The following is a 57,671-nucleotide window of genomic DNA, read 5'->3' as shown; positions in this document are numbered from 1 at the left end:
TTTTTTAAATGGGTGTATGCAATTATATCCAAGATACTCTATCTGCATTACGGCTGTTTTATTGCCACCGACTTTAGCACTGTTATCTTCAGAAATAGTTTTGTGCTTGACGCACGTTGCACCATTAAGTTGTACCAACTCTTCTGAGTTTTCCACAAGATCAAACCTGCCAATATCAGGTGAGTTTGCTCGATGTTTGACTACATGCGAAAGAAACTCTTCATCGGAGGCAAACTCGGGAATTTGATAGAGTGACAAATTTATAATGCCACTGCTGTCATCATTCAGCTTAGTTCCGAGAGTAAGCTGATACCCCGTTGACGTAATGACAGACCAACTACCATTTTTAGGTGATAACGAAGAAACACCATAAATATTAACAGGAGTACCTGAATTAAGCTGTGGGGAAGTTGATGCGCACGACGTCACAAACAACAACGATATTAAAATAGTGGTAAATTTATACATTTAAATTTCCTTGTAGCACAACTAGTTTATAGAGAGTGAATCGCGCGTTTTTCTACCAACGCCGTTTTAAGCGGCGAGTCATAGCTTGCTAAAATGTGAAACGAAGTTAAATCGAGCAATCTATTACGAGTCCGACTTAAAAATCCTTGTCATACGAATTATTCAGAGTGAAAATCTTCTGATATTTTTACCGCTTTTTTGTATTCATCCAAACTATCAAATACGAAATAGTCGGTAACTCTATCCCATGCGACACAGCTAGTGACACCTGATACCCAATTAGATTCAGTGCACCCATCAGGTGATTCACCTACGATAAAAATACGGCCTGCTTGATTTTCAAATCTAGGGTTATATAGATCGTGACTGGCATCATCATCCACAATGGATATTGAAAGACATTTACCTGAGAAATTTGGAAAGTTATCCATTGCTGATTCCCTTATACGTATAACGCCTTAATAAACGACATAAAATAGCAGGCTAAAAATGGTGACGAAGGAGCACAAGCCTGCTGTTTTTGTGTCCTTTGGTTTAGGCTCTTGTTATGTTTTAATTACGGCTTTCTAGCGCATAAGTTATTGAACCTTGAATACTATTGTATTGTAAATCATCTTCGTTACTAATGTATTCCAAACCATTTCTTGAAGTGACCTTAACTTCATAAGTATGTAATCCTGCACCTAAATCTCCGGTGCATTCAACTTTCGCAATTGTTTGTGATTTAGCTTCTTTTGCTACTGATGTATCACAAACCTCGTTGTTCAAAAAAATGGTGATCGCTATTGGGTATTCTAGCTTTTGATAAATTTCACTTTCGAGAAATACTTTAAAACTAGTTTTACCACCGATATCATACTTGACTTGAGTAGAAAGGCCTCTCTTAAAACCTCCGATAGAAACACCCTCAGTCCATTCTTTTTCAGCGCATCCGATTAGTGCTATTAATAATGCAAAAGGTAAAAATTTACGCATAGGTTTCCTTAAAAATAACAATTTAATAGTGCGCAAATCGCGTATATTTCTACCAAACATCTACTCGTTTTTATCATTTCTATATTTTTATCAAATTAGCTAACCATTTGCTAGCTAACAAAATATTTTTATATTGGTAAAGTGGCCTGATGACAAATATGCGCTAATTGCTCATTTTCCTGAATATAGGGGAAAGTTGTAAAGTCTGAATATAAAAAATGTATCAAAAGAAATATTCAATGTCCGCTCATAGCAAACTTTTAAAGCAATTACGTTAACTATATTTTGGGGCAGAAACGAGTTGCGACTAAAGATATAACTCTATCACATAGCCATCCTGCTCAATTTTATTTCTATCCAAAGAAGTGCTTCTCCCCGTAAATCTTAAACAACAAAAAAGCGCCTTTGGCGCTTTTTTACTTTGTATTGAATTAAGTTTATTTAGCTAAGCCAAATGGGTCATCAATGCTATGAGCAGGCTCGGTAAACCAGCGCGGGCCTTCGTTTGTCATATAAAAATGATCTTCTAAGCGAATACCAAACTCATCAGGTACAACAATCATAGGTTCATTGCTAAAACACATACCTGTTGCGAGTGGGGTAGGGTTACCACCCACAAGGTATGGCCATTCATGAATATCTAAACCAATACCATGACCTGTTCTATGTGGGCAGCCTGGTGTTTGATATTCTGGCCCCATGCCATTTTCGGCAAGATATTGCCTTGCAGCATCGTCTACTTTGCCACATGGCTCACCAATTTTTGCGGCAGCAAAAGCAGCAAGTTGGGCATTTTTCTCGTGTTGCCAAAACATGCGTTGACGTTCGGTTGCTTCACCAAATACATAAGTACGGGTAATATCAGAGAGGTAATCATGTACTTTACAGCCAGTATCAATCAGTACCACGTCACCTTTTTTAAGGGTCTGCGGGTTTTTAACACCATGCGGGAAAGAAGACGCAACACCAAATAGCACAATACAAAAATAGTTACCCGGCGCGCCGACTTTTTGGTGCGCCTTTTTAATAAAGGCTTCAACCTCAGTGGTGGTGATACCTTCATAAAGCATACTTGCCGTTGCTTTGTGTACTTCTAAAGTCATGTCCATAGCACGTTGCATTAAGGCAAGTTCATTGGCTGATTTATGCATGCGGCAGTGAGCTGTAACGCACTGTGCGTTAACAATGTTGTAATCGCCGTTCGCTTTATTAATACCGTCGTAGATGAAAAACTGTGCGCTTTCATCAATACCAAGGGTGCCTGTTTTGCTAATGCCCATTTCTGACAGTACTTCAACACACAATTGGTAAGGGTTTTCGTGCTCTTGCCAACCACGAATTGGGCCGTCAATCACCATAAAATCATTTAAGCTGCCGATTTCAAAAAACGGCGCTATGTATTGCACATCACCTTTGGCAGGTAAAATAGCGCCAACTAAACGCTCACTTGCGTACCAACGCATTCCTGTAAAATAGGCTAGGTTAGTGCCTGCATTTAAATAAATTGCATCAATATTGTTTGCTTGCATATACGCTTGTGCTTTTGCGATACGCGCATGAAACTCGTCATTTTGAATAGGGGTTAAATCTGTTGTCATATCTGACAAAGAGTCAAGCGCCTGCTCTGGCGTTTGTGTGCCAATACCATATGTTGTCATTGTGTACTCCTTGGTTTTTTGTGCATTGTGGCTTGAGTAAACACCCGATGCAAACTCACTGCGACTAATCGCATAATATTCGTATTTATGACTATAACTGTTAGCATGCGCAAAAAATAAGGAGCGACAATGCAAGTTAATTACTTAAAAAGACAAGCTGAATTTAAAGCCTTGCTAGAACAACAGGGTTACAGCGCAATGTTAGTACTTGGTCATGAAAATATTCGTTACTTAAGTGGTTTTAGCGGTAATGCTGCTTATGCATTAATTACTCAAAATGCGTGTGTGTTGATCACTGATTACCGATACCACCAACGTGCAATTGCTGAAACAACAGGGTTTGAAGTTGTTTGTCGAGACAGAGACAACGAAACTCTTGGCCATTGTATTAACAGGCACCTTAACCAAAACAGCCATGTCGCATTTGATGCAAGCTATGTCACCGTAGCTATTTGGCAAGGTGTGGCAGATGAGCTAAGCGGCCACACATTGACTGCGGTAAACGGTTTAATTGAAAAACTAAGACGCGTTAAGGATAGCTGGGAAGTTGCTCAAATTAAAGCTGCTGCGGCCATCGCTGATGAAGCATTAGCACAAACGCTACCTTATTTTAAACCGGGTGTAACCGAGCGAGACCTTGCCTTAGAGCTTGAATTTAGAATGCAAAAGCTTGGTTCAGAAGGAATGTCGTTTGCCACAATCATGCTGTTTGCAGAGCGCTCAGCCTTGCCGCACGGTAACCCGTCAGATCAGGTTTTAAAGCAAGGTGACTTTGTAACCCTTGATTTTGGTGCAGTTGTTAATGGCTATCGCTCTGATATGACTCGTAGTTACATTATTGGTGAAGCATCAGAAAAACAAACCCGTATTTATAATACTGTTCTTGATGCGCAAAATGCGGCACTTGAAATGGTTCAACCGGGCGTTAATTGTTTAGATTTAAATGCTATGTCAAACAAGGTGATTGCTGATGCCGGTTTTGGCGAATACGCGGGTAAAGGCCTTGGCCATGGTTTAGGGCTATTTTTGCATGAAGTACCATTTATCAACACACTGACAGACTACAGCCTTGAAGTTGGTAATGTGATCACCATTGAGCCCGGCATTTATATACCAGGCTATGGTGGTGTGCGCCTAGAAGATGACATAGTTGTCACAGAATCTGGTTTTGAGGTGCTAACCCATGCCCCTAAGCCATTTATAATCTAGTGCTTAAATCAAAAGTTACTTTTTAGCATACGCTAAGCGGGCTAAACGTTCAGTTACATGGTAACTATCTAGCCCGCTCACGGCGACTGTACCAATGGCTTCAATATCGACAAAGCCATCTTCTTGCAAACACGCCTCATCTAAATAGATATCGGTTATTTCACCTATGATCAGCTCAGTACCATTGATAGCAAGGTGGTGGTGTTCTTTCAGTTCAAGTGCATATTTAAGCTTACTTTCTTTAACAAAAGGCGCTGTAAAGTCATTTAGGTATTCAGTACTGAGCCCTGTTGCATCAAATTCAGACTCGTTTTTATCGTAGCGTGCTGATGTTTGATGCGCTTTGTTATAAATATCTTTGTTCACATGGTTAATCGTGTACTGCTTAGTGGCTAATAAGTTCTCTAGGGTATGGCGAGGCACTGAATGAGGCCTAATAATCATGCCCACTAAAGGGGGATGTGCCCCAAGATGAAATACTGAACTTACAATCGCTAAATTAGTTTGGCCGTTACTATCTTGTGTGCCAACTAAGTTGGCACTTTTAAACCCCGACAAACTATTAATTAAGTGGGCGCGGTAGCGGTTTTCTAAATCAGCAATGACTTGCTTTGTTAAATGCATAATTGTCCTGTTACCAGTCTATGGGTTTACCTTGCCAGTCAAAGTAGCCAGGGTTTTGTGATTGTTGTAAATAGTCAGCATCACTTATAAATGAATACAATTGCTCGGCTACAAACCCAGGGGTAAATAGCTTACCTTCGGGCACATTTGCCTGAAAAGGTTTTGATAATGGCGTATCAGTAGTTCCTGGGTGAAATAACACGCAGTGGCATTTTTTATAGCGTCTGTTAAGTTCAATCGCTGCAGATTTAAATAACATATTTAATGCCGCCTTAGATGCCCGATAGCTATACCAACCGCCTAACTTGTTATCACTAATGCTACCAACACGTGCACTCAACGCACAGATAACCGTAGCTACTTGCGGCTTTAAAAGCGTTGAGAATAAAGTCACACAGCGAATTGGTAGTAGGGCGTTTGTCTGCATGCTGTTTATAAAGTGATGCTCAGATATTTGTTCAAGCTTACGTTCAGGCGCATTATCTGGATCATGAAGTAGGCCGTTAAATATCATCAGTTGTGTTAATTCAAAGTGGCCATTGGCTAGTTCTTTAGCTATGCCACTTAAGCTTTGCTCCGTGTAATCAGTTTTGAAATGCTGGTGGCTGATCTCATTGTTTGCTGGTTCATCAAAAGTTGCCTTAAATTCACCTCGACTGATAGTGACAATATGACCACAACGGATATGATTTTTTAGCGCAGTGAAATAAGCTTTCGCTATTTCACTGCTTGCACCACACACTATATAAAGCTGCATTTTTGACCTACTAGTAAAAATAATTAAAATTTTTTTCTCTCAAATTCTCATCAGTGAATAAAGTAAAAATTACGCTGTTGTTCTTCTCTCACAATTCATACACATAAAAAAGGCGGATAAAAATTTGACCAAACTCACAGTAGCGATGCCTTAATTTATGCGGTTTTTGTCTTTTAAATTGGTAAGTCCATTTTACCAATTGTATTAAGTGTCAAACGATAAACCAGACTAGAGTGCGTATTTATTACACTTTTATGTTTATAGATTGGTTATTCTTTTTTACGAGTATGTTAGAAAATTCGATCTATTAAATTAACGCTGACAATGATATTAATAAAAGGGATCAGTGTTTAGCTGCGTTCGTGCTTGGCTAAATACTGTGCAGTAAGTACTTTCAACTTAGTAAAAGAAAGGAGTATGAGAATGAGTGAACAATACGCTGCACTTCGCGGTAATGTTAGTATGCTTGGACAAATGCTGGGTCAAACCATTAAAGATGCACAAGGACAAGCCATTTTAGATAAGGTAGAAGAAATTCGTGCTTTATCTAAATCGTCACGTAGTGGTAACGAAGCCGACAGAAAAGCGCTTATCGATGTACTACACGCTCTCACAGATGAAGAACTATTACCGGTTGCACGCTCATTTAATCATTTTTTGAATCTTGCTAATGTTGCAGAACAATTTCATACCGTTTCACGCTTTAATGATGTTGGTTTTTGCCAACTAAACCCTCTCACTCAAACATTAAAAGCGTTAGCAACAGCAACAAAGCATGGTCAGGTTGATCCTAATCACTTGGCACAAACACTCTCAAAACTCCACATAAACCTTGTACTCACCGCACACCCAACAGAGGTGACGCGTCGTACTATGATTAACAAACACGTTGAATTGAGTGATTGTCTTGCATCACTCGAGCGTAAAGACAATTTACCTAGTGAGCGTGCTGACTTATTAAACCGTATTGCTCAGCTAATAAGCCAAGCGTGGCATACCGACGATATTCGTCGTTCACGCCCAACGCCAATCGACGAAGCTAAATGGGGCTTTGCGGTTATAGAAAATAGCCTATGGCATGCCGTACCTCGTTTCTTACGGGAGTTTGGAGAAGACGTAAAAGCAGAGCTTGATTTAGAATTACCGATTGATTACAGCCCAATTGAGTTTACTTCGTGGATGGGCGGTGACCGTGATGGTAACCCGTTCGTTACCGCTGAAGTGACTCAACAAGTGCTCGATCATGGTCGTTGGATGGCGCTTGATTTGTATTCGCGTGATATTGAAACGCTAAGCAATGAGTTATCTATGTCGGATGCAAGCGATGAGCTTATTGAGCTTGCTGGACAAGACTTTGAGCCTTACCGTGCGGTACTTAAAAAATTAAAGAATCAAATTGCTGAAACTGTGACGCATTTGGGCGCTAAAATTAAGAAAAAGCGCACTGATTCTGAAGATTTAATTACCGATATCGCGCAAATTAAACACCCTATCGAAGTGTGTTATCGCTCGCTTATTAAGACCAACATGAAAGTAGTTGCCGATGGCTTGTTGCTTGATGTTCTGCGCCGTATTAATAGCTTTGGTCTGCGCCTTGCAAAACTCGATGTCCGTCAGGATTCGTCCCGCCATGGTGATGTTTTCTCTGAGCTAACACGTTATTTAGGGTTAGGTGATTACCATCAATGGCAAGAAGAAGACAAACAAGCGTTCTTACTTGCTGAGCTAAATTCGCGTCGTCCGCTTATTCCAAAACATTGGCAACCAAGCCCAGAAGTACAAGAAGTGCTTGATACATTCGATGTAATTGCAGCGCAAGATGCGCAAACATTTGGTTTGTATATTATTTCGATGGCTCGCACTGCATCTGATGTACTGGCAGTGCAGTTACTGCTTAAAGAAAGTGGTTGTAAGTTTAACTTACCGGTTGCACCATTATTTGAAACATTAGACGACTTAAATAATGGTAAAGATGTTATCGAATGTTTACTTGATAACACCTGGTACCGTGGTCATATTCAAAACCAACAAAATGTCATGATCGGTTATTCAGACTCTGCAAAAGATGCAGGTATGATGGCTGCTGGTTGGGCACAATATGAAGCAATGGATAAGCTGGTTCAATTAGCCGAAAAGCGTGGCATTGAATTGATTTTATTCCACGGCCGTGGTGGTACGGTTGGTCGCGGTGGCGCGCCAGCTGCGCAAGCACTACGTTCACAACCACCAGGTTCATTAAAAGGTGGTCTGCGTGTAACAGAGCAAGGTGAGATGATCCGCTTTAAGTTTGGTTTACCAGCTGTTGCTCTACAAAGCTTAAATATTTACGCTGGTGCTGTACTCGAAAGTAACTTGCTACCACCGCCAGAGCCGAAGAGTGAATGGCGTGATGTTATGGAACTGATCAGTGCTGATTCGTGTGAGCATTACCGCCAAGTTGTGCGTCATGATGAAAACTTTGTACCTTACTTTAGAATGGCAACGCCAGAGCAAGAGCTTTCTAAACTGCCACTAGGCTCTCGCCCTGCGAAGCGTAATCCGAACGGTGGGGTAGAAAGCCTTCGTGCTATTCCATGGATCTTTGCATGGAGCCAAAACCGTTTAATGCTGCCAGCTTGGTTAGGTGCGTTAACCGGTCTTAAAGCTGCGCTAGATAAGTATGGCATCGAGACACTTCACGAAATGAGCTTAAAATGGCCATTCTTCCGTGCTCGTTTAGAGATGCTAGAAATGGTATTTAGTAAAGCCGATAGTTGGTTAAGTGCGCATTACGATGATGCATTGGTAACGGAGCAATATAAGCCACTTGGTGTAAAACTACGTCAAGAGCTCAGCGAAGCGATTGAGCTTGTTCAATCACTAAGCCCACAGAAGAGCTTACTTGCTGATCAACCTTGGATCAAAGAGTCAATTGCGCTTCGAAACCCGTACACAGATCCACTTAACTTATTACAAGTTGAGTTGCTGCGTCGTTCACGTGAAGCAGACGAGGGCTCTGAAGGCGATATTGATAATGCCTTGATGATCACCATGACAGGTATCGCTGCAGGTATGCGTAATACCGGTTAATAGCTAGTATCATCAACCAATCGAGCATCGATTGGTAGGCTAATCACAAAACGAGCGCCGTGTTTACATGACTCGGCGCCGATTTTCCCTCTTAGGTTATATTTAACCGCGTTAAATACCACGTTCAAACCAAGCCCTAAATGATTACCGCCTAAATTTGTAGTGTAAAATGGGGTGAATATTTCATGCAGTATTTCGTCACTTATTCCTATACCGTTATCTTGAAAAGTAATTTCAACCACATGTGTATAGGCCTTAACTGAAACTTCAACCACTCCTTTATCTGAATTAACAAAGCCATGCTCGCAGGAATTTATAACTAAGGTTTTTAATACATCACTTAAGATAGTTGGATAAGATGTAATAACTGCCTCATCGCCATGAATTTTAAACTCAATTTGTTTACCTAGATATTTGCTCAAGGGGTGTAAACGATGACTAAGAAAGCCAGGGAGCTGAATTATGCTCATTGGTTTATCAAGGTGTATCGACACATTGAGCGCTTTGAATTCTTCGACGATTCCGGCAAGTCGATTAATGCTACTGATCACCAGCTCTTTAGCGCTATTGGTATCAGTAATAAACTTATGAAAATGCTTGCTAGATAGCTCCCGGGCTTTAAATTTTTCTTCTAAACCTTCCATATAATCATCTATTAATGAACTTGCTGTAACTATAGTACCTATAGGGGTATTAAGTTGATGCGCCATACCGGATACCAGTGCTGTTAAAGAGGCTATTTTTTCGATTTCAATCAGATGATCTTGCGTATCTTTTAACTGCTCTAATGCTTTAGCTAATTTTTGTTTTTGTTTGTCTATACTGTTAATTGCGATAAATGAGCCAAATAAAATAACGACTAAACAGATGCTTACTACAATCGTGAGATCTTTAAATGCATTCGCTTTAGTAGCTTTAATTTGCTCAGCACGTGTCAGGTTAGAAATTCTTACTTCTTTTGCAGCAACATCGGCTTCTGCAAGCGCTTTTGCTAAATTTACTTTGGCTTGCACTGGTTAAAATAGCTTCGTTAATGTACGAGTATTGTTTATAAGCGGTTAGTGCATTTGCGTAGTTTTTTTGTTGCTCGTAAAGCTCTGCAGTTAATTTTGTAATAGATAGTAGATCTTCAAAATTAGCATGGCTAACAGAGTGTGTATCAACGGATGCAAGCGTTTTGAGCGCTTTGTCAGTATGTCCTTGTGCTTCATACGTCTCTGCTAAGCATAAAATAATATTAAGTTGTTCACTCTCAATCTGTTTATCTTCAATAAGTGTAGAAGCCTCGATTAGCACCTTTTCTGACTCAGATAATAACCCCTGAAAACGTAATACCTTGGCTTTTAGAACTAAACTTGCAGCAAGGTGAGTGGTGTAGTTTTGTTGGATTTGTAACCCTATAGCTTCATTGATAACTTTAAGTGCTTCCGAATACTGTTTTAATCCAATTAAAGCAAGCGCTAGGTGATTACTTGCAAATGATTCATTGAGAGTTTGATTATTACTGTGGGCATAATCTCGATAGTATTTGAACGACTCAGCAGCTTCTTTATAACGGTTTAAACGTAGCTTTACCAAAGCAATATTATTTTCGGTTTGATAAACTAAACGTTCATCTCGAGATTGTGCAAATGGCATGGCATCGCGATAATAAGCTAAGGCCTCTTCATATAGACCTAAGCGCGCATAAATGCCTCCTGAAATATTGAAATAGCCATACATGAGGTCTTTTTCATTAGACTGAGAAACCATATTCATGTACTTGACAATGGTTTCCATAGCTTGCTCTAACTTGTCAGTTTCCAGTAAAAACCACGCTTTATAATTAGTGACTATAATCTTTTGTTCTAAGGTGAGTTCGGTCGTTTCAATCAGCGCATTGACAAACTCAAGCCCTTCTTGAGGTGAACTGGCGTAACTTTGCCTTATTGAGGTTCTAAGCTTTTCAAACTCTTTAATGGGCATCGCTTTAGATGGAGTTGAAATTAATAAAATCAACAAGATAAAGCCAAATAATTTAACCAATCGCGCTTTCATGACACACCAATCCATTCAAAAGTGAGCATAAAAAACGCTCACCCATTTTACTGTCTAAATAACGCTAAAGATTATAAATTTTAACTAAATATAGGTTTATCTGAAAAAGCTGATTCTATGAAAGGAAAACTCATACTTGTGTATAAAGTAAATGGGATATGAATTCGGATAACAATTACTTAATTTCAATCTAATCCTAAAATCTTAATTTTGCAACTGGTCATACCTATTTTATTGCTAGGTATTGACTAGAGAGACGATATAAATAAAATAGCCCAGCTTTTTGATTCAGCTACTGTTAAGCCAAATCGATCCCCACGCTTTTTTAGAGTAACTTATGCCAAACGTGTCTACTTGCATCACATATGATGCATCGACGTCACTTGTGATGATGACGTTAAGAGGGACTGCTAGTGCACAGGACGTGATTAATTTTTACCAAATTGCCCAACAATACTCGGTTTTATATGGGTCAGAGAAAATACTCGTTGACGTATCTGAGTTAACGCACAATTTCGCACCTGCTGATTTATTCACCATCATGCCAGAAGTGGCAAACTCTTTGAAAGAAGCTGTTGTTGCAATTGTCGTAAGTTTTGATGGTTTTATGCACGATTTATTTATGCAAAAAGCAAAGCGTTATAACTTACAAGCTGAAAATTTCGAGTGTTTTAACAAAGCAAAAAATTGGCTAGTTCGTCAGTAATTGATGATTTAGTCATCGCTATTTTGATGTGTATATCTGGGCTTACAAATGTGGCTTATTTTTAGCTTTTATTGTGCGATTTACCTTGATGTTTAACGCCAAAACCTAGCAATTCACTACGTAACCTTTTAAACTGTTTAGCCAATTAATAATTATAATTTGTTATGACAGCAACTAGGATTGATGCAAGCGAATACGCTCTAAAATCAGAGCCGTTTAGCTTTGATGAACAACAAAAAAACACGCTATTTGCCCAGCTTAAAAAGCAACGTGGCATCTTATCTCAAACAGATATTTCTTCTCTTTGTCAGCAGTTTCAAGTGAGTCAACTTGAGTTACTAAAAGCCTGTGTACCCGTCGCAAGTTTGTTTTCTGTGGCTCCAATTTCAAAATTTTATGTGGGCGCGATTGCAGAAGGGTTAAACAAGCAAGGCGAAACAAATTTCTATTTTGGTGCGAATGTTGAGTTTTCTCATCAAGCATTGAGTTTGGTCGTTCATGCTGAGCAATCAGCGATTAATAATGCATGGCTCAATGGCGCGCAAGCAGTGCAAAAAATTGCTATTAGCGATGCTCCATGTGGTTACTGCCGCCAATTTATGAATGAATTGAGCACTGCAGATTCATTGAAAATTTTATTACCAGAGCGTGATTTTAATTTGCACGAGTTACTCCCTTATTCATTTGGACCAAAAGATTTAGGTAATGAAGCGTGTTTATTCTCGCATAAGCAAAGTGATAAACAATTTACTGATCTTACGATTGATGACCCTAAACTTGTTGCATTGGCACTCAATGCATACGTGCCATACACAGGTAATTTTAGTGCGGTGAAATTAACGACTTTTGATAAAGGTGACTTTTACGGTAGTTATGCCGAAAATGCAGCCTATAGTCCAAGCCTTTCGCCATTACAAAGTGCATTGAGTCAGTTTTACCTTGCTGGCTTAACCTTTGATGATAAAACAGTTAAGTCAATTACCTTGTTAGAAACGCAAGGGGCAGAAAATCAGTATGAGGTGGCTAAAAGTGTGCTGGCAAGCTTTGCAAACCCACCAGCATTTGAACACTATGTTGCTAAACTAAGTAACGTTTAATTAAGTAATAGTTTTGCAGCTTCAATGACGACGGCGACTGATTTTTTCTCAATCTCGCCGTGGTCAACATTCGGAATTTCTTGTTTAGTACGGTTTACAAGAACACCTGCAACACATGCTGCGCGTAAGCCAAGGGCTGCACACATAGTAAATAGTGTTGCTGATTCCATTTCGTAGTTCATCACGCCTAGTTTTTGCCATTCTTCGCAGCTACCTTGGAATGAACGCGGAACATAGCCTGAATAGGTATCGTAACGCTCTTGACCTGGGTAGAAGGTGTCACTTGATGCAGTAATACCAATATGGAAGTTAATGCCTAATTTATCACACGCATTTACCATCGCTTGAGTGGCAAAGAAATCAGACACTGCAGGGAAGCTCAGAGGAGCGAAGTGCTGGCTTGCACCATCTAAACGTACAGAAGCTTGGCTAATTAAAATGTCGCCTTCGTTAATGTGTGGCTGAATAGCACCGGTCGTGCCGATGCGCAAAAAGGTATCAATACCTAGCTGTGCAAGCTCTTCAACAGCAATTGATGTTGATGGACCGCCAATACCAGTTGAACAAACTACAACGCTGTGGCCGTTTAGCTCACCTCGGTATACATGAAATTCACGGGTCTTCGCTAAGCATTCTGGGTTATCGAGAAGAGTTGAAATGCGTGCTGAGCGGTCAGGGTCGCCTGGGACAATCGCAAGGGTTGCGCCGTTTAAGTCCTGACGAGTAAGCCCTAAGTGAAATACCTTTTCCATTATTAAACCTTATTTTTGTCTAAAGCGTAATACTTTAATCATATGTGTTTAAAGTACAGGACAGATGTCCTATTCGATCACCAATGTTGCAAGAATTGCACAGATAACCTAAACCTAAAGATGTCACGATAAAAGAGGATATATTATGCCTGCTTCATCTTCTATGAGTAAACATCATGAGTTTGCACGTTGTTTAGAAAGCTCACACATTTCAATGAGTGCGCCTTTTCATTGGTTAGCACTTGCATTTAAAGATATCGCGAATGCGCCCATACTCAGTTTAGTCTACGGATTAATTTTTACGCTGATACCTGCAACGATAATGTATTTTGTTTATCAGTTTGATACACACTTAGTTATTTTGCCTGCGGTGGTTGGTTTTGCGCTCATTGGCCCTGCCTTTGCTGCCGGTCTTTATGATGTTGCTTGGGAGCTTGAAAAAGGCCACAAACCTACCTTAATGCACAGCCTTAAATCGATGTTCAGAAACCCCGCAGGAGAGTGGGGCTTTGCCGTGTTACTAATGGTGATTATGATCGTCTGGATGCGCTTAGCAGCGCTTATTCATGCATTGTACCCGAACGTTGTTAACCCGAGCTTTGAGCAATTATCTGCGTTTTTAACACTCGGTAGTATTGTCGGTGGTATCTTACTGGTCACTGTATTTGCTATCTCAGCGTTTACCCCGCAAATTATGATGGAGCGCCGTGTTGATATTATGACTGCGGTAATATCGTCTATTAATGCCGTTAAAACAAATGCGGGTGCCATGATTGTTTGGGCTGGCTTGATCTTGTGTTTAGTGTTTGTCGGCTTTATTACGGGCACTGCCGGATTTATCGTAATCATGCCGTTACTTAGTTATGCCAGTTGGCATGCCTATATTGCGGTGATCAAAACTAAGAAGCCAAGAGGCTACGAATAATGAGTATTCACTCTGTCTGAATATAAATCTAATGCGGCAATCGCCTAGGTTGCCGTAAAATTTGACTTTCTTTTCGCGCATGTTATACCTGCCAAAATACAGCGCTCTTATTTAACTAGAGCAGTTTAAATTCATCTGCATTAAAATTATAACTCTTTAATATCAGTATGTTATTTGTTTTGTTTGTTAGGTGTTTATTGGGACTAAACAAACTAAACAAACTAAACAGACTACAATCCTGATTGCGTAACTTTTTTAATTACGCATGAATATGCAGACAATGATCAGCGGAGTAGAGATGAGTAACACACAAAAAGCATTCCACGAAAAACTAAGTCAGTGTCTTTGTCCTCCAGGCGATGGCGTATTTACTGTAAATACAGCAAAAGAGCGTAAAGATGCATTACGTAATAAATTATATGGCCAAACAGAGAATGTTGATGTGCTATGGAAAGAGTCACTTGAAACACTGGCTGACTCTGAGCACAAAGCGGTGATTTTAGGTATTAGCTCTGACTGTGGTGGTGGTATTTTACGTGGTGCTAACTGGGGCCCACTATTCTTACGCTCTACTTTAATTGATCAGCAGCCACAAGCGCGTGCCTTTGATTTAGGCGATGTACGTGTGATCCCACATTTACTGCATGATAAATACCTTAACGATGCGACTATTACAAACTGTCAAAAAGCACTCTATGCTGATGAAAAAAGCGAATACCATGTATCTCCTTTGTCTATCACTGAAGATGTCTGTGACGGCTTTTATGCCAACTACCCAGAGAAGGGTATTTTTGGTATCGGTGGTGACCACTCAATTAGTTACCCGCTGACTAAAGCTTACCTAAAAGCAAAGCGTGATGCAGGTAAACGTACAGCAATTATTCACTTTGATGCTCATACAGACTTATTAGTTGAACGTTTAGGTATCGATTTATGTTTTGGTTCTTGGTGTACACATATTCTTGAGTACTTACCAGCTCCACGTAACTTAATTCAATTTGGTATCCGCTCAAGTGGTAAGCCTAAACAACACTGGGAAGACACGTTTGGTGTTAAACAACATTGGGCACACGAAATTATAGAGCGTGGCGCTAAAGCTGTTGCCGAAGAAGTTATTACGCAGCTAAAAGCAGATAATGTTGATGAGCTTTATGTAAGTTTTGATATTGATGCACTTGATGAAAGCTTTGCTTCAGCGACAGGAACACCAGAAGCGGGTGGTTTAACACCAGAGCATGCATTAGACATTCTAGTTGCATTGGCTGATGAGTTCCCAATTACTGGTGCTGACATGATGGAAATTGCACCATTCACAGATAGCTCATTAATCGGTCAGACAAGTTCTGAAACAACGCTAAGAGAAGGCGCTAAAATCTCAGCGTTTTTAATTAATGCAATGAATAAGTAATTGACTCTAGGGCGGAAACATCCTGTTTTCGCTCATTCTTTTTTACTAAATAATATTTCAATATCTGCAACTTCGAGCTATATTATTATAAAAAATAATTATAATTTATTTGGTATCGCTCATTATGCGCACAATTCTAACCGTGTTATTGCTGCTTTTTCTGCAACCTTGTTTTGCAGCAATTACTGTGGTCACCGAAAACTTCCCTAATTTTCAATACCTAGATGAAAACGGTGTATTAACCGGCTCTGTGGTTGATAAAGTAAAATCAGGTTTAGCTAAAAGTGGCGTGGAATATGAGATTTCAGTAAACACTTGGTCAATTTCGTACAACGCAGCATTGCGTGATAGCAATACCTGTATCTTTTCTATGGCGAGGCTTCCTGCGCGCGAGGATAAATTTTCTTGGGTAGCGCAAATTGGTGGTTTTTCGGCGTCATTCTATTCATTTAAATCTGATCAAGTAAAAATAGCTAACTTAGATGAAGCAAAAAAATACCGAATTGCAGTTTTGAAAAATAACTATTCACACATCTATTTAAAAGAAAATGGCTTTGATGAGCGTAATCAGCTGATCTTACTTGATAGCTTTGACAACATTTACGATGTACTTAAAAGCAGACGCTCAAGCATTGATTTAGTCATCCTCAGTGATGAACAGTTTAAACATGAACGTGATGGCGATAATACGCTTGAAGATTTAAAGCCTATATTAAAACTGCCCGTTGGGACACCACAGTTATACTTTGCGTGTAATAAAAACATCAATCCCGCTATCCTTGAAAAGTTAATCAAAGGCTTTGCTGATAACGATTAAAAATAGCACTTGTTGAATGTTATAAAGCGGCTATAATCAGCTGCTTTTTGTCCATTCTCGCCAAACTCTAGCCAGCCTAAACGAGCAAAAAGTTGTTTGCATTCAACACTCTGAATGCGGTTAATTTTTAGGAGCTACAATGAGTGACTTACTCATTATTATGATTTTAATTTTGATTAGTGCGTTGTTTGCTATGAGTGAAATAGCCATAGCGGCATCACGTAAGATCAAATTACGAGTGATGGTGGACGAGGGCAATAAAAAAGCCCAAGCGGTGCTGACTTTGCAAGAACAGCCAGGGGCTTTTTTTGCCATGATTCAAATTGCCCTCAATGCAATTGCCATTTTGGGTGGTATTGTTGGTGAGCAGGCATTATCGCCTTATATTGAACAGATCCTAGGGATGATTTATCAAGGCCCGTTACTGAGTCAAATCAGTTTTCTAATTTCGTTTTTTAGTATTACTTCGTTATTTATCTTATTTGCTGACTTATTGCCAAAACGGTTAGCGATGATAATGCCAGAAGCTGTTGCAGTTAACGTGGTGTCTATTATGCGTTGGGTGACCTTTGCGTTAACTCCTTTTGTGGTATTTTTTAATGGCATTACCAATTTGGTACTTAGAGCATTTAAAGTACCCGCAGAGCGAGAAGACATTGTTACGACAGAAGACATTGTCGCGATGATGGATGCAGGGGCAGAATACGGCAGCTTACAGCAACAAGAATATGAATTAATTGGTAATGTGTTCGACTTAGAAGCGCGTTTCTTATCAAGTGTGATGACGCCTCGTGATCAAATTGTGTTTTTTGACGTAAAAGCGGATGCACAAGAAGTGGCGACTAAGATTATTGAGCACCCTCATAACCACTTTTTAGTATGTGATGGTAGCTTAGATAAATTAATTGGCTCTGTTGAATCAAAAGATATCCTTCGCAAGGTGCTAAAAGGGCAAACCGCTGAAATAGATAACGAATTGATCAGCCGCGACATTTTTTATCTACCAGAAACATTAAGCCTTTCTGAAGCGTTAAACACCTTTAAAAAAGCGGCAGAGCCTTTTGCCGTAGTGGTTAATGAATATGCGCTCATGGTGGGCATTGTGACTGTTAAAGATTTAATGAAAGGATTTATGGGTGATTTAATTACCCATCAGGGTGAAGAATTAATCATTAAACGTGACAATTCATCGTGGTTAGTTGACGGTTTAACCCCTGTTGTTGAGCTTGCCAAGGTACTCGAAATTGAAGAGTTCCCAGATCAATCTCATTATGAAACAGTCGCCGGGTTTTTAATTTACACCATGAAACGCCTGCCTAAACGTGCAGAGTTTATTAATTATGGTGGCTATAAGTTTGAAGTGGTCGATGTTGAAGGGGTGAAAGTCGAGCAACTACTCGTTACTCGTATTTCTGAACCTGTTTAGGTTAGTGTTTAAGGCCGCATATTGCGGCCTTATTCAAATGCCCCTTTAACAATTGCTTTGCCTTTACTCACCATATGAATACCATTTGACCAGCATTCTGTTGGCGCAAGCGTTGTTTTATCAAGTAACACAAGATCGGCTTCTGCATTGTGCTTAATAACACCTTTATTAATACCCAGTACCTGTGCAGGGTTTGATGTAATCGCCATTAAAGCGTGTTCAATCGAAACGTTAAACTTTTGCACCGCTTCTACAAATGAGCCATGCAATGTAGACTCTTTTCCGACTTCAAGGCCAAGCAGATTAAAGCTTTTGTCAAAAATAGGAAGGCTTGCATGGCCATCAGAGCTCATGGTGAGCTTTGTAGGGTCAACTTTATTTTCAAGGCAATAGGCAAGTGCGTGTGCGGCAGAGTATTCGCCATGAGCAAGATCATACTCAGTTGTACTTGTTGAAAAATCGATAGTGCCACCGGCTTTTGCAAAATTGTATGCCTGCATTTAGCAAATCAATATTACGATTCATGTGAGTTGGATAAAATTGTGTCAGCGAAATATCGGTTAGCTTATCAACTTCGTGTAGTAACGATAAATGCGTTTCAACAGGGCCAACATGGATGCTGACAGTGCCTTTTTTACCACTTAACATGCCAGCCACTTTTGCCTCTGCAGCCAGCTCCGCCAGCTGTTGTACTGTGGGTTGACTACTGCGATGATCAGATATGGCCACTTCACCCACACCAATAAACTCATCTATATACATTAAGTCGCTGGTGATAGAATCTGTGAGTGTTTTAGCAGGTAAATGATAGGAACCTGTATGGCAATAAACATTGAGCCCATGCTCTTTCAATGCCTTTGCTTTAGCAATAAGATTACTATGAGTTCGGCTACTTGAGTCAGTGCCAAGGGCTGCAATAACCGTTGTTGTGCCATATTGTGTTGCATCAGTAAGGTTCATTTCGGGTGTTCTGCTGGCAAATCCTGCTTCGCCACCTCCGCCAGTTATATGAACGAGTGAATCCACAAACCCCGGGGCCAAAATACAATGAGTGCCATCGACCGTAGTAATCCCCTGATAAGTATCGATGGTGATTTCAGGCTGTATATCAACTATTTTTGTGCCAGCAATAAGAACATCTTGAATGCCTAAAGGTGAGGGGGCGAAAACGTCTGCGCCTTTTATAAGTGTTAACATAATAAATTCTTTTACTGATAGTTAATAAAGTGTGCGAGAAAAATAAAGCAGCTAGCAAGGCCAAATAAAGCTAAAGTAAAACGCCAAATAAAACCAGCCCACTCACTCCAATCAAGTTTAACAATACCTAAACAGCCAATGAGGCTTGCTGAGGTAGGAATAAAAATATTCGTCAATCCATCTCCCAATTGAAACGCTAAAACCACAATTTGTCGTGAGATATTTAATAAATCACCGAGTGGTGACATGAGCGGCATCGTTATCGCTGCTTGACCAGAGCCTGACGAAACAAAGAAATTAAAAATACTTTGAAATAATAGCATGCCCCATGCAGCGATATAATCGGGCACAACAGAGATACTGCTTGCGCTATAGTATAGCAAGGTATTCAGGGTAGAAGGTGACGTTAAGTCGCTACCGCCAAGAATCAAAATAACCCCTTTAGCAAGTGCCACTAAAAGCGCTGCAGGTAAAAGCTCTTGCGCACCTTCTTTAAATGCGTTTGCGCTCTCATTTGCCGTTTGTTTTTTGAATAGGCCGGCGATTACAGCACTAGCAATACCTAGGCAAAAGAATTGCGCTGCTAATTCAGGAATATAATACTGCCTCGCCATTACGCCCCAAATAACCCAAACAATGCCTGCAATAAAAGTTAGTAAGATTAGTTTATCTGCAGTATCTAAACTAATAGAGCTGTCTTGGTGTTGGTTAGTTTGTTGTTTTGTGGCTCTGATTGAATTGGCATATTTAATAGTAAATAGAAGGCCAAATGAGGTAAAAACAAGCCAAGCAACCATTCTGAAGCCAGCGCCAGAAAAGACAGGTATCTCTGCAATGGATTGGGCAATAGCGATGCTAAAGGGGTTCATCCACGACGTTGCAAAACCGATTTGTGTGGCAACATAGGTTGTTAACACGGTAACTTTTGCATCATAGCCAAGCTGTTTCATAATCGGAAATAACACGATACAAAAGGCAATCGCTTCTTCTCCCATGCCGAAAACAGCGCCACCTAATGAGAACAGTATGAACAGCAGCGGGATAAATACCCATTCAATATGCTGTGTTTTATTAATCAATGCCATGATGCCATTATTAACAGCACCTGTTTTTAAGATAATACCAAATGCACCGCCAGTAATTAAAATAAACGCCATCACGCCAATTGCAGCGCCATACTTATCACCTGATACTAAACCTTCAAATAAAACGTTAGCGAGGCCTATGTCTCCACCTTCTGCAAAAAGCGCTGGCGGGGTATGGTCAGAAACTGTTTGATATTGAGATAACTCAACACTATGACTGTCTTTTTCGGCATTAAAGACACCAGGGGTGATAAATAAACTGGCAAAATAGGCGATAACGGCGACGCACAACAAAATGATGCTGGCATCAGGCATCGCAAACTGTTTGTTTTTCATAAAATCACTTAAGTTAATTCGGGTTTTTAGATAAGCAAGGTATTGTATCCCTTGCTAATAAAGAAAAACACTGAGTGTAGTAAGATTGAGTCGTATTGTTTAATGAATTGCATATTGTGGGCGGTATTTAACCGCCCACAATAGGTTTAAAAACGATAACTCAAACTTAATGTATAGCGACTACCGTAGGCATTATGGTTAATAGAATCAAATCCTCGACTTGAACCATACAGTTTAGGGGGTTCTTTATCGAAGATATTATCGATACGAGCACGGATTGATAATGCATCATTGATAAAATATCCGGCTGATAAATCCCACACCAGCCAATCATCAACGTCACGTTTTAACTCATCATTAAGCTCACCAAGCTCTTCTAACTCGTCTATTTCACGGCCTCGGAGCCCTTCAATATCATCCTCATAGCTACTGGTATAATTGGCGCCAAGGTTTAAATAATAACTATCGGCAGCCCAATCGATAGAGAATCTGCCTATATTTTCAGGGTAAAGATAAGTGCCGATTAGCTTTTCGATTGCATCTGAACCGGGTTTATTTCTCTCAAACTCTAAATAATGTGTACCATCGAAAGCGAGTGTTAAACTACCTTTTGCAAAAAGAAAACGATGATCGAACTTAAAGTCGATACCCGCTAAGGTTTGCGTGCCGGTATTTTCAAGAGGAATAACATGATCTCTAAATAGTGGTAGGAATAGCTCATCTTCTCGCGGGTTAAACTCACTAATATAGTTTGTTAGGATCTCAGAGAGATTAGCACCATCACTTTCGATATTAAGCCCTGCATTATCGGTTATTTCACACAGCTGCTCCTCGTACGAAATACCTTGTTGGCCTTGTGGTACTAAACCACAGTGACGCAGAGAAGCATCCGTGATTGCTCTATCTAGCACTGCTGTCATATTGGTATCGATGACTTGTTCATGATCAAAATGCCAATAATCGACAGTTAGATTGGTATTTACAGATGGACTCCATGCAAAGCCAATACTGAGCGCTTCAGACTCCTCGGCTTTAAGTGCTTGATTACCAAGTTCTAGGCTGTTAACACTGACTTCTGTACCATCGCCCATACAGTATAAATCTGCAACAGCCTGATTAGCGCCACAATCAAAGCTTGATTGTGTGGTAAGTAATTTTACGCCTGCTTGAGTTAATGAAGGTGCTCTAAACGATGTTGACCAAGAGCTTCTAATGATCAGAGAATCTGATGGGCGATAACTTAAACCTACTTTAGGATTGAATGTTCCACCAAAATCATCGTAATGATCGTAACGACCAGCAACTTGCAGTTCTAGCTGCTCAGTAACTGACATATTCAACTCTACAAATGCAGCGTACTGCGTACGGTCTGCTTCTGATAGACTCGAGCCAAATCCAAAAACATCGACTAAATAACCATTTTCAGCACGCGCTTGTGAATCTAAAGAAGGAATATCTTTTAATTCTTCTCGGCGAGCTTCTATACCAAATGCAGCATAAATGGGTAACTCATTGAACGTAAATAAATCGCCATTAAAGTTTAAATCCCAACCGTATACTGTACTTTCACCACTTCTACTTGGGTTTGCTTTTGCAAGCTCAAGCACGGCATCGTTATTTGCGTCCCCTTGCAAAAATGGGTTGTAGAATGGCATTAGCTGACCTTGGGCACAATTGAGCTCTGTTCCATCGTATGTAGCTAATGATCCGTCAGAGCATAATTCGCCAGTGATTGCAGCATGAAATTGGTAGCGGTTGTAAATTCCATCAATCGCTTCTTGCTCTGACTTAGAGCGAGAAAATGTTACTCCTGACTCCCAGCTCCAATCACCAATGTAACCGGCTAGGCTACTGACTAAGCGAAAGTTTTTAGTTTCAACTTCAACAGTACGCGGTGAATTAAAACGTGCATCAAATGCAAAACCATAAACATCTCGACCTGCTTGAGTGGTAAATGGATCAATATAAAGTTGGTCCATTAGGTCGTTACTGCCATCAGCGTTATCATAAATGAATAGCGCATCTTCTAGGATATACGGACCATCATCGTCATTTATTTGATTGATTGGTGCAGGTGATGAATAGGCTTTTGATTTAGTTTGGCTATAGAAGAAATCGGTATGCCAATCTAAATCACCTAAGGTGCTGTTAAACATAAAGCCAGTTGAAAGGCTTTCAAATGGGGTTTCTAGGTAATCATCTTGGTTAGCATAGTAAGCACAAATTTGCTCACCATACTCAGTCGTGACAAGCTCTGTTTTACAGTTTGGCGCTGGTAGTTCATTGCCATCTCGGCTGCTGAAATAATAAATGTTTGGTGAGTTCTCAAGTTTCGGTAAATATGAGTAACCATTCACTAGATTAGGTGTTGCGGTATAACTTCTGTCAGTCGCTTTAAAGGCATTGCGGTCGTAAATATCAGCAAATACCGTTAAGTTACTTTCACCGATATTGGTCCCGTAGACTAAGTTAAGTTGTTTCTTACCTTCGTCATGACTGTCAAAGCTATTGGTGTAAGAAGTGTTTACTTCAGCTCCTTGATAGTCATCTTTGAGAATATAGTTAATAACACCAGCGACAGCATCAGCCCCATAAATTGCTGATGCGCCAGTGGCTAAAATATCAATGCGCTCGATTGCAGCAAGTGGTATTGAGTTTACATCAACAAAGTTTTCAGTGCCTGCTGCGAATGAGCTAGGTGCTACACGTCGGCCATTTATGAGTGTTAATGTAGCAGAAGGCCCCATACCTCTTAGGCTAGCCGCTGATTGACCCGCTGGTGTTGAGGTTGATGTACCACCACTTTCAGATGTTGAAAAGGTACCTGAACCGCCTTTGAAAACGGATAAATCTTTTAATAACTCATGAATGGTGTTCGCTCCTGAGCGCTTGATTGCATCTTGGTCAAGCACGGTAAGCGGAATGGTTCCTTCTAAATCAACCCCTTTAATTCGTGATCCTGTTACTTCTACTCGTTCAATTTTTTCTGATTGTTGGTCGTTTTGAGCATACACAGATTGTACTGGGCACAGCACAGCGCTGATTGCTACAGCAATTGTTAACTGACGAAACATATTGATTTACCTTTGTCTTAAAAACACACGGCAAAACCGTGACGTTTTGAATAATTGTTATAAGTTTTAGACAGGGCAGTGGGTTATAGACACAACTAGCCCCTCACAGGAAGTGAGGTGTGGCTACTCGTCAAACCACTCCGAAAGGTAGTGTGGAGAGTAGAAATATGTGCAAAGCGATAATGCGTTTTTCAACATAATTCCAATCTGTAAGGTCTTTTGACAAAGCTAGCGATACAGTGCTAGCTTACTCGCGTTTTTAAATGTTCCTTTTTTTATAGCAAGCAACAAAAAGCTGCGCAAGCAATTTTCTAATATTTTTTTACAAGAGTGTAACAATATGAACATCCTTAAGGAGCAAAAGACTAAATATCAAACTTCAGCTTTTTCTTTGGTATTTGGTTTGTTTTTCGCGTCATTTGGCAGCAAAGTCTATGCAAATGAACAACAGCAAACGTTGGTCTTAGTCGGTGGTGCCTTGACCACTTGCTCAAGTATGAGCCCTAAAAATTGCCTTTCGAATAAACAGATCAGTGGTAAAAAAACTAATCAATATCGATTAAATAATGATGCCTTAAGTGAAATTAAGACAAACTGGCCAACCAATAATAAAGAAAATCGTCAGCAAACGCTCAAGGTATTAGCACAGATTGCACGTGAAAAGTCAGGTGTGATCACTAAAAGTGATATTTTATGGGCATGGCGTGATTTAGATAACAAGTTACTAAACGAACTCACTGATTCAGAATACAACTTTGTCATAGACTCACTTGAAGTTGCTGTATTAAATACAGATTCGACCCGTCAAAAAGAGCAGGTTAGTACAAGCGATAATAACGAAAGTGCAGCCAATGATATTTTAGACTTCGTGGCTGCTTCATTAAAAACAACCACCGAATCACCAACAATTTTAGCGGTTACTGCTTCAAGCAGAGACCCATATGAATCAGCTGACTTTTATGAAGGGCTATTAAACTTTAAGGGTGTAGAATCAAGCTGGTTACCTCTAACCCCCGCCTTAGCAAAAGCGATTAGCAGTAAGCAATGTGAGAGTTTAGATTCTTTACGCACTGACTCTATGGGCGTTTTTAATCGTGAGACAATTTACCCTGATCGAATTAAGGCCGAAAAAGCGCTTTGTGATAAAGGGGTAGATCATTTAGTTAAACTGATTGAAAACGCGACTGGCATTATGTTTAACGGTGGCGATCAGAGTTTAACCAGAAAAATACTATTTGATGATAACGGTAAGCAATACCCTTGGACTCATGCAATTTTACAAAGGCCATTACTTGTAGGCACTAGCGCAGGCACTGCGGTGCAAAGTGGTGGTAAAAATGCCTATGGTTCAGTACCAATGATCACAAACGGCAAAAGTTTAGCTGCAATGAGAGAAGGTGCGTTTGCGGTATCACCGCCAAGTGAACGCTGTGATAATGAATGTGGTGATAAGCTTTCAGCAGATTCACTCACTTATGAAAAAAATGGTGGACTAGGCAGTTTTACGTACGGTGTTCTTGATACACACTTTAGTGAGCGTAACAGAACAATGCGTTTGGCTAGATTACTGGCAGATACAAAGCAAAAGCATGGTTTTGGCATTGATGAAACCACAGCCCTTGTATCAATACGAGCAGGTAAAACCTCATTAATGACGGTGATTGGTAAAAGCGGTGTCGTGCATGTTCAATCAGACGCTAAAAACAGTGGAGCAATTAGTTATTGGCCTGCAGGTGCAGTTATTGATGTAACAAAGGATGGCTTTAATCTCGCTAAACGAACTGTTGATAATGCACTCCCTAATATTAACATTCCGCCACTGCCTATGCAGCGTTTTGGCACTATTTTTTCAGATGCTAAATTACGTTCGCTTGTACAAGCTATGTGTTTAACCCAAGAGCAACAGGCAGTAGCCCAGCACGATGAGTTTTTATTGGATTTAAATGCCACTGACAATACTCATTATTACCGTGTAAATACGAGTAGTACAGGCTGTGCAGTAGAAAACCTAGCATTTAAAGTTAAGACCTTTTAGCAGTTAAGGTACTGAAAAAGTAGTGGATTATTTGTTCATTATTAGTTAGCGTAAAACTAATAATGAACAAACCATGGAATGGAGTTATGAAATATAACGTACTACTTTTATTTATTTTTGGCTGTTTATTTGCCTATTTATCTATACCAGTCATAGGTTATGGTGCAGCTATAGCGATACCTACAGTAGTACTTTCCCCGCTTTATGGATTGTCACCTAACTTTGCTTTATCAATGGTTGATATCGTTACTTTAGGTCTTCCTTTATTAGCGTTACTTTTGGTGTTTTTATTAATAAGTAAGTCGCTGTATCTCAAAGACAAAGCGTATTCATATTTTATATTGCTGACACCATTTTTAGCGCTGCATTTATATTTTGCTGTTAACACCTTTTCTGCAAATATTAATAACACCACTTTACTGACTAGTCTGCCTAAGTATGTATTACTAGTGCTATTTGTTGCGCTTTTTTCTACGCATAAAAAACCAGTTTTAGTTGATGTAAGTCATACGCGAAAGTTCAACATATAAGCTAATCTCTAATTAATCAGTGAACGAAGTTGGTAACACAATGAAAAAATTACTGCTATTAACAAGTGGGGGTGATTGCCCTGGGCTTAATGGGGTGATCAGAGCGGTGGTTAAAGCAGCCGAGCATGATGGTAATTGGCAGGTGTATGGTAGCCGAAGAGCTTACTGTGGTGTGCTTGAAAAGCCAAACGATATTATACACTTAACCAGTGAAGTGGTGGCTGGTATTCATGTTCGTGGTGGAACAATTCTAGAAACTGTTAATAAAGGGAATCCTACCGCATTTCCTGCTGAAATAGCTGGCGAACAAGTGTTTATTGACCGCTCTGATGAGCTGATCAGTACGATAAAGCAACTTGGTTTTGATGCGGTAATAAATATAGGTGGTGATGGTTCGCACAGAGTGTCTCAGCATTTATTTGAGCATGGCTTAAATATCGTAGGCGTACCAAAAACCATTGATAATGATTTATATGGCACTGATTACACAATTGGTTTTCAGACTGCCGTCGATACAGCTACCGAAGCCATTGATCGGTTAATACCAACAGCGCAAAGTCATAATCGGGTGATTGTGACAGAAGTAATGGGGCGCGATGCCGGTTGGATTTGTTTGCACTCTGCTATTGCTGCCGGTGCTGAGGTCGCACTTATTCCAGAAATTCCTTACGATATTGAAGCGATTAAAACCAAATTAACGTCACGTTTTGATAAAGGTCATGGATTTGCCAATATCGTCATTTCAGAAGGAGCTAAACCTATTGCTGGTGGTGTTGTTAGTAAACAATCAAATGAACGTGGCTACGAAAACCCTGTACTAGGTGGCATTGCTGAGCAACTTGCTTCGCAGATACGTGTTGCGCTTGATCTTGATGTAAGAGTCACTGTGTTAGGGCATATTCAGCGGGGTGGTACACCGAATGCGTTCGATAGGGTACTTGCAGCAGAGTTTGGTGTTCAGGCATTCGAGCTAGTAAAGAAAGGTCAGTTTGGTTTTATCCCTGTCAGTAAAGACGGTGAAATTAAACCAATCAGTTTAAAAGAAGCTACTTCAGAATATCGCGTCATTCCTTTAGATCATTCTTTAATAACAAGTGCCCGCGCTATGGGCATGTGTTTAGGCGAATAATCTGCGAATTGATATACTTTCAATTCGCATAACTAATAGTTTTAAAACAACTTTCTCAGTAATCTTCGCAATAATTCAATTAGCAATTTATGTATTGCACAAAATTCATGCGTTAAAGCAAGCTTTTTATTTAATGTAAAGTTCTTTAAAGATGGTTGATCTGTGCCTTTTTTAGTTTAGAATGATCGTTCACTCTAAACTAAGGAACTACACATGCAGCGCTCTCGCATTCCATTTTTTGCACTTTCAGCTTTGGCTGGTGCTGTTTTATTATCAGGCTGCGGCCAATCTGAATCGGCTCAAGGGCAAACGCAGGCAGCACAAGCTGTACCTGTTGGCGTTATTGAGATGCAAAGCAAACCTCTTACGCTAACTAAAGAATTGCCAGGCCGTGTGGCTGCTTCACGTATCGCGCAAATTCGCCCACAGGTTAACGGTATTATTCAATCACGTATGTTCGTTGAAGGTGCTGAAGTAGAAAAGGGCCAAGCCTTATATCAAATCGATCCATCTACTTTTGAAGCTGAAGTAGCGACTAGCAAAGCGGCTATCACAAAAGCACAAGCAAGTATTGCTAATGCAAAAGCAAAAGCTGAACGCTATAAAGAACTATTGAGTATCAAAGCAGTAAGCCAACAAGATTACGACGAAGCAGATGCAGCATACAAAGGTGCAAAAGCAGACTTACTAACAGCTCAAGCGCAGCTTAAAACTGCTGAAATCAATTTAAACTACAGCAAAGTGTTAGCACCAATTAGTGGTCAAATTGGTAAATCAGATGTCACTGCCGGTGCACTTGTTAGCGCTAATCAAGCTACAGCATTAGCAACCATTACTCAATTAGACCCTATTTATGTTGATTTAACCCAGTCGAGCAGTGAACTAACACGTTTAAAAAAAGCCATTGCTGCGGGTGAGCTTGATAAAGATGCTGCTTTACATTCAAAAGTTGAATTAAAGATGGAAGATGGCAGCACTTATCAACATAAAGGCACATTGCAATTTTCTGAAGTAACCGTTGATCCAAGCACAGGCTCAGTAACGTTACGTGCTGAATTTCCTAACCCTGAAAAATTACTACTGCCTGGTATGTATGTTCGTGCAGTGATTGTTGAAGGTGTGAAAAGTGATGCGATTTTAGCACCGCAACGTGGCGTAAGCAGAAACACCAAAGGTGAGCCTACTGCCATGGTTGTAAGCAAAGACAATACCGTAGAAGCACGCGTGCTTAAAACAGATCGTACTGTGGGCTCAAACTGGTTAGTGACAGATGGCCTTAACAGTGGCGATAAGCTAATTGTTGAAGGTTTACAGAAAATCCGCCCAGGTGCACCAGTCAATGCCATGCCTGCAGAATCAGCAGCTAATAGCCAGTAACGGAGAAACTTAATGTCACGATTTTTTATTGATCGGCCCATATTTGCATGGGTACTTGCTATCGTTGTGATGCTGGCAGGTATCTTAGCAATTAGAAGTTTGCCGGTTGCGCAGTATCCATCAATTGCACCACCTGCAATTAGTATTCAAGCCACATACCCTGGTGCGTCGGCCCGTACTCTTGAAGATACGGTTACACAGGTTATTGAACAAAAAATGAAAGGGCTAGATGGCTTGCTTTACATGTCATCAACCTCTGAGTCAAATGGCTCAGCGACGTTAACCTTAACCTTTAGTGCAGATACAGACCCTGATATCGCACAGGTTCAAGTACAAAACAAACTGTCGCTTGCAACACCGTTATTACCTGAAGAAGTACAACGTCAAGGTGTCTCGGTTGCAAAATCTGCTCGAAACTTCTTAATGGTTGTAGGCTTTGTCTCTGAAGACGGCAGTATGAATAACATCGATATCGGTGATTATGTTTCATCAAACGTGCTTGATATTATTTCGCGTGTAAATGGTGTCGGTGAAGTACAGCTGTTTGGCTCTCAATATGCAATGCGTATTTGGTTAGACCCAGCTAAGTTACTTAAATACTCATTAACTCCTGCAGATATTAGCGCTGCAATCAGTGCTCAAAATGCGCAAGTGTCGGCAGGTCAACTAGGTGCCTTGCCAGCAGTAAGTGGCCAACAATTAAATGCAACGGTGACTGCACAAAGCCGTTTACAAACACCTGAGCAATTTAGAAATATTTTTGTAAAAACCAATGCTGATGGTTCAGTTGTTCGCCTAAGTGACGTTGCGAATGTTGAATTAGGTGGTGAAAACTACGGTGTTGTTGCGCGCTTTAACGGCAAACCTGCATCGGGTTTAGGTGTTAAGCTTGCCAGTGGTGCCAACGCACTTGATACCGCAGACGGCGTAAAAGCCGCGCTTGCTGAACTTGAGCCTTTCTTCCCTGAAGGTTTAACTACGGTTGTTCCTTACGATACGACGCCATTCGTATCACTTTCAATTGAGAAAGTAGTAAGCACTCTAATTGAAGCTGTTGTACTGGTGTTCTTAGTAATGTACTTATTCTTACAGAACTTCAGAGCAACACTTATTCCGACCATTGCAGTACCTGTTGTATTGCTAGGTACGTTTGCCATTTTACAAGTGTTTGGTTTCTCAATTAATACCCTCACTATGTTTGCGATGGTACTTGCCATTGGTCTACTGGTAGATGATGCCATCGTTGTTGTTGAAAACGTTGAACGTGTAATGACTGAAGAAAACTTATCGCCATTACAAGCAACACGTAAATCGATGGATGAAATCAAAGGCGCACTTGTCGGTATTGCGATGGTGCTGTCGGCTGTATTTGTGCCTATGGCGTTCTTCCCAGGCTCTACAGGTGTAATTTACCGTCAGTTCTCAATCACTTTAGTAACAGCTATGAGTCTATCTGTGCTAGTTGCGTTGATTTTAACACCAGCGCTTTGTGCGACTATTTTAAAACCAAGTCATGTTCACAATAACAAGTCATTCATTGGTCGTTTCTTCCTTGGTTTTAATCGTGGTTTTGACAAAACAAACTCGGGTGCGCAAGGTTTTGTGTCTCGCATGATCAAACACAGTAAACGCTACTTACTTATTTACGGTTTAATCGTGGGTGGTATGGTGTTTATTTTCTCACAATTACCATCGGCATTTTTACCAGATGAAGACCAAGGTATTTTGTTTAACCAAGTGAGCTTACCTGCGGGTGCGACAACAGAGCAAACGTTAAAAGTTGTTGAAAAGATGGAACACCACTTCTTAGAAGATCAATCAGAAGCAGTTAAATCTATCTTTACGGTAACAGGTTTTAGCTTTGCAGGCTCTGGTCAAAATGCGGCAATCGGCTTTGTTGGCTTAAAACACTGGGATGAACGTCAACGCCATGATCTATCAGTCGGTGCAGTTGCGGGTAAAGCCATGGGTTACTTTTCAACCATTAAAGAAGCGTTCGTATTTGCTTTCCCACCCCCAGCGGTTGTTGAGCTTGGCACTGCAAACGGTTTTACCTTGTTCTTACAGGATAGGGTTGGCCTAGGTCACGAAAAACTACTTGAAGCACGTAACATGTTTTTAGGTATGGCTGCGCAGAATCCTGTGCTATCGGGTGTGCGCCCGAATGGTCAAGAAGATAAGCCAGAGCTTGAACTTGATATTGATTTAGCAAAAGCCGAAGCATTAGGTCTTACTCAAGCTGATATCAATAATACGTTATCGACAGCGTGGGGTAGTAGCTATGTAAATGACTTTATCGACCGTGGCCGTGTGAAAAAAGTGTACTTACAAGGCACACCTGAATCACGCATGGTGCCAGAAGACTTAGATGAATGGTATGTACGTAACGCAAGTGGTGACATGGTGCCATTTACGGCGTTTGCTCATTCGTATTGGACTTATGGCTCACCGCGTCTTGAGCGTTACAACGGCTTCTCAGCGATGGAAATACAAGGTGCGGCTGCGCCGGGTTACAGTACTGGTCAAGCGATGGCTGAAGTTGAGAAAATGGTTAAGAAATTACCAGCTGGCGTGTCGTTTGAATGGACAGGTATTTCATATGAAGAGCGCTTAAGTGGTGGTCAAGCACCATTGCTTTATGCACTTTCATTGTTGGTTGTATTCTTATGTCTAGCGGCATTATACGAGAGCTGGTCAGTTCCTGCTGCGGTTATGCTAATTGTACCTCTTGGGGTATTTGGTGCATCGATTGCCTCGTTTGTATTTAATTTATCTAACGATATTTATCTACAAGTAGGTCTTTTAACTACCATAGGTTTGGCATCAAAAAATGCCATCTTAATTGTAGAGTTTGCGATTCATAAAATGGATGAAGGTATGAAATTAGTCGATGCTGCTGTGGCTGCTATTCGCCTTCGTTTACGTCCAATCTTTATGACATCAATGGCGTTTGTCTGTGGTGTACTACCCCTAGCAATTGCATCAAGTGCGGGTTCGGGTGCGCAAAACGCACTCGGTATTGCTGTTATCGGCGGTACACTTGCGTCATCGACCATTGTGGTGTTGTTTGTACCATTGTTCTTTGTACTGGTGCGTCGTGTATTCCCAGGTAAAACAAAATCAACGAATGAGGAGCAGGCATAATGAAAGCTAAACTAATCTCAGTGTCTGTTGCTGCACTTATGTTATCTGCCTGTAATATGGCGCCAGATATGGAGGAGCGTGAATTACCCGTTGCTCAAAACTATGATATCCAAGGTACAGCAGGCGATATCAATGCGCTCAATTGGCAGTCATTTTTCAGTAATGCGCAGCTGCAACAGCTGATTGCGCTCACACTTGAAAACAACAAAGACATAAAAACTGCTGCACTGAATGTGCAGCAGGTAAGAGCAATGTACCAGATTGAAGATTCAGCGCTTTACCCAAGCATTGATTTGAATGCATCGGGTACGCGTCAGCGTCTTCCGGCAGATTTATCTGGTACCGGACAAGCAACTATTTCTGAAAATTATTCAGCGACTGTTGGTCTAACCGCTTATGAAATTGATCTTTGGGGCAAAGTCCGCAACCAATCAGAGCAAGCTTTACAAAACCTCTATTCGGCCGAATACAGTCTAACTAGTGTACGCATTAGTTTGATTTCAGAATTAGTGAATGCATGGCTTAACTATGCGACGGACAAAGAGCTTTTGGCACTTGCAAACGAGACGTTGAAGTCTCAGCAGGAGTCTTTAGAGTTAACCCGTAAAACATTTGCCCTTGGTGCAGCTTCTCAGTTAACGCTATCGCAACTTGAAAGCACAGTAGCAACCGCGAAGGTTGATATTGCAAACTATCAGCGTTTACTTAAGCGCGATAAAAATGCCCTCGATTTTCTAGTGGGTAAAACCGTCACTGCGGATTTATTACCGAGTGAAAGTATAGATGATGTACTTAGTTTGCCAGATGTGCCAGTAGGGTTACCGTCGGAGCTATTGACTCAGCGACCTGATATTAAAGCAGCTGAGCATGATTTACTGGCAGCCAATGCAAACATTGGTGTGGCAAAAGCGGCATTCTATCCAAGTATCAGTTTAACCGCGAATGCGGGTACGGCTTCTGCTGACTTGAGTAACCTGTTTGATTCAGGCTCAGGTACTTGGAGTTTTGTACCATCGGTAAATTTGCCTATTTTTAATATGGGTCGTAATCAAGCTAATCTCGATGTTGCAAAAGCTCAGCAAGAAATGGCACTAACCAGCTACGAGCAAACCATACAGCAAGCGTTTAAAGAGGTTTCTGATGCACTTGCTGATCGTGAAGGTTATATGCATCAGCTAGATGCGCTCAATGACTTATATCAAAGTAATGAGCTATCTTTTACTTTATCGGATGCGCGTTTTCAAAAAGGGGCAGACAGTTACTTACAAGTATTGGATGCACAACGAAATTGGTACAGTGCTGGACAACAGTTAATTTTGGGTAAGCAAGCATATCTGGCGAGCCAAATTAATTTGTATAAAGCACTGGGTGGCGGCTGGAATGCACAAAAATCTGTGCAATAAATCAGCAAAAGCATAATTTATTTAAGGTTTTGCAGGATCTTAGTTGTTTTGACTCTCCTCTAAGATTAAGATCCTGTAAACCTTGTTTAAATTTAAGTTAACCATAGTCAGTAAAGCTTGGAGAAACCATGACGCAAAAAACGAAAAGACACAATGACCCTGCGCTTGCTGAGGCAAGACGTAATCAAGTGCTTTGTGCCGCGCCGGATTGTTTTCGACGTAAAGGCTATCATGGCGCGGGAATGGCCGAAATTTCTAAAACTGCAGGCATGAGCGCCGGCCATATTTATAATTACTTTGCCAGTAAAGAAGCAATTATAGAATCGATTGTAGAACGTGATATGGAAGAAATGTTCTCAATTTTTAAAGAGTTTGCTGATAAACCAGGCGACCGCGTTACTGTGTTGCTTGATGGTCTTGACAGAGGTGTTGAGCGCCATACCGATTTAAATCAAGGTGCACTTGATTTAGAAATGTTGGCCGAAGCTGCGCGTAATGAAAAAGTAGCTAACTTACTACGTGGCTCAGATAGCCACGCTCGTGATTCAATGCGCGAATTATTAGTAGGTGAAAGAGGGCCGTTACAAGGAACGGCACTTGAAGAAGTAAATGCTCGTATTGAAGTGATGTTTTCTGTCATGGGGGGCTCTTGTTGCGTAAGATGTTAAACCCAGATCTTAATATCAATGAGTTACATAAAGCGTTGCGTCCGGCAATGAAAACCTTGTTGTTACCGTTTGAATAAAGCGCTTGTTAAAAGCGCTCTATAGACCATTGGATTGCCATAATTGCAATTACCACTGAGCCTGCTGGCATAATGGCTTTTTTGTACCAGGGGTTATTTCTAAGTAGCATTAGTAGCGGTAAACAAATGGCTAAAATAACCAGTTGACCAATTTCAACCCCTAAATTAAACGCTAAAATACTCATTAGCTGGTATTCATTTGATAAGCCAAGCTCACCTAACACACTCGCAAATCCCATACCGTGCAATAGACCAAAGCAGAAGGTGATCCAACCTAAACGCACAATCATTGGCCAAATATTATTTATTGCAGCAAATAAAACTGAAAGCGCGATACCTAATTCTACCCATCGGGTGTTTGGCGATATGATATTCATTGCAGTTGCTGTGAGGGTCATTGAGTGAGCAAGCGTAAAAGCGGTGATGATCCACGCAGTATCAACAAGGATTTGTTTTTTAGACTCGACACGTTGCCACTCGCCTTGCTTACGAACTAACACACAGCCCAGCAATAGCGCGATTAAGAACAAAATATGATCTGAGCCCATCCAAATATGTAATATGCCTTGATGTACATATTCAATAAACGTTGTGGTGAAGCTTTGCTCTTTAAAGTTGATAACTTGTTTTGCCGTATTTTGTTCAAATACGCGGCTTGATTTAGCAATGGCGGCAATTGCTTGATGATGCTCATCTATATCAAATAGGGCTGTGTAATTAACTGTTATAGAACTATCAGATGGACAATCAACTTGTAGTGGCACATGGATATACGACTGATTAAAGTGGTTATCTATACTAAGTGCACCATCAACCGTGACCTTGCAGCTTTGATTTTGTTGTAACACATTAAAATGGCTATTTAGATAGTCTAATACTGCTTGTTGCTGTGATGTAATTTCATGCCATGTAATTACATTATCTTGATTTTTATCGAACTTGATCGCTTTATCGAGGTCAGTCACAGAGGATTGCCAAGAGCCTGTGAGTGAAAGTGTATGACTCGTTTGTTGTTCTAAAGTAAGGTAAGCGGTACTTTGCTGGTGGGCATAACTGGTAAAACTAAAAATCAATAGAAATAGCGTAAACAACAACGACTTTTTCATGTTTATTCCTAAGATAATACTGGCGGGCAAGTCTTATGCTCGAATGACCGCATTTCTTTTAAGATAAGTAAAAAGGGGCTGTTACTATAGCAAGTACACAGGTTTAACGGCTAGGTCATCTGTCTTAGAAATAGTGGCTTTGCTCGTGTTTTAATAATGAGTGTTTTGGCTTTGTATGGTTAGTTGACGTTAAGTTCAGCTGTATAAATAATTTCACTTGGGGAGCCTGATTGTGAACCGCCAATCGGTTCTCGACTTATCGCCAGTAACGCAATATTTTGCGGTTTAAATAATGCATTTCGGGCAATTTCTTTACTGTCTGTTTTAGGTAATAAAGCAATAGGGATGGCGCTAGGGTAGCCTTTTAAACGGATCCATAACTGGTAGTCATTATCAGTTTGAAAACTCATGTCACTAGCCGCTTTTAGTAAAATGCTGTGATCGCTTATATCTAAACTCCAAAGTGGCTTATTTGATGAATCATAAAATGTCACTGAATGAGTGACTTTATCGCTAAATGACTCTTGCGGTTGCCAAGTAATTAACACCAATACAATACAGACTGCTGTGGCAATTGCACCCCAAGCCTTAAAAATTCCATAGTTAGGGTCTTTTGCTTTCTTCTGTGTTGGTAAAAATATGGGGTCAATTCGTTTTGTGATTTTATCCCACACTTGTTGATCGGGTGGGTTAGATTCAATCGCGTTTTCTAAATTCTTTATATGCCTTTGCCATAATGAGGTTGCGTATCGGGCTCGAGGAGAGGTGCGCATTAAGCGGCTAAATCTATCACGGGCATGGCCATGTAATGTGCCTAGAACGTATTCTGCTGCAAGTAAATTAAGTAGCGTTTGGTCATCGTATTTCATAACGAATTAGGCTCGAATTGATTTAAGTTTTTGACAAAAGCGACACTCAAACTCTGTGATTATTAGTTTTTGCTTTTAATTTAGACTAGCAGGGAAAAACAGCTTGGCAAATTTATCAATCGTGCCTTGTGTAAATAATTGTAAGTTATTCATAAAGTTGTGAAAAAATGTCCTAAACTTAAAGTATAGGTTTTTAAGTGAACGCTAAGTTACTGATTTTAAATAGCCACCAAGTTTAAATAAGGCGGTTTTACTGGAGTGAAATTTGCAACGTACTTTGTAATTAGAATAACAAGGAGTGATTATGTGGGCAGCATTTAGTTACTTAGCACTAGCGATTGTATTTATAATTGCGGCTATTCGGGTTGAAACAGTGTATTTTGCGCTGTTCTTTTATTGGACTGCATTGTCGTTACTGTTAGTCAGTGGCGCATACTTTTTTAATATCGCACGTATTTTTAGAAAACGAGAAAATGGTGTCATCCCCATTTACATACGGTGGGCATTCATTCCCTTTTTACTTGGCGCGCAACTTTATAATGCGTGGTCAAGAAAAAATGACAAAGTGCCACCACTGCAACAAATTAATGAGCATTTATTTTTAGCTTGTCGTTTATTTCCTTCAGATATAGACACCATGAAAGAGATGGGCATCACGGCCATTTTAGATGTCACGTGCGAATTTGATGGCCTTGAGTGGTCTTCTACCCAAGAGAATATTCGCTATTTAAATATCCCAGTACTTGATCATAGTGTGCCAACACGCGCGCAATTACACCAAGCAATTAATTGGATTGATCATCAAGTTAAAGAAGATAGAAGGGTGGTTGTGCATTGTGCCCTTGGCCGAGGGCGCTCTGTCTTTGTGATGGCTGCTTATTTACTCAGCCAAAACAAAGATGCCGATGTGCACCAAGTACTGGCACAAATTAAAGAGACACGTGAAACTGCAAATTTAAATAAACGTCAGCTGCGTCATCTTGTGAAACGTCATCGCCGTGGTGACTTATTAATAAAGAATAAAGCGGTGCTTATTGCTAATCCGGTTTCTGGCACAAAACTGTGGGAAGCAAAACGTAAGCAAATTACATCCCGCTTATCTGAGTATTATGATTTAACTGTTTATACAACGTCGGAGCAGGTAAACGGTACTGAGTTAGCCAAAGAAGCACTTGAATTGAACCCTGATGTAGTCATTGCTTGTGGTGGTGATGGCACAGTAACAGAGGTTGCAAGTGAACTTGTTAATACAGACTGTAAGCTGGGGATTATCCCCCTTGGTACCGCCAATGCACTGGCGCATGTGCTAATGGGGATTAAATCGAAACTTATTCCTGTTGAACAAGCGTGTGAACTGATAATTGAAGGGCAGGCAAGCCGAATAGATACCGCTGTGTGCAATGGTGAGCGTATGTTATTACTTGCAGGCATTGGTTTTGAACAAAAGATGATTGAAAAAGCTCACCGTGATGCAAAAAATGAGTCAGGGCAACTTGCGTATTTACAAGGGTTTTGGCAAGCATTAGGTGAGCATGAGGCGCAAGATTATCTGGTTACGCTTGATGATAACGAACCGCAAACAATTAATACCACAAGTTTAATCATTGCCAACGCCGCGCCATTTACTACCTTACTTGCTCAATCTGCAGGGCAGCCAGATCATCAAGATGGTTTACTTGATGTAAATTGGTTAACACCCAGTGCGGACTCTAAAGCGAGTACACTCAGTATTGCTGAGTTAGTGTTTTCGAGCATTACGCAAACTAGTTTTGCAATTAATAGCCACCACACAAACGCAAAACGAGTAACAGTGAGTGCAGATGCTGGCTTAAGTTATGTAATAGATGGTGAGGTGAAAACAGCGGAAAAAATTGAAGTAGAGATATCACCGAAATCGCTTTCGGTGATTGTCGCTGAAGAATAGCGCTTTTGCTTTATTTCTTAATGCTTTTCCATTGGAACGAGCCGTCATCAGCCGCGTTGTTATTGATAAAAGTATCAATATATAACTGTTCAACTTTTTCGCGCGCCCATGGTGTTTTTCGTAAAAATTTTAGGCTCGATTTTACACTCGGATCATTTTGAAAGCAGCGTACATCGACATGCGCTGCCATACCATCCCAACCAAGCTTTTCTTCAAGTTTAGTTACGATGTCAGCTAGCTTAATGCCATGCAACGGATTATTAGGTTGATTGTCCATGATAAATCTTAGGTTATTTGCAACCGCGCAATAGTAACCTATCTGTGAACGTTAAGCTAATTGACATGAATCGTTTTAGCCTGTTTGGGATAAATAATTTCACCATTTGCATTGAGTCTTAGCCATGCCAAATCACTGTTTGAAAAATTAGGCTGTTTGGCGCTGCAAATTAACGTCATCTCGCCAACGACGATATACGCACCTTCGGTATAGCGCTTATTTTCGTACCAGCATACTCTGTGATTGTTCAGCGTTTCTTGACCATCAATCACAACGAGGGGTTTTTCTTTCGCCATTGATTTATTTAAAAACAGTAAAATAACCAATGTAGTTAGAATTAAAATTTTCTTTAACAAATTACGTCTCCCGTTGGGCAGATTTGCATAACTACACTAAGCTTATGACAAGGAATAAATAATAAAAAGGTGAACACATGCAATTTGATAAAAATATGATTGACGAATTAACCCTCCTTGCAAAATTTCCCCGCGATTCTCAAATGCAGGGAATTAAAATTCACTCAGATGCCGAAAGCTCTATCAGAGATGCAGCAAAACGTCTTTATGATAAAGGCATCACGGATAGTCCTGATGGGGGCTACTTAACCGACTTGGGACTCGATTTAATTAATCATGTGAGTGTGATTAACTCAGCGCTAAGATAACAAATAAAAAAGGCCCGAATTATTCGGGCCTTTTACATTAATCATAGTAACACTTAAATCGCATCTGGTTGATTTTGTGGTGCAGCATCAATAAAGGCATCAAGCTTATTACATTGCTCATAAACTGCAGCAATTTTAGGGTATTTACACATATCAACTTTAAAGCGTAAGGCATTAAATACTTGCGGCACGAGGCACACATCTGCAAGCGTTGGTTTGTTACCCACACAAAAAGTGTTCGCTTCATCAAGTAGCTTTTCGATACTTTCAAAACCAACTTCTACCCAATGCTTATACCAGGTCGTTTTTGCTTCTTCATCAACACCAAGATCATTAGCTAAGTACTTTAATACGCGTAAATTATCGATAGGGTGAATATCGCACGCTACGGCATAACATAAATTACGGATCTGAGCTTTTTGCCACGCATCACCCGTTAGTAACGGTGTTTCTGGGTGGGTTTCTTCGAGCCACTCTAAAATAGCTAACGATTGTGCAAGTACACCTTGCTCAGTTTCAAGTGCTGGTAATAATCCTTGCGGGTTCTTTGCTAGGTACTCGTCACTTTGCTGTTCTGATTTTAATAAATTAACCGTCACTAATTCGTGATCAATATTCTTTAAATTAAGCGCAATGCGTACTCGGTATGCAGCTGATGAACGAAAATAGCTATAAAGTTTCATTATACGTCCTGTTTACCTGTGAAATGTTTTTTAATAGTGCGCCAACAGTCTGTGTAGTTAGGCTGACGCTCTTTACCTTCAAGGGCATATTTTGTCGGTGAAATAACGTAACGTGATTCAAACATAAATGCCAAGGTGTTTTCGTAGCGTTGTGGTTCAAGCTGAGCATTTGATGCTTTTTCGAATACATCGGCTTCTGGACCATGTGGCGACATACAATTATGTAAGCTCGAACCACCTGGTACAAAGCCATGTTCTTTGGCATCGTATACACCTTCGATGAGGCCCATAAACTCACTCATGATATTACGGTGGTAATAAGGTGGGCGGAATGTGTTCTCAGCCACCATCCAACGTGGAGGGAAGATAGCAAAATCGATATTAGCAACACCTTCTGTACCCGATGGTGATGTTAATACAGTAAAGATTGATGGATCTGGGTGATCGTAACTTACTGTATTCATGACATTGAATCGAGCAAGGTCATATTTATAAGGTGCGCTATTACCCGTCCAAGCAACGACATCTAAAGGCGAGTGGCCAATATCACAACGGAACATATTGCCGTTGAATTTAGCAACTAGGTCAAAATCACCTTCAACATCTTCAAAAGCGGCTACAGGGTAGTGGAAGTCACGGTCATTGGCATAACCGTTGGCACCGACAGGGCCGCGCTCTGGTAAAATATAAGCATGGCCATAGTTTTCACAGATGTAGCCTCGGGCTGTATCAGTAAGTAAATCGACAGCAAATTTAATACCGCGAGGGATAACCGCAATTTCACCAGCTCGAACGGTGAGTTTTCCGCATTCAGTTCTTAGTAATAGCTCACCTTGTTGCGGAACAAACAGCATTTCACCGTCAGCATTATAAAAGTAACGATGTTGCATTGATTTATTAGCAACATAAATATGAATACCAATACCTGTTTGTGCATTGGCACTGCCATTCGCAGCCATGGTGATTAAACCATCAATAAAATCAGTTGGCTGTGCAGGAATCTCAATTGGATCCCAACGTAGCATCGTCGGTGGCGTTGGCACTTCGGTGATAGGAGCTGTACGAATAAGGCCATTATCGATTGGCGTGTAATCACCTTGTACTACTGACGGGCGAATACGGTAAAACCAAGTACGGCGGTTATCAGCACGCGGCGCTGTAAATGCGGTTGTGCTGAATTGCTCAGCATATAAGTCGTATTTTACTTTTTGAGGGCTGAATTGACCGATAGGTAATGCACCGGGTAAGGCTTCGGTCTCAAATTCATTACCAAAGCCTGTCATATATTGTAATTCGTTATTCATCACTAGACTCCTGAAAGGTTTTAGGTAAGATACTCTCATGTGAGACTAAATTCAAACTGCACAGAATTTACTTGTGTAAATTTTTTTGACAGTAGTGAAGCCATGACAACAGAACGAAAACAAATACTCGATTTACAACAGTTCTTACCTTATTCGTTAACCAACATTTCGATGCAGATGAGTGAGCAATTTAGTGAACTATATCAACAACAGTTTAATTTGACCGTGCCACAATGGCGTGTGATTGCAAATCTAGCGCAATACGGTGAGTGCAGTGCTAAGGAGCTATGCGATATGGCTCAAATGGACAAATCCACCGTGTCGAGGGCTGTAAAATCATTATTATCAAGGGAATTGATAGTTGCTAAAGCGAACCCGACAGATAAACGTGCAAGTTTGTTATCACTATCTGCTGGAGGAATAGCGTTGCATGAACAGATTGTACCGCTTGCAAACGAGTGGCAAGCACGTTTAGTGAGTGGCTTAGATAGCCAAGCACTTCAACAATTTATGGACACGCTGAGTACACTTTCTGCGCAATTAAATAAAAATGTTTAAATCTGTAATCAAGGCTTTATAGCAATTGATTTAGACAATCGATACATATATGATAATGGCTATCATTTACAATTAGAAACTTGGATGTCCCCTCTTATGAAATTAGCGTTAAACACCGTGAAAACACTAGGTCTAAGCCTAGTATTAGCATCTACTTTTATTGCCCAACCTGTATTGGCAAATGGCCCAATTGGTGAGCACGTTAATCATCTAAAAGAAAATTTAAAAGATTATTCTGAAGACGTTGAATGGATGATCGGTAAAGTCGACACCATTGTTACCGATTACGAAACTAAAGGCGCAAAGGCTGTTAAAAGCGATGACTTAATTGAATTCTGGGAATCAGTAAAGTTTCACAGCGCGATTGAAACAAACTACGTACCGGTTTATGCATCAATCTGGCAAGGTATTTATGGTGTTAAAATGGCCATTGATGATAAAAAACCAGCAAGCGAAGCACGTGAGCATCAAAAGGCCTTAAATGCTGCCTTGTGGCAGGGTCTTGGAGCTGTTAAACTTGCTGCCGACTTCCAGCAAAAAGGCTTATTAAAAGCTGTAAAAGCAACTGCTTCTGAAACAATGACGCAAAGTGCTACTATCGATGAAATCAAACACAAATTAGACCGCGTTGTTGCAAAATACGCAGAACGTTTAAGCGATGAAGCGACGCAAATTGTACATGATACTTACCTTCACTTATTCGAAGGTGTTGAAGGTACGCTTATCGAAAAAGATGCGAAGTTAGTAGAAGTTCTAGAAAAAGATTTTAACGTAACCCTGCCAAAAGCTATTTCTGATAAAAGTACTGTTGACCAAGTACGTGCAGTGGTTGTTGATATGCAAGAAAAATTAGATCGCGCTAAGGTGTTACTAGAAGAAGCCGACAAAGCACGTAAGGATGTATTTTAGTGAAGCGTAGGACCTTTATTCAAGGCCTGGCTGCGTTTGGGGTAGTGGGCGCAATGCCACTACCTCTTTCACGTGCCTTTGCAGCAACAGCTGCAAGCCCAATTTCAGTGAATGACTTACCCGCCCTTGAGGGTGACCTAACATTATACCTAGGCCGTGGTGAAGGTGGTTTGTACGAAAACGTACTGCAATCTATCCAAAAGAAAAACCCAAAACTTAACTTATCAATTCGACGTGGCCCGACTGCTGCACTTGCCAACATGATAGTGGCAGAAGCTAAAGCAGGTGTTAAACGTGCTGATTTATTTTGGGCTGTTGACTCTGGTGCGATTGGTCTAGTCACCGACGCAGGTTTAGCTAAAGCCTTACCATCTGACTTAGAAGCGCAATTACAACCGCAGTTCCGCTATCCGGGCTGGGCACCTGTAACAGGTCGTATTCGTACATTGCCTTATAATACTAAGCGTTTAAGTAAAGATCAGATCCCAGATAGTATCATGGCAATTGCAGATAGCGATTTATCAATTGGTTGGGCACCGGCTTATGCATCATTCCAATCATTTGTCACAGCAATGCGCATTCTTGAAGGGGATGATAAAACCGCTAAATGGCTGAAGAAAGTTCAAAAACGTTCGAAAACCTATGCTGGTGAGCTTGGCGTAGTGATGGCCGTTGAACGTGGCGAAGTGGATATTGGTTTTGCAAACCATTATTACACATTACGCCTTAAGTCAGGCAAACCAGATGCTAACCTTGATCTTGCTTTCACCAATCAAGATGCAGGTTGCTTAGTTAATGCATCAGGTGTGTTATCGCTAACAGATAACCCGAATGCAATGAACTTTATGCGTTACTTACTTAGTGCTGAAGTACAAAGTTACTTAGCACGTGAAGCGTACGAAATTCCATTGATCCAAGGCATTGACCAGCCAGCTGGGTTACCAGCGTTAACGGATGTGTCACCGCCGAAAATAGATTTAACTCAATTGGCAGATTTAAGGCCAACACTCGACCTTATGCGCAGTAGCGGTGTTTTATAATGCGCATACCTGCTTCTTATCCGATGGCGCTGCTTGCAGCGCTTTTGGCGTTAGTGCCAGTTTATATATTGATCACTTTAGCGAGTGATGCGACGGCTGTTTTTGATAGTCACAATTTAAAAATTCTTGGTAACACCTTGTCACTTATGGTGTTAACAGTAATCGGCTCTATTTTAATTGGCGTGCCTCTGGCGTTTATTAGTGCCTATGTTCAACTTCCTTTTAAAAAAATTTGGCTTGTATTGTTTGCCGCTCCTCTGGCAATTCCAAGCTATATTGGTGCGTTTACCTTGTATGCAGCATTTGGCCCCGGTGGTGAGATAAATCAGCTGTTGGGCTTTGAAACGCCGCCTATGTATGGCTTAACGGGTGCTGCCATTGTAATGACGCTCTACACGTTTCCGTTTGTTATGCTTACGACGCGTTCATCTTTACTCAGTCTAGATGCCAGCATGGTAAATGCAGCTCGTACTTTAGGTATGTCGATGACAATGAGCGTGTTTAAAGTAATCTTTCCCCGTGTTATCAACGGTATTGCGGCGGGTTCATTGCTGGTTGCGCTTTATACCTTATCAGATTTTGGTACACCGGCGATGATGCGCTTAGACACCTTTACTCGGGTGATCTATGTTGAATACAACGCCTTTGGCTTAAGTCGTGCCGCGATGTTATCGTTACAATTAATGGTGATAGTAGGTTTTTTACTGTTCATTGAATCGCAAATTAAAACGGCTTCAGAGCGCCACGGTAGACCGCTGATGTTATTCCCATCGAACAGCCAGAAATTAGCCATGCTAGTGACTTTTCTACCTGTTTTATTACTGGCTATTTGTTTGCCGCTAGCTATTTTTACCCTGTGGCTTGCCCGTGATGGTATTGCTGATTTTGATTTCAGCATTGCGTGGAATTCGGCTTATGCGTCTGGCATTGCAGCTATTGTCGCTGTTGTTGTTGCAGTACCTGTAGCGCATGCTGCCTTAAGCGGTAAATTAGGGCGCATTATGGAGCGGGTGACTTATTTCGGGTTTGGTATTCCGGGTATCGTGATGGGTACAGCACTTGTTTATGGTGGCCTGCAATTACCACTTTTATACCAAACTCTGGCATTATTAGTGATTGCCTACGTGCTGCGCTTTTTACCGCTAGCTGTTGGCTCTGTGCGTACCAGCACTGAACACTTAGATTCGAGTTTAATCAAATCGGCACGTGTATTAGGTGCCAGCCCCCGCGAAGCCTTTATGCGTATTACCTTACCTTTAACACTGCGCGGTATTATTGCTGGTGCAGCTTTGGTATTTTTAGAATCAATGCGTGAGCTTGAAGCGACATTGTTACTTGGTCCAACAGGGTTTGAAACCCTTTCAACCTATTTATGGCGTGTTTATGAAGCCGGTTACTTTGGACGCGCTGCTATACCTGGCTTATTGTTAGTAGTGATATCAGCATGCGGCTTAGCTATAATGCTCTCAGGTGAAAAGCGCAGTCAATTAGAACATTAAGGATCAGTTTAATGCTATCAGTTAGTAAGCTGTCTATCGATTATGGTAGCAATCGTGTGGTAAGTGAACTCAACTTATCACTTGGGGAAAGTGAGATCCTCATGCTAGTTGGTCCAACTGGCTGTGGTAAAAGTACAATCTTACAAGCGTTAGCTGGACTTATTCCTATCAGCGAAGGCGAAATTAATTTAGGCTCATGGCGGGCAACACCTAAATTAAAAGTACCACCAGAAAAACGAAAAGTAGGAATGGTATTTCAAGACTTTGCGTTATTTCCGCATTTAACGGTACAGCAAAATATTTGCTTTAGATTAACCGATACCTCGAAAGCAGATCATTGGATTAAGTTATTGGGTCTTGAAGCATTTCGTGATAAAAAGCCTGCCACCTTATCGGGTGGTCAAAAGCAGCGTGTAGCGCTTGCCCGTACACTTGCTCACGAACCAGACTTTGTATTGCTTGACGAGCCTTTATCAAACCTAGATGCGGCTTTAAAAGACACCCTACGTTGGGATATTCGTAATGCATTAAAAGATGCTGGTGTTCCTGCTATTTGGGTAACCCATGATCAAGAAGAAGCCTTATCTGTCGGTGACCGTGTTGGCGTACTGAAAGAAGGCATAATTCAGCAAATAGATACCCCTGAACGCTGCTTTAGCTTACCAAGCAATCGCTTTGTGGCACGCTTTTTAGGTGAAGCAAGTTTCATTGCTGGCAACTGTGAAGGTGATATCGCCACCACTGATTTAGGCAATGCCCCAGCTATTAAGGTTGATCATGATACCGCGAAGGTTGATGTATTGCTTCGCCCTGATGATATTCACCTTATTCAAAATGCTAATACCAGTAATGGTAAAGTGACATGGGTACGTTACGAAGGTGGCAGTCGCTTATGCGCGGTTAAATTAGCGTGTGATACCGTGGTGACAAGCCGAGTAAGCCATGAAGTGATGGTTCGCCCAGGTGATGCAGTGCATGTTTCTATCAATACAACACACCCACTTGCGGTTTACGCAGCTTAAATAAAAATATCTGTGCAGGTCTCACTGGCCTGCATTTTTTAGAAAGCGTTCAGCTGTCAGCCCTCAGACGCTATGTAAAATCGTCGCGACTTCTTAATTTGCTAACTTTATTCTTGAAACTCGTAACTCATATCTACAACCATTCCCGGCTAAAGCCAGTCCTACGAAAGAATTTATCAGGTATTAGGTTCTAGGCTTTAGTTACAATGACGCGATGTAAAATCGCTGCTACTAGTAACTTTCTAACTTTACCCTTGCTCACTTTCCCCTAGTAGCTTTACTCTTGCAAACTTCCACCAAAACGTAAAAAGCCCGCCAGTAGGGGCGGGCTTTTGCTTTATAACAAGGTTAACTCGTTATTAGAATGTGTAACGTACACCTACACGCATTTCCCAAACTGATGCACCGCTTTGAGTTGCAGTTTTACCATTGTTAGGGCTGAAGTCAGAGTATACGTAACGACCTTGGTCATCGATTGATGTTTTAATCATACGGTTACCAACGAAGTTACCTTTCTTAAGTACGCCCCAGTCATCATTTAACATGTTTGTTAAGTTATCGATAACGAAGAATACTTCACCTTTGTGACCAGGCATGAAACCAGGTAACTCTTGAGTCATCTTGAAGTTAACTTTTGTGAACCAATCAGCATTTTGGCTGTTACGACCAACGATTTCACCACGTTCAAGGCCTTGAGCAGAAATCCACTCGTTAAACTCAGTTACTTCTTCAGGAGTCATGTCGTAAACAACGTTCGGGTCATTCACTTCAGGGATATACATTAGCTGACGGCTACGGTTTGAGTTGCTATCACCCCAAACACTGTCGCTACCGTTATATGTATAGCTGTAAGGAAGGCCTTTGTACGTTTCGCTGAATAGGTTGAAACGTGTGTTGTAACCATCGAACAACTCAGTTGTGTAACCTAATGTCATAGTAAAGCGATGTGGGATTTCGTAATCAGATGTGTGTGCACCTGGATTAGTCGGATCGTATGTCGCCATGTTACCGTAGTTTGAGCTAGCTACAGAGCTAGTCATAGGGTTAACATCTGTTGAGTCAGTGTAAGCGTAAGCTAATTGAACGCTAATACCGTTATCAAAACGCTTACTCATTGCAGCAGAAATGATGTGAGACTCACCACTGTCACCACTTACATTTGTAAGTAGTAAGTCGCCGCTACGACCTTCAATAGACTCAAGAATTGGACGACCATCAAACGTTGTTTCACCAGAATCTTGTAACGCGATGTCTTGTAAGATTGCAGCATCTTTACGTTTAGTGAATAAGTAATCTAGTGAGAATACGTACTCATCTTCAGTTGTGTATGTTGCACCTACTGAGTATTTCCACTCTGAAGGCATTTCGAAATCTGGGTCAACAGCATTTACTGAAGAATCACCCGCGCCAATTGTTGTATTAGCAACTTCATCATACATATCTTGTGGTACTTCATAACCTGGAGTGCCACCGTTTACTGTTGGGGTATTGAATAAATCTACACCTGCACGGAAAGTACCAATGTTTGTGATACCGTCGTTTGAGTATGAGTTAGATAACCATACATTCGGGTTACCACCAGAGAATAAGCCAACACCTGCGCGTACTTCTAATGCATCCGTTGCGTACCATTCAAAGCCAACACGTGGTTGAATTAAATCGATGCCGTCGAATGTACCTTGGTTGCTGAAACCGTAACGGTTAGTAAAGTTTTCATTGTAGTTAGGTTTGTCATCACTTGTGTATTTGTCGTAACGAAGACCAAACGTTAATGTCGCATCTAAATCTGTGAAGTTGTACTCATCTTGAACATAGAAAGTATGTTGAGCGTATGAGAAGCTTGCAGCAGCATCTGTTGGATCGTTTGTACCAGCAGCATTGTTATAATAAATACGTGCTGCTTGACCAGCTTCAAAATCATCTACAGAATCAAAACGCCACTCACCTTGAGTGTGCTGAACGAATTGGTTAAACACGTCTAGCTTTTCATACTCATAACCACCAGTAATCGTGTGTTGATCAAGGTAGTAAGTACCTGCAACTTTTACAGTCGTTGTTTCGTAGTCTAGGTCGTTTGACTGACGAGAGTCATCTGGACCAATGAAAATTGTACCGCCGTCAGCTGTACTAATTTGCATTTCACCGAAGCTGCTCGCTGCATCTAAAGACTGTACTGTTGCATCTAGCTCTGATTTACCAATACGAACTTCAGTAGAGAAGCTGTCTGACCAATCTGAGTAAAGTGAACCGATGATTGATGTAAACTCAGCACCTTGCTTGTAGAAGTGGTTGTCTAAAGCTACTGTATCACTGTATGCATCTGATTGAGATAGTGTGAAAGCGTCATTGTAGTTATAGATCAAGTTTGCACGGTGATCGTCGTTAATGTTCCAGTCAAGTTTAACAAAGATTTTTTCATCTTCAACTGGTGCGCTCGATGGCATGCCACCTGCATCATAACCGTAAACGTCTTGTGCGATTTGTTGTACACGAGCAACGTCTGCAGCTGAAACACTACCCGTATTTAAACCGCCGTACTCGTACTGCTTAACACCTTCTACTTTTTCATAAGACGTGAATAAGAAAAGATTATCTTTGATTAGTGGTAAACCAACATTGAAGCCGTAACGTTTTTCAGTGTAATCACCGTTATCGTAGTCTTCGCCTTCGATTTTATCGCCTTTCATTGAATCATTTGTGTAATCGAAGAACATACCACCGTGTACTTCGTTACCACCTGATTTAGTAACAGCATTGATGTTACATGATGTGAAACCACCATATTGAACATCAAAAGGTGCTAGCTCAACTGCAACCTGCTCAATTGAATCAAAAGAGAAAGGAGCACCGATTGTAGGGTAACCGTTTGAGCTTAGACCGAAGTTATCGTTCATACGAACACCGTCTAGCGTTAAGCTGTTGAAACGTGGGTTACCACCACCACAGTTGATTGAACCGCGGCTATCATCGATTGTTACACGTGGATCGATACGGATGATATCTTTTAAATCACGGTTGATAGCTGGTTGGTTTTCTAAATCTTCAAGTGTGAAAGTCGCAGCAGGACCTGTACCACCAGACATACGGCTGATAGGACGACCAGTAACAACAATTTGCTCGATGTCTGATTGCGGCTCTAACGTAACATTAACAGGGTAGTCAGCACCAACTTGTAGGTTAATGTTGTTGAATGTTTGATCTGCGAAAACGTCAGAATCTACAACAACGCGGTAAGGACCACCTACACGTAGGCCTTTTGCTGTGAAGTAACCCGCATCGTTCGTTTCAGTTTCTTTAGTTGAACCTGAAGGTAAGTGAACGATAGTAATCTTAGTGCCAGCAGCAGGGTTGCCGTTTGGACCTTTGATTTGACCCTTGATAGCAGATGTTGTTTCATTTGCTAACGCTGCACCACTCACACCAACACATGCTGCAATAGCAAGTGATAGAGCTGTTTTGCGGAGTTGGATTTTCATTATGTTATTTCCCGTGTTAGAGGTTATGTTTCATTTATAGTTTGCTGTCAGTTGGCATCTTAAGTGCCTTTACTAACGGTTTTGCTGATTTATCAAATAATGTATTTAATAAACCCGCTAATCTTATCCCACCTTGTTGTAGGCGAGTTTTAACAACTGGTAAGTTTTTATAGATATAACTATAACTTACGTTTGTTTCATTTTCTTTATACAGAGAGTTTGCAATGTTATTAGATTCGATCAACCAATCGCTAGGTGAACTGGCAAGATAGTCCGTTATTAACGCTTGATTTGTTGTATTTATAAATTGCGCAAACTCAGTATAGGACAAATTTTCATTTTCAATGAGTTTTGTGTCCCATAAGCTATGTAAATTGGTATCTTGACCGAAAAATGTGACAGAAATATTGTTGCCACCACGATCTTCACCGCGACCGGCATGAAAAGGTTGGTGGCTATCACCAACAAGGTGAACTAAAAAGCGTAATGCAAATTGCTTTTCACCGAGAGAGGCTTTTGGGTTTTGTAAAACTGATATTGAATATTCCATGCCTTCAAGGATGTCTGACACGGTTTCTTTATTATGGTGGGCATGTGAGTCGTAATGAGGCTTAGCATCGCCTTCTTTGAAATTTATGTAATGCCAGCGTGAAGATTTCTTTTGCCAAAACGTTTCAGGCGCAGAACGCATTTCATCAGCCCACGTTGCAACTTGTGGTAAAGAATCACCATCAAGTAAAGGAACTAATGCTTGCTTAGTGGCGTCAGTAATATGCTTAGATGCAATTTCACCAATAATACGGTGACCATTCTGACCCCATGCATTTGCAGGGTTACTTAACAACACAGAAATAACTGGTGTCGATAACAGCAACATTTTTATTGTTTTTTGTAACATTGACTCAGTGTCCAAAATGAATGTGCCCTGAAGCACGATTTCTTGGTGTGTATTTTCCTGAATTTAAAAACAAATAGAAAGGACTCAATAAGATTCATAATTTCTTGTTCATATATATTGTTTTTCAATGGCTTACAATATTCAGGTAAAATTACCTGTTGTAATGAGTAAGAATAATTGTTCAAATAGAGACAACGGAGCGTTGTTGGCTATTAAAATTGAATTTAAGAACAATACTAATAAAAAAATCGTCGATTGTTACATTTTTGTTTCTGTCACTAATTTTGTTTTTTTATATCGGAATTTTGCAGGGTAAACCGCCTGTTTCTGATATCGATGCATTTATTGAAACATCATTCCAATGTGATACTAAATCAGAGGTTAACCTTAATGAACTGGTGGTGTATTCATCAGGTAAAGTGTTGGCTGAGGATGTTGCTAAAACCCTATGCGCAGATGACATCATTAGTAAACAATATGGCAAGGTCACCTCTTATTGGGGTTATAAAACCTCAGACACAATTGAGTTTTTAGGTAAAGGGATAGCAGATTTGATCCTTGCTAAAGAAAACTTGATTAATGCTTTTATGGCCGAGTCAACCTATAACTATCAAGCGGTTGTTGGCTTCCCAGATTACACTGCTTATTTAATTTCGAGTAAAGAAAAGCCCCGAATTGAAAAAAGTTATTTTTTAGACAAGCGTATTGGCTTACTTGATTATCCAACGAGTCGCTCTGGGCACATTTTACCTAAGCAATTATTTAAAAAATTAGACATCAACCTAGAAAACCTAAATATCACTTATGCCAGTTCACATACAGAATTAAGAGAGTTACTTGCAAGCGGTAAAGTCGATTTAATCTCTTCTTATTGGCAAGATAGTGATCAGCAACGCTTTTCAATCAATTACATTACGCCTATCCGTGACAATATAAGTGGCAGTCGTTGGTATTTAAAAATGCAAGATGAGAACACCGACCTTTTATGTGCTGTTCAAACACGCCTAACTCAGTTAGCCCATAATCAGAATTCCCATTACTTTAATCATGTTGAGTCTTTTTGGGAATGTGACTCAAACCAGCAAACAATCAAAGTAGGGGATAGCAATGCTGCCAATTAGAATAAAGCTTGCTTATGGGGCGGTATTTCTATGCTGTTGTTTGGCTTTATTTGCCACCTTTATTACTGCAAAAGCTTATAAGACAAAAACTAATGATGCACTGACTCTAGCAAAAGTTGAAAACCGTATTGCCCTTGATTTAAATCACTTAAATTTACCTGATGATTTTTTAAAGCATTCAGGTAGTAAAGACATGGTACTCAACTATATCGCCCGTCTTAATGCTCAGTTAAAAGACTCAGGCGTGATGGTTTATTCAATTGAAGGGATCTCTGATTATCCAGCCCGTGCAGATTTAATTACTAAACAATTGCATGCACCACAAAAGTCGTTAACGGTAAGCTTTGTTGTCGCATCGTCTTTATTTTCAAAAAATGATATTGCTGTATTAATTCTAGTGAGTTTGGTGTCTGCTGCACTAACGTATTTATTATTTATAAGTGAGCGTACTAAAATTCAAATTGCAAAACATGAGCCTGAGGTTGAAATACAAGCTGTAGAAAAACCTAAATTGATAGTCGATCTTCAAAATAAAACCTTGGCTGCCAGTTGTGCTGTTGATAAAACCGTTGCACTTGCTAATAAACCGCTGTGCTTTTATCTTGCATTGGTTGAGTTTTGTATTGAGCACCCAGATGTAGTGCTTAATCAAAATAAAGATGTACCAGAAGAATTGCTGACTTTAGCGAACAAGTATTTTTACCGGTTAGTCGAGCTTGGTCATACAATACGTAAGCGCCCAAACTTTACTAATAGTTTAGAAAAAACATTAAGTGAAATTCGTGCTGCACTTGATGAAGTTTGGCAAGAACAGCTAGAAATAAAAGAAACCTATTATCCGCCTAAGGCCCATGGTGAAGGCTCCCGTTCGCGTTTACATCATTACGGATTGAAATCGATTGAGATTGCCGATATTGAAGTCATAGGCAAATAATCTACTTTAAAAGTAAAAAGGGAAGTCTTTGACTTCCCTTTTGCTTGTTAAAGATTATTGAGTACACCTTATTGTTGTTTAGGCGTATAATCAGCCGCTTTAACAGGGCTATTTTGCTCAAAGAAACGTTTTAATGCCTGTGCATCTGTATCATCTGTACTTACAAAGCCTTTTTTATCGGTAAGAGTAGGGTAGCCGTCACCACCAGAGGCATTATAACTGTTAATACTCATACGATATATTTTAGCCATATCAAGTGGCTTTCCTGCAATCTTAACATCAGATAAGGTGTCATCGTCGCGTTTAAAGCTCAACTTATAATATTGTAAGTAGGCACCTGAATCAGGTGGGAAAGACGTAACCACAGACAAGTAATCAAATAACTCTTGGCCTGTCATATCAATATAGGTGATACGATTTTTAAAAGGATGAACTTTTAAAATATCTTTATAACTGACATCACCTGCTTGAATGCTATCGCGAATTCCGCCACCGCTGATCAAACCAAAATCAGCACCCACAGATTGCATTTGAGCAGCAATTATTACGCGTGCTAAGTTAACTTGCTCGTAGCGCACCTTGTTACGGTCACCTTCAAGTTTTGCATCAACGGCGCCAATTTTACCGGCAATTTGTGCTGCGCCTTTTTGCTGATAAACAGCAAGTACGTCTTGTAAGCTTTTGTTAGGTTCGATGTAATCAGCTGCCAACTTCTTATTGCCATTTTCATCATCGATATATAGGTTAACTGGAATAAGTGCGTAATTAAGAAGTGTTAATTTGCCCTTTTCTAATTTGAATTCAGCCTTACCCACATATTTACCCCATTCATGGGCTTGCATGATCCAAGTGCCATTTTGTTGATCTGGTTTACATGCTTTACCTGGCATGAAGCTTTCGTCAGCGATATTTGCCTCTTTCATACAAACAGGTTCTTGTGAATGTCCGCCAACAATAATATCAAGCATGCCTTTAGGTAAGTTACGCGCCATGGTTACATCACCCGGCGCATTAATCCCAAAGTTCGCATCAACATAGTGACCCATGTGCGTGACAGCAATGGTGATATCAGGGTTGTACTGTTTTTCAATTTCTGGGGCTAACTTTGCAGTAACCTCTGTTGGGTCTTTAAATTCTAGACCACCGATATATTGAGGATTACCTATTTTTGCTGTATCTGTGGTTGTTAAGCCGATTACAGCAATCTTAAGGCCATTTTTTTCAAAGATTTTATAACCTTGGTAGCGTGCTTCACCGGTTGTTTTATCAATGATGTTGGCAGATAAAAATGGAAAGTTAGACCATTTTTGTTGTTGATCAAGTACTGCCAGAGGATTGTCAAACTCATGGTTACCAATTGCCATAGCGTCATAGCCAATTAAAGACATACCTTTAAAATCGGGCTCTGCATGTTGTAAGTCTGACTCTGGAATACCGGTATTGATATCGCCGCCTGACAGCAATAACACAGCATGGCCTTTTGCTTTAGCATCGGTACTTAATTGATCGATTAAAGTTTTACGGGCTGCCATACCATACTCGCCTTGCTCGTTGTGCCAAAAGCGACCGTGGTTATCATTGGTATGAAGTAGAGTTAAATATTGTACTGAATCAGTATTATTCGAAGATGAGCTACATGCGGTTAGGGTAACCAGTAGCGAAGTTAATAAAAAAAGCGCATAATTGTTTGCCTGATTAGAGCAGTAGGTTAATTAAGCGCTTAGTTTAAACGACTTAAGTTTAAATTAAATGTCTTTTATAAACTTTTGTTGCTATTTTCTGTATTTATTTGTCCTGTTGCAGCGAGTTGCCGGCGTTGCAGTTCTTGTTCTGCGTAATGAGACTTTTGGTGATTATTGCCCACCATCCAATTTAAAAAACTAGCTGGTAACTGGCTGTAAGGCTCACCTTGGTGTAGGCCAAAATCGCATATTGCGTTCTCTTCATTCGCCATGGTTAATTCCTGTGTGTTCATTGTTGTCGTGCAAATACTAACAAACTGAGTCAATTTGATAAGACGATTTTGATTTAGTGTTTATATTTTTTATAACTAAAATGAATACGCGATGTAAATTAATGTAACTGAGTTGTAATTGCTATGGCGTGTTTTGTGTAACTATTTTGTTTGCTATTTATGCATCAACCATTTTTGTTTAAGCTTCGTGCAGTTTTATAATAAAAAGTATCAGGAAAGATAAACAATGAAAAAACATCTACTTGCAACTGCTCTTTTTGCAAGCTGCTTTACAGCCAATGCGACGATTGTAGAAATGCAAACAAATCAAGGCACCATTACCGTTAACCTTTATGATCAACACACACCTATCACAGTGGAAAACTTTCTAAATTATGTAACTGACGGTAGCTATGACGGTAGTGTTATCCATCGTTCTGTTGACGATTTTGTATTGCAAGGGGTGGTTTTAAGTTTGATACGGACTTTAATTCGATTGAAACAGCTGATGCAATTACCAATGAGCCTGTTTTATCAAACGTTAAAGGCACGATTGCAATGGCGAAAGTTGGTGGCAATGCGAACAGTGCAACAAGCCAATGGTTTTTTAACTTAAAAGATAATAGCGCTAATCTTGATTTACAAAATGGTGGTTTCACCGTGTTTGGTGAAATTACAGCTGATAGCTTTGAAACAATCGAGACAATTACATCATTAGTTCACTGTGGTGAAATTCCAACGGTTGGCTTAAATGAAGATCAATGCCCAACGACCACTAGCGGTTTCAATGCTGAAAACTTAGTGATGATTAATAGTGTTGTTGTGATTGATGATGATCCGAATTCATCTGCCTCTTTATCACCAAAAGAAAATACGCTTATTGACGAAGATAATTCATCCGATAATGGCGGTGGTAGTTCAGGTGGTAGTCTTGCGTGGATGCTATCTTTATTAGCCCTTGCAGGTTTTACTCGTCGTAAATAATTCCAACCAACAAAGTTAATAAGGCGCTAAAAAGCGCCTTTTTTCTTTGTATCACTAAGTACTAAAAGATTCTTACTAAAACCAGCACCCACATTATTAGCATAATGAAGCTACTGACAACGAAACTATAATAGCGCGCCTTCAAGGTATTTGAAGTTAAGTGAATTACGCTATGAATAATTCTTAATGCTACATAAACCCACGCAAGGGCAACAAAAACAGTACCCACCGCATTGACCTGTAGAGCTGTTAAACAGCCGATAAAAAACAGCACGGGCATTTCGAATTGATTGATAAAATTGCGATCTGCAACACGCACATCAGTGCCTGCTTTTTCTAAATCCATTGTTAAGAAATCTTTCATCTCAATGGTTTTTTGTTTTGCCGCACGAAAGCGGCGTTTACCCATAATGTACATCACAATGAACGTCAGTAAGACCTGAGCGAACATTGCTACAATTAGCCACTTTTCCATAGCTCATCCTTTGTTATAGTTATTGCTATTAATCTTAACCGTAAGTACTGCATTTTCACAATGTGTTACAAAGTTTTGCTGTAACTTAGCTCAAAAGCATTGAATTGCGGCGCTCTAAAACACATGATAAATAAAAATTTATTCAATTTCTAATGGATACTAAATAATGAAAAAAATAATGGGACTCAGTGCAATCGCTTTTGCAGTGTTAGCAGGTTGTTCTTCTACTTCTACCACAGCGCCTCCTGCTGCTAATACTAACCTTATTCCTGACTCGTTAGTTATCAGTCCAAACGATACTCGTGAGTACAAAACATTAAAACTTGATAACGAAATTGATGTGATTTTAATTTCAGACCCAAGCGCTGAAAAATCAGCTGCTGCATTGAGTGTCGGTGTTGGTTTATTGCACGACCCTATGTCGCAACAAGGTATGGCACATTATCTAGAGCATATGCTGTTCCTTGGTACAGACCGTTACCCAGACACCAAAGGTTACAGTGATTTTATGACTAAAAATGGTGGGGCGCATAACGCTTACACCTGGTTAGATATCACAAACTACATGTTCAAAGTGAACAATGATGCTTACGATGAAGCACTTGACCGCTTTGCGGATTTCTTTAAATCACCAAAGCTTTACCCTGAGTACACAGACAAAGAAAAAAATGCGGTAAATGCAGAATGGTCAATGCGCCGTGAAATGGACTTTTTTGGTCAGTTTAAATTGGCACGCCAAATGATGGGCTCACACCCAGCAAACCGCTTTTTAATTGGTAACCTAGAAACTTTAGGGGATAAAGAAGGTAGCAATCTACACAAAGAAACCGTTGCTTTTTATAACAAATATTATTCATCGAACATTATGAAAGTGGCGATGATTTCTAATCGTCCACTGGCTGAAATGGAAGCAAAAGCTAAACAGTATTTTGCTGACATTGAAAACAAACACATCGAAAAACCAACGGTGACTGATAAGTTAGATTTCTCTGTGGCAGGTGGTAAACGTGTTTACTACTCACCGAATGAAGATGTTAAACAGCTACAGTTAGAATTCACTATTGCTGATAACAGTTCACAGTTTGCGGTAAAACCAAACCGTTTTGTTTCGTACCTTTTAAGCAACGAAATGCAAGGTAGCCCGGCACAAATTTTACGTGATAAAGGCTGGGTGTCACGATTATCTGCTTCTGATGCTCCAACTCAATACGGTAACTACGGCAGCTTAACAGTTAATATTGAATTGACTGATGCGGGCATGCAAAACCGCGAAGAAATTGTCGCTATGGTTATGCAATACATTGCGCTTATTAAAGAGCAGGGTGTTGATAGCAAATACTTTAATGAAATTCGTACCTCTCTAAATAATGAATTTCAATTCCTAGAAAAAGGCGATGAGTTTGGTTATGTCAGTAACTTAACTGATAGCATGCAAAAATTCCCTGTGAACAACGCAATTAACGCACCTTATTATTATGCAAAGTTTGATGCAGATGCGGTGCAAAATGTGCTTTCACAATTAAACGAAGATACGCTACGTATTTGGTATATTTCAAAGCAAGAAGAAACAGATTCACAGCTGCATTTTTACGATGGTAAATACCGCATTGAAGATATCAGCGAAGCAGAAGTTGCAAGCTGGAGCAAACCGAGCGAATACCCTTTAGCATTACCAACAGTAAACCGCTTATTACCAGAAAGCTTTGCAATTAAAACGGCGGAGTTTAAACAACAAGCGCATCCTGAACTGGTATTTGATAAGCAAGGTGTAAAAGTTTGGCGCCAAGCAAGTCAGCAATTTGCTGAGCAACCTAAGGGTCTTGTTGAGGTTTACATTAATACACCTGATGCCCTTGTGAATGTTAAATCACAAGTTCTTTATGCAGTGTGGGCTGATCTTTATAACTTACAACAAAGCAAACTAAGCACAGAAGCAGCCGTTGCAGGTATGAGCTTAGGGCTACAACCAAGTAACGGCCTTGTGTTATCAC

At 40.4% G+C, this 57,671-nt stretch carries 46 protein-coding genes and 3 pseudogenes (2 of these 49 cut by a window edge); 26 read left to right on the top strand and 23 right to left on the bottom strand.

All coding sequences use genetic code 11. The features are described 5' to 3' along the window. The 4 genes from P4S60_RS18160 to P4S60_RS18145 form a co-directional block, all read right to left on the bottom strand. Nucleotides 1-468, bottom strand: partial view of a hypothetical protein gene (locus P4S60_RS18160; RefSeq protein ID WP_337116954.1) — the 5' portion only. 114 nt of this gene lie to the left of the window's left edge; 468 of the gene's 582 nt are visible here — the first part of the coding sequence; its start codon is at nt 466-468; its stop codon lies off the left edge, out of view. A 158-nt stretch (nt 469-626) separates the two neighbouring features. Next, the gene (locus tag P4S60_RS18155) at nt 627-899 is read right to left on the bottom strand and encodes a hypothetical protein (RefSeq protein ID WP_055021966.1); all 273 of its coding nucleotides are present in this window, start codon (nt 897-899) and stop codon (nt 627-629) included. 121 nt (nt 900-1,020) lie between these two features. Beyond that, entirely contained in the window at nt 1,021-1,443 is a 423-nt protein-coding gene (locus P4S60_RS18150) for a hypothetical protein (RefSeq protein WP_337116953.1), read from the bottom strand. A 437-nt stretch (nt 1,444-1,880) separates the two neighbouring features. Further along, on the bottom strand, nt 1,881-3,101 hold the full coding sequence (locus P4S60_RS18145; protein WP_337116952.1) for a M24 family metallopeptidase: 1,221 nt from the start codon (nt 3,099-3,101) through the stop codon (nt 1,881-1,883). 129 nt (nt 3,102-3,230) lie between these two features. Between P4S60_RS18145 and P4S60_RS18140 the strand changes: the two genes are divergently transcribed. Continuing rightward, a complete protein-coding gene (locus tag P4S60_RS18140) occupies nt 3,231-4,310 on the top strand; it encodes a M24 family metallopeptidase (protein ID WP_337116951.1) in 1,080 nt (359 codons plus the stop codon). 15 nt (nt 4,311-4,325) lie between these two features. On the opposite strand, the gene P4S60_RS18135 is transcribed toward P4S60_RS18140, so the two are convergent. After that, nucleotides 4,326-4,934 carry a flavin reductase family protein gene (locus tag P4S60_RS18135; protein ID WP_337116950.1) on the bottom strand — a complete coding sequence of 203 codons (609 nt, stop codon included), beginning with the start codon at nt 4,932-4,934 and terminating at the stop codon, nt 4,326-4,328. 10 nt (nt 4,935-4,944) lie between these two features. Continuing rightward, nucleotides 4,945-5,691 carry an SDR family NAD(P)-dependent oxidoreductase gene (locus tag P4S60_RS18130; RefSeq protein ID WP_337116949.1) on the bottom strand — a complete coding sequence of 249 codons (747 nt, stop codon included), beginning with the start codon at nt 5,689-5,691 and terminating at the stop codon, nt 4,945-4,947. A gap of 423 nt (nt 5,692-6,114) precedes the next feature. On the opposite strand from P4S60_RS18130, the gene ppc reads away from it, so the two are divergent. Then, nucleotides 6,115-8,760 carry a phosphoenolpyruvate carboxylase gene (gene ppc, locus P4S60_RS18125; RefSeq protein ID WP_337116948.1) on the top strand — a complete coding sequence of 882 codons (2,646 nt, stop codon included), beginning with the start codon at nt 6,115-6,117 and terminating at the stop codon, nt 8,758-8,760. Here the strand turns inward: ppc and P4S60_RS18120 are convergent. Together P4S60_RS18120 and P4S60_RS18115 are read right to left on the bottom strand one after the other, a co-directional pair. Beyond that, the gene (locus P4S60_RS18120; RefSeq protein ID WP_337116947.1) at nt 8,757-9,773 is read right to left on the bottom strand and encodes a sensor histidine kinase; all 1,017 of its coding nucleotides are present in this window, start codon (nt 9,771-9,773) and stop codon (nt 8,757-8,759) included. The genes ppc and P4S60_RS18120 overlap by 4 nt on opposite strands. Then, on the bottom strand, nt 9,700-10,797 hold the full coding sequence (locus P4S60_RS18115; protein WP_337116945.1) for a tetratricopeptide repeat protein: 1,098 nt from the start codon (nt 10,795-10,797) through the stop codon (nt 9,700-9,702). The genes P4S60_RS18120 and P4S60_RS18115 overlap by 74 nt, the downstream gene beginning before the upstream one ends. A 337-nt stretch (nt 10,798-11,134) precedes the next feature. Here P4S60_RS18115 and P4S60_RS18110 point away from each other — a divergent pair, with 337 nt between their 5' ends. Together P4S60_RS18110 and cdd are read left to right on the top strand one after the other, a co-directional pair. Beyond that, nucleotides 11,135-11,503, top strand: coding sequence for a hypothetical protein (locus P4S60_RS18110; RefSeq protein ID WP_337116944.1), 369 nt, complete (start codon nt 11,135-11,137; stop codon nt 11,501-11,503). Between the two features lie 164 nt (nt 11,504-11,667). Further along, the gene (gene cdd / locus P4S60_RS18105; protein WP_337116943.1) at nt 11,668-12,600 is read left to right on the top strand and encodes a cytidine deaminase; all 933 of its coding nucleotides are present in this window, start codon (nt 11,668-11,670) and stop codon (nt 12,598-12,600) included. Here the strand turns inward: cdd and udp are convergent. Next, on the bottom strand, nt 12,597-13,352 hold the full coding sequence (gene udp, locus P4S60_RS18100) for a uridine phosphorylase (RefSeq protein WP_337116942.1): 756 nt from the start codon (nt 13,350-13,352) through the stop codon (nt 12,597-12,599). The two genes, cdd and udp, sit on opposite strands and share 4 nt — an antisense overlap. A gap of 145 nt (nt 13,353-13,497) precedes the next feature. Here udp and P4S60_RS18095 point away from each other — a divergent pair, with 145 nt between their 5' ends. From P4S60_RS18095 to P4S60_RS18080, 4 genes are all read left to right on the top strand, one after another. Next, on the top strand, nt 13,498-14,277 hold the full coding sequence (locus tag P4S60_RS18095) for a DUF2189 domain-containing protein (protein WP_337116941.1): 780 nt from the start codon (nt 13,498-13,500) through the stop codon (nt 14,275-14,277). Nucleotides 14,278-14,575: 298 nt separating this feature from the next. Next, nucleotides 14,576-15,685, top strand: coding sequence for an arginase family protein (locus P4S60_RS18090; RefSeq protein WP_337116940.1), 1,110 nt, complete (start codon nt 14,576-14,578; stop codon nt 15,683-15,685). 124 nt (nt 15,686-15,809) lie between these two features. Continuing rightward, a complete protein-coding gene (locus tag P4S60_RS18085) occupies nt 15,810-16,502 on the top strand; it encodes a substrate-binding periplasmic protein (protein ID WP_337116939.1) in 693 nt (230 codons plus the stop codon). Nucleotides 16,503-16,641: 139 nt separating this feature from the next. Then, a complete protein-coding gene (locus tag P4S60_RS18080; protein ID WP_337116938.1) occupies nt 16,642-17,928 on the top strand; it encodes a hemolysin family protein in 1,287 nt (428 codons plus the stop codon). A gap of 29 nt (nt 17,929-17,957) precedes the next feature. On the opposite strand, the pseudogene iadA reads toward P4S60_RS18080, so the two are convergent. The 3 genes and pseudogenes from iadA to P4S60_RS18065 form a co-directional block, all read right to left on the bottom strand. Then, a pseudogene (gene iadA / locus P4S60_RS18075) lies at nt 17,958-19,125 on the bottom strand (beta-aspartyl-peptidase). 11 nt (nt 19,126-19,136) lie between these two features. Continuing rightward, entirely contained in the window at nt 19,137-20,546 is a 1,410-nt protein-coding gene (yfcC, locus tag P4S60_RS18070; protein ID WP_337116937.1) for a putative basic amino acid antiporter YfcC, read from the bottom strand. Between the two features lie 146 nt (nt 20,547-20,692). Next, nucleotides 20,693-23,620, bottom strand: coding sequence for a TonB-dependent receptor domain-containing protein (locus P4S60_RS18065; RefSeq protein ID WP_337116936.1), 2,928 nt, complete (start codon nt 23,618-23,620; stop codon nt 20,693-20,695). 340 nt (nt 23,621-23,960) lie between these two features. Here P4S60_RS18065 and P4S60_RS18060 point away from each other — a divergent pair, with 340 nt between their 5' ends. The 7 genes and pseudogenes from P4S60_RS18060 to P4S60_RS18030 all read left to right on the top strand — a co-directional run bounded on the left by P4S60_RS18060 (nt 23,961) and on the right by P4S60_RS18030 (nt 33,983). After that, nucleotides 23,961-25,655 carry a cyanophycinase gene (locus P4S60_RS18060; RefSeq protein ID WP_337116934.1) on the top strand — a complete coding sequence of 565 codons (1,695 nt, stop codon included), beginning with the start codon at nt 23,961-23,963 and terminating at the stop codon, nt 25,653-25,655. 86 nt (nt 25,656-25,741) lie between these two features. Continuing rightward, nucleotides 25,742-26,185, top strand: coding sequence for a hypothetical protein (locus P4S60_RS18055; protein WP_105173392.1), 444 nt, complete (start codon nt 25,742-25,744; stop codon nt 26,183-26,185). Nucleotides 26,186-26,225: 40 nt separating this feature from the next. Then, nucleotides 26,226-27,314, top strand: a complete 1,089-nt coding sequence (locus tag P4S60_RS18050; protein ID WP_105173391.1) for a 6-phosphofructokinase — start codon at nt 26,226-26,228, stop codon at nt 27,312-27,314. A 213-nt stretch (nt 27,315-27,527) separates the two neighbouring features. Next, nucleotides 27,528-28,691, top strand: a complete 1,164-nt coding sequence (locus P4S60_RS18045) for an efflux RND transporter periplasmic adaptor subunit (RefSeq protein ID WP_063703647.1) — start codon at nt 27,528-27,530, stop codon at nt 28,689-28,691. 12 nt (nt 28,692-28,703) lie between these two features. Then, nucleotides 28,704-31,835: an efflux RND transporter permease subunit gene (locus P4S60_RS18040; RefSeq protein ID WP_337116933.1), complete on the top strand. Its 3,132-nt coding sequence runs from the start codon at nt 28,704-28,706 to the stop codon at nt 31,833-31,835. Beyond that, the gene (locus P4S60_RS18035) at nt 31,835-33,238 is read left to right on the top strand and encodes an efflux transporter outer membrane subunit (protein ID WP_337116932.1); all 1,404 of its coding nucleotides are present in this window, start codon (nt 31,835-31,837) and stop codon (nt 33,236-33,238) included. The genes P4S60_RS18040 and P4S60_RS18035 overlap by 1 nt, the downstream gene beginning before the upstream one ends. Before the next feature lie 128 nt (nt 33,239-33,366). Beyond that, nucleotides 33,367-33,983, top strand: a pseudogene (locus P4S60_RS18030) (TetR/AcrR family transcriptional regulator). Nucleotides 33,984-33,991: 8 nt separating this feature from the next. Here the strand turns inward: P4S60_RS18030 and P4S60_RS18025 are convergent. Both P4S60_RS18025 and P4S60_RS18020 read right to left on the bottom strand, forming a co-directional pair. After that, nucleotides 33,992-35,089 carry a HupE/UreJ family protein gene (locus P4S60_RS18025; protein WP_337116931.1) on the bottom strand — a complete coding sequence of 366 codons (1,098 nt, stop codon included), beginning with the start codon at nt 35,087-35,089 and terminating at the stop codon, nt 33,992-33,994. Nucleotides 35,090-35,268: 179 nt separating this feature from the next. Then, nucleotides 35,269-35,958 carry an anti-sigma factor gene (locus tag P4S60_RS18020; RefSeq protein WP_337116930.1) on the bottom strand — a complete coding sequence of 230 codons (690 nt, stop codon included), beginning with the start codon at nt 35,956-35,958 and terminating at the stop codon, nt 35,269-35,271. 304 nt (nt 35,959-36,262) lie between these two features. On the opposite strand from P4S60_RS18020, the gene P4S60_RS18015 reads away from it, so the two are divergent. Continuing rightward, a complete protein-coding gene (locus P4S60_RS18015) occupies nt 36,263-37,882 on the top strand; it encodes a diacylglycerol kinase family protein (protein ID WP_337116929.1) in 1,620 nt (539 codons plus the stop codon). 10 nt (nt 37,883-37,892) lie between these two features. Here the strand turns inward: P4S60_RS18015 and P4S60_RS18010 are convergent, their stop codons facing one another. Both P4S60_RS18010 and P4S60_RS18005 read right to left on the bottom strand, forming a co-directional pair. Continuing rightward, nucleotides 37,893-38,159 carry a VF530 family DNA-binding protein gene (locus P4S60_RS18010; protein ID WP_063703663.1) on the bottom strand — a complete coding sequence of 89 codons (267 nt, stop codon included), beginning with the start codon at nt 38,157-38,159 and terminating at the stop codon, nt 37,893-37,895. 56 nt (nt 38,160-38,215) lie between these two features. Then, nucleotides 38,216-38,515, bottom strand: a complete 300-nt coding sequence (locus P4S60_RS18005; protein WP_105173382.1) for a DUF1496 domain-containing protein — start codon at nt 38,513-38,515, stop codon at nt 38,216-38,218. 77 nt (nt 38,516-38,592) lie between these two features. Here P4S60_RS18005 and P4S60_RS18000 point away from each other — a divergent pair, with 77 nt between their 5' ends. Continuing rightward, a complete protein-coding gene (locus tag P4S60_RS18000) occupies nt 38,593-38,823 on the top strand; it encodes a TIGR02647 family protein (RefSeq protein WP_063703665.1) in 231 nt (76 codons plus the stop codon). A gap of 53 nt (nt 38,824-38,876) precedes the next feature. Here the strand turns inward: P4S60_RS18000 and maiA are convergent, their stop codons facing one another. Further along, nucleotides 38,877-39,506 carry a maleylacetoacetate isomerase gene (gene maiA / locus P4S60_RS17995; RefSeq protein WP_337116928.1) on the bottom strand — a complete coding sequence of 210 codons (630 nt, stop codon included), beginning with the start codon at nt 39,504-39,506 and terminating at the stop codon, nt 38,877-38,879. Next, complete coding sequence (gene hmgA, locus P4S60_RS17990) at nt 39,506-40,810, bottom strand: homogentisate 1,2-dioxygenase (protein WP_337116927.1); 1,305 nt, start codon at nt 40,808-40,810, stop codon at nt 39,506-39,508. The genes maiA and hmgA overlap by 1 nt, the downstream gene beginning before the upstream one ends. A 102-nt stretch (nt 40,811-40,912) precedes the next feature. On the opposite strand from hmgA, the gene P4S60_RS17985 reads away from it, so the two are divergent. The 5 genes from P4S60_RS17985 (at nt 40,913) to P4S60_RS17965 (ending at nt 45,838) form a co-directional block, all read left to right on the top strand. Next, on the top strand, nt 40,913-41,368 hold the full coding sequence (locus P4S60_RS17985) for a MarR family winged helix-turn-helix transcriptional regulator (RefSeq protein ID WP_337116926.1): 456 nt from the start codon (nt 40,913-40,915) through the stop codon (nt 41,366-41,368). A gap of 96 nt (nt 41,369-41,464) precedes the next feature. Further along, on the top strand, nt 41,465-42,277 hold the full coding sequence (locus tag P4S60_RS17980; RefSeq protein ID WP_337116925.1) for a hypothetical protein: 813 nt from the start codon (nt 41,465-41,467) through the stop codon (nt 42,275-42,277). Then, on the top strand, nt 42,277-43,317 hold the full coding sequence (locus tag P4S60_RS17975; RefSeq protein ID WP_063703675.1) for an extracellular solute-binding protein: 1,041 nt from the start codon (nt 42,277-42,279) through the stop codon (nt 43,315-43,317). The genes P4S60_RS17980 and P4S60_RS17975 overlap by 1 nt, the downstream gene beginning before the upstream one ends. Further along, entirely contained in the window at nt 43,317-44,816 is a 1,500-nt protein-coding gene (locus tag P4S60_RS17970) for an ABC transporter permease (protein WP_337116924.1), read from the top strand. Before P4S60_RS17975 ends, P4S60_RS17970 begins: the two co-directional genes overlap by 1 nt. An 11-nt stretch (nt 44,817-44,827) precedes the next feature. Further along, nucleotides 44,828-45,838: an ABC transporter ATP-binding protein gene (locus P4S60_RS17965; RefSeq protein WP_105180295.1), complete on the top strand. Its 1,011-nt coding sequence runs from the start codon at nt 44,828-44,830 to the stop codon at nt 45,836-45,838. A 359-nt stretch (nt 45,839-46,197) separates the two neighbouring features. Here P4S60_RS17965 and P4S60_RS17960 read toward each other — a convergent pair whose 3' ends face one another. Both P4S60_RS17960 and P4S60_RS17955 read right to left on the bottom strand, forming a co-directional pair. Continuing rightward, nucleotides 46,198-49,314 (bottom strand): TonB-dependent receptor, encoded by a 3,117-nt coding sequence (locus P4S60_RS17960; protein WP_337116923.1) that lies wholly within the window; start codon nt 49,312-49,314, stop codon nt 46,198-46,200. Nucleotides 49,315-49,348: 34 nt separating this feature from the next. Then, nucleotides 49,349-50,212, bottom strand: coding sequence for a S1/P1 nuclease (locus P4S60_RS17955; protein ID WP_337116922.1), 864 nt, complete (start codon nt 50,210-50,212; stop codon nt 49,349-49,351). A 218-nt stretch (nt 50,213-50,430) separates the two neighbouring features. Here P4S60_RS17955 and P4S60_RS17950 point away from each other — a divergent pair, with 218 nt between their 5' ends. Together P4S60_RS17950 and P4S60_RS17945 are read left to right on the top strand one after the other, a co-directional pair. Further along, complete coding sequence (locus tag P4S60_RS17950) at nt 50,431-51,333, top strand: hypothetical protein (protein ID WP_337116920.1); 903 nt, start codon at nt 50,431-50,433, stop codon at nt 51,331-51,333. Beyond that, nucleotides 51,320-52,267, top strand: coding sequence for a hypothetical protein (locus tag P4S60_RS17945; protein ID WP_337116919.1), 948 nt, complete (start codon nt 51,320-51,322; stop codon nt 52,265-52,267). The genes P4S60_RS17950 and P4S60_RS17945 overlap by 14 nt, the downstream gene beginning before the upstream one ends. Nucleotides 52,268-52,335: 68 nt before the next feature. Here the strand turns inward: P4S60_RS17945 and ushA are convergent, their stop codons facing one another. Next, on the bottom strand, nt 52,336-53,922 hold the full coding sequence (gene ushA / locus P4S60_RS17940) for a bifunctional UDP-sugar hydrolase/5'-nucleotidase UshA (RefSeq protein WP_337117525.1): 1,587 nt from the start codon (nt 53,920-53,922) through the stop codon (nt 52,336-52,338). A 101-nt stretch (nt 53,923-54,023) separates the two neighbouring features. Continuing rightward, nucleotides 54,024-54,221, bottom strand: a complete 198-nt coding sequence (locus tag P4S60_RS17935) for a hypothetical protein (RefSeq protein WP_063703692.1) — start codon at nt 54,219-54,221, stop codon at nt 54,024-54,026. Nucleotides 54,222-54,468: 247 nt separating this feature from the next. Between P4S60_RS17935 and P4S60_RS17930 the strand changes: the two are divergent. Next, a pseudogene (locus P4S60_RS17930) lies at nt 54,469-55,205 on the top strand (peptidylprolyl isomerase). Nucleotides 55,206-55,266: 61 nt separating this feature from the next. On the opposite strand, the gene P4S60_RS17925 reads toward P4S60_RS17930, so the two are convergent. Beyond that, on the bottom strand, nt 55,267-55,680 hold the full coding sequence (locus P4S60_RS17925; RefSeq protein ID WP_337116918.1) for an MAPEG family protein: 414 nt from the start codon (nt 55,678-55,680) through the stop codon (nt 55,267-55,269). Between the two features lie 166 nt (nt 55,681-55,846). Between P4S60_RS17925 and P4S60_RS17920 the strand changes: the two genes are divergently transcribed. Continuing rightward, on the top strand, nt 55,847-57,671 hold the 5' portion of the coding sequence (locus tag P4S60_RS17920; RefSeq protein ID WP_337116917.1) for an insulinase family protein. 1,061 nt of this gene lie beyond the right edge of the window; 1,825 of the gene's 2,886 nt are visible here — the first part of the coding sequence; its start codon is at nt 55,847-55,849; its stop codon lies beyond the right edge, outside the window.

Source organism: Pseudoalteromonas sp. Hal040 (assembly GCF_037162425.1).
GTDB lineage: Bacteria > Pseudomonadota > Gammaproteobacteria > Enterobacterales > Alteromonadaceae > Pseudoalteromonas > Pseudoalteromonas gelatinilytica.
Note: the sequence above shows the minus strand (reverse complement) of the source record. Positions and strands in the feature narration are given on the sequence as shown.

Excerpts from the sequence above, each read along its gene's own strand:
- yfcC (WP_337116937.1), bottom strand. The coding sequence starts at position 20,546 with ATGAAAAACAAACAGTTTGCGATGCCTGATGCCAGCATCATTTTGTTG.
- P4S60_RS17960 (WP_337116923.1), bottom strand. The coding sequence starts at position 49,314 with ATGAAAATCCAACTCCGCAAAACAGCTCTATCACTTGCTATTGCAGCA.
- P4S60_RS18020 (WP_337116930.1), bottom strand. The coding sequence starts at position 35,958 with ATGAAATACGATGACCAAACGCTACTTAATTTACTTGCAGCAGAATAC.
- P4S60_RS18155 (WP_055021966.1), bottom strand. The coding sequence starts at position 899 with ATGGATAACTTTCCAAATTTCTCAGGTAAATGTCTTTCAATATCCATT.
- P4S60_RS18055 (WP_105173392.1), top strand. The coding sequence starts at position 25,742 with ATGAAATATAACGTACTACTTTTATTTATTTTTGGCTGTTTATTTGCC.
- P4S60_RS18145 (WP_337116952.1), bottom strand. The coding sequence starts at position 3,101 with ATGACAACATATGGTATTGGCACACAAACGCCAGAGCAGGCGCTTGAC.
- P4S60_RS18040 (WP_337116933.1), top strand. The coding sequence starts at position 28,704 with ATGTCACGATTTTTTATTGATCGGCCCATATTTGCATGGGTACTTGCT.
- P4S60_RS18140 (WP_337116951.1), top strand. The coding sequence starts at position 3,231 with ATGCAAGTTAATTACTTAAAAAGACAAGCTGAATTTAAAGCCTTGCTA.
- P4S60_RS18115 (WP_337116945.1), bottom strand. The coding sequence starts at position 10,797 with ATGAAAGCGCGATTGGTTAAATTATTTGGCTTTATCTTGTTGATTTTA.
- maiA (WP_337116928.1), bottom strand. The coding sequence starts at position 39,506 with ATGAAACTTTATAGCTATTTTCGTTCATCAGCTGCATACCGAGTACGC.
- P4S60_RS18010 (WP_063703663.1), bottom strand. The coding sequence starts at position 38,159 with ATGGACAATCAACCTAATAATCCGTTGCATGGCATTAAGCTAGCTGAC.
- P4S60_RS17935 (WP_063703692.1), bottom strand. The coding sequence starts at position 54,221 with ATGGCGAATGAAGAGAACGCAATATGCGATTTTGGCCTACACCAAGGT.
- P4S60_RS17955 (WP_337116922.1), bottom strand. The coding sequence starts at position 50,212 with ATGTTACAAAAAACAATAAAAATGTTGCTGTTATCGACACCAGTTATT.
- hmgA (WP_337116927.1), bottom strand. The coding sequence starts at position 40,810 with ATGAATAACGAATTACAATATATGACAGGCTTTGGTAATGAATTTGAG.
- P4S60_RS17965 (WP_105180295.1), top strand. The coding sequence starts at position 44,828 with ATGCTATCAGTTAGTAAGCTGTCTATCGATTATGGTAGCAATCGTGTG.
- P4S60_RS18110 (WP_337116944.1), top strand. The coding sequence starts at position 11,135 with ATGCCAAACGTGTCTACTTGCATCACATATGATGCATCGACGTCACTT.
- P4S60_RS18065 (WP_337116936.1), bottom strand. The coding sequence starts at position 23,620 with ATGTTTCGTCAGTTAACAATTGCTGTAGCAATCAGCGCTGTGCTGTGC.
- P4S60_RS18090 (WP_337116940.1), top strand. The coding sequence starts at position 14,576 with ATGAGTAACACACAAAAAGCATTCCACGAAAAACTAAGTCAGTGTCTT.
- P4S60_RS18080 (WP_337116938.1), top strand. The coding sequence starts at position 16,642 with ATGAGTGACTTACTCATTATTATGATTTTAATTTTGATTAGTGCGTTG.
- P4S60_RS18050 (WP_105173391.1), top strand. The coding sequence starts at position 26,226 with ATGAAAAAATTACTGCTATTAACAAGTGGGGGTGATTGCCCTGGGCTT.
- P4S60_RS17985 (WP_337116926.1), top strand. The coding sequence starts at position 40,913 with ATGACAACAGAACGAAAACAAATACTCGATTTACAACAGTTCTTACCT.
- P4S60_RS18045 (WP_063703647.1), top strand. The coding sequence starts at position 27,528 with ATGCAGCGCTCTCGCATTCCATTTTTTGCACTTTCAGCTTTGGCTGGT.
- P4S60_RS17970 (WP_337116924.1), top strand. The coding sequence starts at position 43,317 with ATGCGCATACCTGCTTCTTATCCGATGGCGCTGCTTGCAGCGCTTTTG.
- P4S60_RS18085 (WP_337116939.1), top strand. The coding sequence starts at position 15,810 with ATGCGCACAATTCTAACCGTGTTATTGCTGCTTTTTCTGCAACCTTGT.
- P4S60_RS17925 (WP_337116918.1), bottom strand. The coding sequence starts at position 55,680 with ATGGAAAAGTGGCTAATTGTAGCAATGTTCGCTCAGGTCTTACTGACG.
- udp (WP_337116942.1), bottom strand. The coding sequence starts at position 13,352 with ATGGAAAAGGTATTTCACTTAGGGCTTACTCGTCAGGACTTAAACGGC.
- P4S60_RS18035 (WP_337116932.1), top strand. The coding sequence starts at position 31,835 with ATGAAAGCTAAACTAATCTCAGTGTCTGTTGCTGCACTTATGTTATCT.
- P4S60_RS18130 (WP_337116949.1), bottom strand. The coding sequence starts at position 5,691 with ATGCAGCTTTATATAGTGTGTGGTGCAAGCAGTGAAATAGCGAAAGCT.
- P4S60_RS18150 (WP_337116953.1), bottom strand. The coding sequence starts at position 1,443 with ATGCGTAAATTTTTACCTTTTGCATTATTAATAGCACTAATCGGATGC.
- P4S60_RS18025 (WP_337116931.1), bottom strand. The coding sequence starts at position 35,089 with ATGAAAAAGTCGTTGTTGTTTACGCTATTTCTATTGATTTTTAGTTTT.
- P4S60_RS18135 (WP_337116950.1), bottom strand. The coding sequence starts at position 4,934 with ATGCATTTAACAAAGCAAGTCATTGCTGATTTAGAAAACCGCTACCGC.
- P4S60_RS18060 (WP_337116934.1), top strand. The coding sequence starts at position 23,961 with ATGAACATCCTTAAGGAGCAAAAGACTAAATATCAAACTTCAGCTTTT.
- P4S60_RS18015 (WP_337116929.1), top strand. The coding sequence starts at position 36,263 with ATGTGGGCAGCATTTAGTTACTTAGCACTAGCGATTGTATTTATAATT.
- P4S60_RS18000 (WP_063703665.1), top strand. The coding sequence starts at position 38,593 with ATGCAATTTGATAAAAATATGATTGACGAATTAACCCTCCTTGCAAAA.
- P4S60_RS17945 (WP_337116919.1), top strand. The coding sequence starts at position 51,320 with ATGCTGCCAATTAGAATAAAGCTTGCTTATGGGGCGGTATTTCTATGC.
- cdd (WP_337116943.1), top strand. The coding sequence starts at position 11,668 with ATGACAGCAACTAGGATTGATGCAAGCGAATACGCTCTAAAATCAGAG.
- P4S60_RS17980 (WP_337116925.1), top strand. The coding sequence starts at position 41,465 with ATGAAATTAGCGTTAAACACCGTGAAAACACTAGGTCTAAGCCTAGTA.
- P4S60_RS18095 (WP_337116941.1), top strand. The coding sequence starts at position 13,498 with ATGCCTGCTTCATCTTCTATGAGTAAACATCATGAGTTTGCACGTTGT.
- ppc (WP_337116948.1), top strand. The coding sequence starts at position 6,115 with ATGAGTGAACAATACGCTGCACTTCGCGGTAATGTTAGTATGCTTGGA.